This is a genomic window from Oceanobacillus sp. Castelsardo (assembly GCF_001659985.1).
In the GTDB taxonomy this organism is placed as follows: Bacteria; Bacillota; Bacilli; order Bacillales; family Amphibacillaceae; genus Oceanobacillus.
The window spans coordinates 115,343-173,013 of record NZ_LYCS01000004.1; the positions used below are offsets into that span (position 1 = coordinate 115,343).

Below are 57,671 nucleotides of genomic sequence, written 5' to 3' on the forward strand. Positions count from 1 at the left end.
TCCTTCGTTCCACTTCCTAGTAAAATAGCAAGTAATTCTTGATTAGATAAATGTCCTGCACCATGCTTTAATAAACGTTCACGTGGTCGATCTTCTTTTGGTACATCTTTAATCATAATAGTCTGTCCCGACATTTTTAAACCCCTTTCCAATTATATACTACCCATGATACTTGACTCATAAAGATTCTTACAAGTAACCAAAAAGTATATTTTGAGGCTATAAAAATGATTAGAAACAAAAAAATACTTAAAGGTTTTTTTAATTCTTAAGCAATATATTAGCCAAAACAAAGAAACAGACAATCTTAATTAATTGTCTGTTTTATTTATTACTTTTTCATATTCGAACATTAAATTTAGTAAAAACTTTTGTCCTTCTAAGCCTGATCCAGATTCCAATTGTTTGATACTATTCGTTAGTGACTCCAACTTATCGGAATTAGTCTTTTTTGCTAATTCCTCCCAATTGGCTTTAGATATATTATCCGGCTGCTTCGCATTATCTTTCCATTTTTGTTGAAATTCCACTAACCATTCGTGCTCATCTTTAGTTAATCCAACATTTCCTTGTTTAGTTTCCCATTCTTTTATATATAAATCATAATTAATATCTAGTTGATTCACGATAGATTCTGCTTTTGCCTTTGATTCAGTAAGTCCTAATAACAGAAAATATTGATTATCCCGATTCCAAATCATAACTGGTAAACCACTATTCGAAAAGTTTTTTGCCCAATCTTCCGCATTCTTTAGCTCCGAAAAAACACCTGCTTGTAAAACAAAACCATGTAATGATTCTAAGGTAAAGGTTGATGTTTCTGCAGCATTCGCAGAATTATCTCCATTTGTTTTTTCTTTATCATTATCTGCTTGGTTCGCTGAAGGTATACTTAATGATTCTTGATTATTAAATCCGTCTTTTACGTCGATTAATACTTGGAACATAATCACACTTAAAATAGCACCGATAAAAATTGCAGCAATGATCGCAGTTAAAATTGGCTTTAATAAGGGATGTTTACTTGATTTCTTTGGTTTTGCTTCTGCTAAGATTGATTTCCTTTCAAACGTTGTTATCGGATTATCATCTGACTCGTGAAGGGTAGCAGCTGATTCACGCTTAGAAGAATTGATATCTTGTTTTGGGTATTGCTTAATTACTTTTCCGTTCTCTTTTATAATGATTTGCTTCTTCTTGTCCATTGAGTATCCCTTTCCTATACTAGAGTCGTTTATCCCAATCTAGCATAGCGCAATTAAAAAGTAAGACGAAAGTTGTCACCCTATTAAAAAATCGTATGTCATAACATGTGATTTCTCGACATATGAAAATAGGGAACAGAGTAAATCCTCCGTTCCCATTCTCATTAATTTTTTAATTCCTCAAGTCTAGCTTTTACTTTTGCTTGCTTGTCCAAATAATCTTGCTCTTTTCGTTTTTCTTCATCAACCACAGCTTGTGGTGCTTTATTTACAAATCCTTTATTAGCAAGTTTCTTTTGTACACGGTCTACTTCTTTATTCCATTTTTCGAGTTCTTTTTCTAATCGTTTTATTTCCTTATCGAAATCAATTAAACCTTCGAGTGGTAAATAAATCTCTGCTCCAGTAACTACCGCGGTCATTGCTTTTTCAGGTACATCAACATCTTTAGCAATAACCAATTCACTAGGATTACAAAAATGTTCTAAGTACATTCTGTTTTGTTCTAATTCTTTTACTACATTCCCATCCTCAGCTTCCACAAGCATCTTAATCGGTTTAGACATTGGCGTATCTACTTCAGCACGAATATTACGAACAGATTTAATAATGGAAACAAGTCGTTTCATCTCATTTGATGCTTGCTCATCATGAAATTCCTCTTTCGGTTCAGGCCATTTTGCTACGGTAATGGAATCCCCTTGATGAGGAAGTTTTTGCCAAATTTCCTCGGTAATAAATGGCATAAATGGATGAAGCATGCGCATCGTTTGATCTAATACATATGCCAACACAGAGCGTGTAGTATTTTTCTTCGCCTCATCATCCCCGTATAATGGAATTTTTGCCATTTCAATATACCAATCACATAGCTCATCCCAAATGAAGTTATATAAGTGACGTCCAGCTTCCCCAAATTCATATTTATCTGTATTTTTCGTTACGTGTTCGATTGTTTCATTCAATCTTGTTAAAATCCATTTATCTGCAAGTGATTTCTCACCAGATAAATCAATATCTTCGAATGTGAAACCTTCCATATTCATTAATGAGAATCTAGAAGCATTCCAAACTTTATTCGCGAAATTCCATGTAGATTCGACTTTTTCCCAATAGAATCGCAAATCTTGTCCTGGCGTCGAACCAGTTAATAAGAAATATCTTAATGAATCTGCGCCATATTTATCGATAACATCCATTGGATCAACCCCATTACCTAAGGACTTACTCATTTTACGTCCTTCTGCATCACGGATTAATCCATGTATTAAAACATCCTTAAATGGTCTTTCGTTCGTAAATTCTTTAGATTGGAATATCATTCGTGCTACCCAGAAGAAAATGATATCATAGCCCGTTACAAGAACATCTGTTGGGAAGTAACGTTTAAAGTCTTCCGATTCTTCATTAGGCCAACCCATGGTAGAAAATGGCCAAAGGGCAGATGAAAACCAGGTATCTAATACATCTTCATCTTGTTTCCAATTTTCAATATCCGCCGGTGCTTCTTTTCCAACATAGACTTCGCCTGTTTCTTTATGGTACCAAGCTGGAATTTGATGACCCCACCATAACTGACGAGAAATACACCAATCACGGATATTTTCCATCCAATTTAAGTAAGTTCGTTCAAATCGTTCCGGTACAAAGTTCACTTTTTTATCTTGATCTTTTTGCAATTCAATAACCGCGTCTGCTAATGGTTGCATTTTAACGAACCATTGAGTTGATAAGTAAGGCTCAACAACTGCACCGCTTCTTTCAGAGTGTCCAACTTGGTGGATACGTTCTTCGATATTAAATAATACTCCCATGTCCTGAAGATCTTTTACGATTTGTTTTCTACATTCAAAACGATCCAAACCTTTATATTTCCCAGCATTTTCATTCATCGAACCATCTTCATTCATCACGAGAATACGTTGTAAGTTATGTCGATTACCGATTTCAAAGTCATTCGGATCGTGTGCAGGGGTTATTTTAACTGCCCCAGAACCTAGCTCCATATCAACATATTCATCAGCTACTATTTCTATTTCTCTACCCACAATTGGCAGGATGACGGTTTTTCCAATTAAATGTTTGTATCTATCATCTTTAGGATGGACAGCAACAGCAGTATCCCCTAGCATTGTTTCAGGACGAGTAGTAGCAATTTCAATCGTCTCATCACTATCTTTTATCGGGTAATTCATATGATAGAATTTACCATGTACTTCTTCATAAATTACCTCTATATCAGATAGAGCTGTTTGCGTAGTTGGATCCCAGTTAATAATATATTCACCACGATAAATAAGCCCTTTTTCGTATAATTTCACAAAAACTTCTTTGACAGCATCTGATAATCCTTCATCTAATGTAAAGCGTTCTCGTGAATAATCTAAGCCAAGTCCAAGCTTTTCCCATTGAGAGCGGATAAAGTCTGCATACTCTTCTTTCCACTCCCATGCTTGTTCCAAGAATTTTCCTCTACCTAAATCATAGCGGCTTTTTCCTTGTTCTTTCAATTTAGCTTCAACTTTTGCTTGGGTAGCTATCCCTGCATGGTCCATTCCCGGTAACCACAATACATCAAATCCTTGCATACGTTTCATTCGGGATACCGTATCCTGCATCGTCGTATCCCAAGCATGTCCTAAATGCAGTTTTCCAGTCACATTGGGTGGTGGAATAACGATAGAATAAGGCTCTTTTTCTGGATCATTTGTGGCTTCAAAAAATTTCCCATCTAACCAAAATTGATAGCGTCCCTTTTCTACTTCCTGGGGATTATATTTTGGGGGAAGATTAGAATATTCATTTTCACTCATTACATTTACCTCCTAATATTTAACATCATAAAAACCCTTTTCATCCAAAAAGGACGAAAAGGGTTGATTTTCGCGGTACCACCTTTGTTTATTAATCAAAATAAAAATGATTAATACACTTCATTCACATAACGGCATTTTTACCGGCTTCTCCTACTACAAGTTCAAAGAAGCTGCATCATGGGCGACCTTCTAAAATAAATAATCCTAGGAAATTTTCAGCGCTAGATTTCCCTCTCTGAAAGTGTTTATTTTGTACTCTTCCCAATCACTGCATTTTATTGATACTATATTTAAACATATTTTATAGTTAACTTAGGATTTCGTCAAATTATTTATCCCTATTTTTTCACAAATATGGTGTAAGTATACATATTATATAGTAAATCTCCAATTAGTGGGAGTTAGTACTCTTAACTCGTAAAATGTTAATTAATTTACTGTGGAAAATGAGGTGATTATTATGGGTAGATATTATCGATATAAGTTACCACCGTGGGCAAGAAAATGTATTTTTATTATAGAAAAAGTGACATTACCTATTTTATTATTTCAACTCATTCGAACGATTTTCTTTCCATCTACTTTTGATTTAATATTATTAGGGATTTTAGTCGGGCTTTTAATATGTTTTTATTTACGATGGATTTAAAGAGGATGTTCAAAAAACTCCGGTAAAAATGACACATCGAATTTCTTCGTTGGCTTGCTATTCCGCTTCTCATGTACCGTTTAATGTACATTCCGGTACTCACAGCTACGCCATCTCGAATTTCCGACGCACAGGACGTGCTAGTGTCGGAGTTGCAGCAGGACGTTGCGTTCTTAGCCGACTCGGTCCTTTTTATCCTCCTTTTTGAACACAGATTTAAACTTCTAAATCATCTAAATCTAACGTTTCATATTCTTTTTCTATGAACGCTGACCATTTGATACCAAAGATAATTTTTCTGAATTCATGTTGAATGCTTTTTATATGCTGTATTTCTGATTTATTTTGGACGCCTCGCACATATTCATAAATAATTTGTATATAATTCGTTGGCGATAGTAAATATATGGAAAAATACTGAAGCTCTGATAAGGTTAATTCATTTGTATCTGTATATGAGGAAAAAGAATCAATATAAAGATTAGTAGAAGGATTAAAACGGCCAATTTCATTTTGGAAAAATAAGATTAAGTCCATAACTGGATGATCATAACGAGCAGATTCCCAGTTTATAAAATATGTTTGTTTAATATGTGAATAGTCTAATCGATAATGACATAATGAAGAGCTCCATGTTAACTTCTCTTCCTCAAACACATTTATAAAGCGATGGACACGCTTATCTACTTCAATAAATGCTTGATCAATGTCACGAAAATGAGTACAGACGAGCAGCTCAAATGGTGACATATACTGTTTTTTTTCGAATTGGTGAATAAATGTAAGTAATTGCTTTCTCATTTCTCTACAGTAGTTTTGAAACGAAACAAATTGATTGGAAATCGTTTCTATATCAATTTTATGAGTCCGTTTAGTATTCCAATGTAATTTTGCCAAAGTTTCATAGAAGTCGGAAACCCACTTAGAGTCCATTTTTTTATTTGTATCATTAATCCACGGTGATAAATAAAATATAGTTTGTTCTCGACGATAATATAAATTACCTTCTTTTGTTAAATATACAGGTAGCACTGCATCTATATTTTTGGAATTTGAATATCGGTAAATAGCTTCCCAATGTTTCACCATTTCTTCAGTTAAACTACTTCTCTTTAGTGCATATTCTCTATGATGATCTTTAATATAATAGAGTTGAGATGTTACTTTGTTGATCTTGAGTGGATCAATATTATATGCATTCAATACATTCGTAATATTATCTTCCATGAGTTCACCACCTTTTAAAACTTACGTTCGTCGGCTTTTTCGGCCGTTGCCTTAGTTATACTTATACCAATCATTATGCTTTCCAATCTGCTAAAATTAGATACCCCTTGAATAATTTCAAGGGGTATCTCCGTTTTCATTCATTAAACCTTACTTTTTAGAAGGTATATAAAGTAACTGTCCTTCTGCTACATCAAAATCATCCTCTAACTGATTTTGTTTTATGATTTGTAATGGACTTACTTTAAAGCGTTCAGAAATTGTTTCAATAGTATCGTCTTTCTGAACGATACAAAGCCTCATCTTTGTATATTCTTCTTCAGTAGAATTACGGAAAATATCAGATAAGTAAGTAATGTCCCCTTCACTTCGAGAATCAGGTTCATATTTTATTTCAGTAGATTCATCTTCTACTATTTCTTCATATTCCTCACTTTGCCCTTCAGATGATTCTGTAGTTGAATCTTGTTTATTATGGTTAAAGAATTCAGCTAAGGTTTGCGTCTGAGTCTTAAAAGACCATCTACCCTCTTCTACGGTGTTTTCCGAGCCCTCTGTTTCTTCCGTTTCTTCTGTCTCTTCCATTTGTTCCTCTTCATCCCTATTTTTTTCTAACGTAGGAGTTTCTGCTATATTTACTAATTCGGGTTCTTCTTGTTCCTCTTCTTCTCTATTTTCTTCTAAAGCAGAAGTTTCTGCTATACTTACAATTTCGGGTTCTTCTACTCGCTCCTCTTCATTTCTATTTTCTCCTAAAGTAGGAGTCTCCGCTATACTCGCAATTTCGGACTCTTCCTCTTGCTCTTCCTGCTTTTGTTTAATTTCAAATTCAAAAGTATCTTCCGTTTCTCTTTCCATTAAAACAGATTCTTCTTCCGCAACCTTTTCTGGAATACTTGAGACATCTTCTTGTACAGGCAATTCTTCTTGATGAACATCTTCCACACTATTATCTTCTACTCTACTAAATCCTGCTTCCTGATTAATACCATGTATGGCTATTGTGGAAAACATTTTTAGTTGAGTTTGCTCAGGTATTTCGTAATCAAATGCTTGCACACTTACTAATACATCGTCTAAACTACTTACACGATAAGTAGGGACAGATATTTCTACCGGAAAGCGATGTGTAAACTCTGCATTTTCTTCATCCATATCAGCTACATTTTCTATATATCTCTTCGCTTCATGATTAAATTCTTCCAAACTTTCTTCTAAAATAGTTGCTTTTTTATAATTTCCCGTTAATTCTATTACACCTCTAATGGAGATATAGTCTTCATTATTCTGTATAGTAATTTCAGGATCCAATGATATTCCACGTAATTCTTCCAATTCCTGTCCTTTTTCAAAATATAACGTTTCATTTAATTCAAAAGTAAATACCGATTGTTCAGCCGACAAACTGACTTCCTCCCTCCTAAGCATTTTCTAATATGCTTAATGTGTCTTAATCATGTATATGAGAGAGCGTTTTTAGTTATGCATGAAAAAGGCTATCCCCAGATTAATTGGGAATAGCCTTTAACTTATTTTAGCTTGGAAAACGCTTTTCGTACGGCTTCGATAGTTTTTTCGATATCAGCATCTGTGTGTTCAGTTGACAGGAATAAACCTTCAAATTGGGAAGGTGGTAAAAATACTCCTTCTTCAATCATTGCTTGATAATACTTAGAAAAATATTCTAGATTAGATGTTTTTGCAGCTTCGAAATTAATCACTTTCTCATTGGTAAAGAATACACCTAACATAGAACCAACCCTGTTAATATGGAGGGGAATTTCGTAATCTTCTGCCGCTTGTTTATATCCCTCTATTAACCGATCGGCCTTTTTATTTATTTCCTCATAAGACTCTTTGGTTAAAGCTGAAATTGTTTCAAAACCAGCTGTCATAGCTAATGGATTTCCTGATAATGTTCCCGCCTGATAAATAGGGCCAGCAGGGGCAATTTGCTCCATTATTTCACGTTTTCCGCCATACGCACCAACAGGCAAACCACCACCTATGACTTTCCCTAGGCAAGTTAAATCGGGATTAACATCAAAATATCCCTGTGCGGAATGGTATCCAACACGGAAACCAGTCATAACCTCATCAAAAATAAGTAAAGAACCATTTTCTTCTGTGATTTTTCTCATTTCTTGTAAAAAGGCTTTTTCTGGTGGTACTACTCCCATGTTGCCACAAACAGGCTCCATAATTACAGCAGCAATATTTTCACCATATTTTTCAAAAGCTAGTTTAACACTATCTAAATCATTAAATGGTACCGTAATTGTGTTACTAGCAACAGAACTAGGGACACCGGGACTATCTGGTAAACCTAATGTAGCAACACCAGAACCTGCCTTAATAAGTAAGGAATCCCCGTGACCATGATAACTGCCTTCAAATTTCATTATAAAATCTCTACCAGTGTATCCTCTAGCAAGCCTTATTGCACTCATCGTTGCTTCTGTACCTGAATTTACCATACGGACCATTTCAACGGATGGAACCCGTTCAATTACAAGTTTAGCTAATTTATTTTCTATTTCAGTATTTGCACCGAAGCTCGTCCCTTTTTCTACTACTTCTTTTAGCCTTCCGACTACCCGTTCATTTGCATGACCTAAAATAAGAGGTCCCCAACTAAGTACATAATCAATGTACTCGTTACCGTCTACATCATATATTTTTGATCCTTTTCCTGATTCCATTACAATCGGAGACATGTTTACTGATTTGAAAGCACGAACAGGTGAATTTACACCACCCGGTAGTAAATGAACAGCTTCTTCATATATTTCATGAGACTTTTCAAAATTTCCCACTGATTACACCTCCACTTATTTATCTTCTTTTAACCAAGTTGCAACGTCTTTAGCAAAATACGTTAAAATAATATCAGCACCTGCACGTTTCATAGAAGTTAACATTTCCATAACGATTTTTTCTTCATCAATCCAGCCATTTTGTGCAGCTGCTTTAATCATTGCATACTCACCACTAACATTATAAGCAACAACTGGCACATTTACATGATTGCGTACATCTCTAATAATATCTAAAAAGGATAAGGCAGGTTTTACCATAATAAAATCTGCACCTTCTTCAATATCAGATTCAGCCTCACGAATAGCTTCCAAACGATTTGCTGGATCCATTTGATATGTTTTACGATCACCAAATTGAGGTGCACTGTCAGCAGCGTCACGGAATGGTCCATAGAATGCAGATGCATACTTTACAGCATATGACATAATAGGAATACTTTCAAATCCCGCTTCATCTAGAGCTTGACGAATAGCCACAACAAAACCGTCCATCATATTAGATGGGGCAATAATATCCGCTCCGGCTTTTGCTTGAGAAACAGCCGTTTTAGCTAGAACTTTCAATGATTCATCATTATCCACATCATGATTGTGAATGACACCACAATGGCCGTGGTCGGTATATTCACAAAGACATGTATCTGCGACTACTAATAAATCTGGGTATTTTTCTTTTACTAAGCGTGTAGCTTTTTGAACAATTCCATCATCAATAAAAGCACCCGTTCCAATTTCATCTTTTGCAGTAACTACACCAAAGAACATAACTGCTTTAATTCCTAATTCATAAACTTCTTTTATTTCACCTAGTAATAAGTCCATTGAAACTTGGTAAACTCCCGGCATGGAAGGAACTTCATTACGAATATTATTCCCTTCTATTACAAACATGGGATATATAAAATCATCCACACGCAAATGGTTTTCTCGTACTAATGAACGCATGGAAGCGGATGAACGCAATTTTCTATGTCTTTTGAAATCCATTATATATGCTCCTTTTTATTTATATAATCAATCATAATATCAATCATTGCATCTACAGTAAAAACCTTTGGCGTTAATATGTTAGAAAATCCCTTCTCCTTTGCCTTGTTTTCTGTTGTTGTTCCAATACAGACACATGGTTTATCGACTAAATATCCTGATAACTCAAAATAAGCATCAATCGTGGATGGACTTGTGAATGTGATAAAATCAAATTCCGTTTGTAATGTGTCATTTAATAAATGTTTACTGTTGGAATTTAGAGTTGTCTTATAAACGTATAGGTTTTTAAATGGTATACTCGCTTTCGTCAATTCATTCGGAAGAACATCTCTAGAGAGGTTACCACGAATAAGTAGAACTTCTCCTGGTTTTTGATTTTCGGATAAGAATTCTTTGCTCAGTGTATCCGCATCATAAACAGAAGGCACAATATCTGCCGAATAACCATATTCCATTAATTTCTGATTCGTTTTTTCTCCAACTACTGCGATTTTTTTTGATTTTAATATTTCATGTGAAACTTGATGTTTATCAGCCAATCGAAAAAAACATTGTACACCATTAGCACTCGTGAAAATAAACCAATCAAAACGTTCCAATTGTTTTATGATCTGCTTATTCTCATCACAATCATGACAACCAACTTGCAACAAAGGAACTTCAATTGGTATACCACCGAATTGATTAATTTTATTGGAGAAGATTTTCCCCCCTGTATCCTCCCTTGTCACTATAATCCTTTTGTTTCTTAAAGGGGCAATCATTGATCAAGCTCCTCTTTAACTCTATCTACAATTTCCTTGGCACCTTGATTTATTAATAATGTAGCTGCCTCTTCACCAACCGCTTTTGGTTCAGTACCGCGAACAACTTCTTTTAAAATTGTTTTACCGTCTGGTGTGCCAACTAATGCAGTTAACACTATTTCATCCTTTTCTAAATAAGCATATCCACCAATAGGAACTTGGCATCCACCATCTAATAAATGAAGAAAAGTTCTTTCAGCTGTTACAGTTCTAGTTGTGTAACTATCATTAATCTTATTCAATATTTCCCGAATTTCCTGATCATCTTCTCTACATTCAATTGCTAAGGCGCCTTGTCCAACCGCGGGAACAACTACTTCAGGTTCTAAGTACTCCGTTACAATTCCATTATCATGTCCTGCACGTTTTAATCCAGAGGCTGCTAAAATAATAGCATCATAATCTTCTTCACGAAGTTTTCGAATTCTTGTCTCAATATTTCCACGAATCCACTTAATATTTATATCAGGTCTTACCTTTAAAATTTGCGCTGCACGACGCAAGCTACTTGTACCAACAATAGCTCCATCTGGTAAATCTTTTAAAGCGATATTATTTTTAGATACAAAGGCATCACGAGGGTCTTCTCTAACTGGTATAGATGAAATAACAAGCCCCTCTGGCATGACAGATGGCATATCTTTCATACTATGCACCGCAATATCTATTTCTTTATCATACATTGCCTGTTCAATTTCTTTAACAAATAGACCTTTTCCACCAACTTTAGATAACGTGACATCTAAAATACGATCCCCTTTTGTCACGATTTCTTTTATCTCAAATTCGTTTGAGACACCGGCCTCTTTAAGTTGGTTAATAACCCATTTCGTTTGTGTTAATGCTAAATTACTTCTTCTTGATCCTACGACGATTTTTCGCATGAATAAATCCTCCTGAGTCGTGTTACATTAATAAAGTTTAATGATAACACGTATATTTTAACTCTTTTACTACTATTTGAAAAATGATAAGATACGTGCAGGTAAAAACCAGAAAGCTTTAGGCCTTCTGGTTTTTAACAGAGAAAACAATGTATAAGGTTTTAGGCTTAATTGCACTTACGTTTTATTCCAGAACTTTATTAATTTACACCTGAAATTCTTTCAAAATGTGGAAATGAAATATATTCACTTTTTTGAAGAGACATTAACGTTTCGTCTTTTTTTGCCTGTTTTACAAATTCTTCCCTTACTTCTTTCTCAATACCAAAAATCTCAATAAAAAGTTCAAGGGCATGGTCTGCATGACTTCCTCCAGCCATTTCTTTCGCTTGTGTAATTGGCTCTTTCAACAATTGATTAATAATACTTTTCGTATGTTTATTTAATACCTTTTTCTCACGTTCCGTAAGATCTGGCATTTTTCGTTCTATACTTTTCATCGTTTCTTTCTGAATCGACTGAGCTTTATTTCGAAGAGCAGATATAACTGGTACAACTCCCAATGTTTTTATCCATTCTTTAAACATTACAATTTCTCGTTCAATAATTAGTTCGATTTGTTCAGCCGCTTCTTTTCTAGCTTCTAAATTATGATCGATAACTCCTTGTAAGTCATCAATATCATAAAGGTGAACATTATCCATACCACTTATGCTTGCATCAATATCACGTGGAACTGCAATATCTATTAAAACAATAGGTTTATTATTCCTCTTTGCTTGAATTTTTTCAATCATTTCCCTTGTTATAATAACAGATTTTGAACCAGTTGAACTAATCAGAATATCAATTTCTTCTAATACACTTTCTAGACTATCAAGGCCAACAGCATTAGCATCGAATACTTCAGCTAATTCTTTCGCTTTTTCAATGGTACGGTTGATTACTGTTATTTCTGTTACACCTGAACCTTGTAAATTTTTAGCTGCTAGTTCACCCATTTTTCCAGCGCCCAAGATAGCAACATGTTTCTCGCCTAGATTTCCAAAAATATTCTTCGCTAATTCAACTGCAGCATAACTTATAGAAACAGCGTGTTCTCCAATTCCTGTTTCTTTATGGGCGCGTTTTCCAAATGTAATGGCTTGTTTAAATAGTTCATTAAAAATGGTACCTGTTGTGCTTATCTTTTGCGCTTGAAGAAAAGCATCTTTTACTTGCCCTAATATTTGAGTTTCTCCTAATACCATTGAATCTAATCCAGCTGAGACACGGAATAAATGTTCTATTGCACCATCATTTTCTACTATTTGTAGATAAGGAGAAAACAACTCTTTTTCTACCCCAAACCAATCAGCTAAAAACTTTTTAATATAATATCGACCAGTATGAAGTTGGTCAACAACAGCAAAAATTTCCGTACGATTACATGTAGAAATAATAACATTTTCCAAAATACTCTTTTGTTTTTTAAGTTCGTTCGTTGCCTCTTCAAGGGTGCTCTCTGGAAAAGTAAGTTTCTCCCTTATTTCTACAGGGGCTGTTTTATAATTAAGTCCTACTTTAAGAATGTGCACATTGACGACCCCCAAAAAATACTTTATCTTTTACGAAATGACATATATTTACATTGTAACATAGTTTTATAACATCAAATTCTGCAAATGTGAAAAGAATTTGAATCAATTTTTATATAAGAACCCTTATTATTTTAACTCGAAAGTACTTTATCATACAATATATTTATAAGCAAGGAATCGAACTGTAGAAGGGATTCGTTAAAAATGAAGAAAAATAATTCATTACTAGCATATATATTAATCATAATTGGGATATTCTTTTTACTTAAACAATTAAAAATTCCTCTTATTACTAATTTTTATTCATGGCAAACTGTCTTAATCGTTACCGGTATCATATTCTTATTTTATAGTTATGTACAAAAAAAGGATCAGCATTTATTTAGCGGAACAATTATATTAGGACTAGGAATTCACTTCTATGGTTTAGAACATTATCATTTCTGGAGCCATCACTGGGGAATGTATACTATAATTATAGGAATTGCCTTTATAATTAGAGCAACCAAAACAAAAAAAGGATATATTTTAGGTTTATTATTTGTCGGATTTAGTATTTTCATGATTTTTTCATCCACAGTACCTGCTTATTTTTATTGGATAAATGATGTTACTCGAATTATTACGTATTACTGGCCCATTATTCTAATTTTAATAGGGTTGTATTTATTAAAGAAAAAGAAATAACCTCAACATTGGTTATTTCTTTTTCCATTCCATTATTTATTTTATGAAGCTTCGTAAAATGGCCCATGCCTCATCTTTACCTTCTCCTGTTTCCGATGAAAAAGGTAACACAACATCATCAGAATCAAATTGTAAGGCTTGTTTCGTTCGTTTAATGTGCTGTGCACGTTTACTCTTAGGAACTTTATCTAACTTCGTTGCAATTACGATAACCGGAAGCTCAAAGTACTTAAGGAATTCATACATTTGTATATCATCACTAGTAGGCTCGTGACGAACATCCGTAATTAAAAGAACTGCTTTTAATGTTTCACGAGTTTGAAAATATTCTTCCATCATCGTTCCCCATTTTTCCCTTTCCTTTTTGGAAACTTTCGCATAACCATAGCCCGGAACATCTACAAAATAAAAAGCTTCATTTATTTTATAAAAATTTAAAGTTTGGGTTTTACCGGGTTTAGATGACGTTCTTGCCAAATTTTTTCTGTTAATTAATTTATTGATAAAAGAAGATTTCCCAACATTTGATCTACCTGCTAAAGCTATTTCTGGAAGTCCTTCATTTGGGTATTGCTTTTTACTTACGGCACTAATTACTATTTCTGCATCTGTTACTTTCATTTTATTCCTCCACTAATGCATGTTTTAATACTTCATCTAAATGCTTTACAGGTATAAACGTTAATCCTTCTTTTACACTTTCCGGGATATTTTCTATGTCTTTTTTATTATCTTCTGGAATGATAATCGTTGTTAAACCAGCACGGTGAGCACCGAGAGATTTTTCTTTTAGTCCACCTATAGGTAATACCCTGCCTCTAAGGGTTATTTCCCCAGTCATACCAACCTCTTTTTTGACAGCACGGCCTGATAAAGCGGAAACAAGAGCCGTAGCCATCGTTATGCCTGCAGAAGGGCCATCTTTTGGAGTTGCACCTTCTGGGACATGTATATGAATATCATATTTTTCATGAAATTCCGGATCAATATTCAGTTCTTTTGCTCGGGAACGAATATAACTAAATGCAGCTTGAGCCGACTCTTGCATTACTTCTCCTAACTTTCCAGTCAAAGTAAGTTTTCCTTTTCCAGGATAATGACTAACTTCAATAGATAAAATATCTCCACCTACTGTTGTGTATGCAAGTCCTGTTGCAGTTCCTATCTGGTTTTCCTGTTCCATTAAACCATACCGAAAAATTGGTTTACCAAGAAGCTCTTCTATACTCTTTTCAGTAATAATAACACGCTTTTTCTCTTCCGATGTAATGATCTTGGCAGTTTTTCTACAAAGTTTAGCGATTTGTCTCTCTAGACCACGCACCCCTGCTTCACGAGTATAAGTTCGGATTAGTTTCATTAAAGCATCATCACGGATTTGCAAATTCCCTTTCGTCAAACCATTTTCCTTTATTTGCTTAGGTATCAGATGTTCTTTTGCAATATGCATTTTCTCGACTTCCGTATATCCCGCGAGTGAAATCAGTTCCATACGGTCTAATAGGGGACCAGGAATAGAATTCACGTTATTTGCTGTAGCAATAAATAAAACATTTGATAAATCATAATTTTCTTCAATAAAATGATCACTAAAGGTACTATTTTGTTCTGGATCAAGAACCTCTAACATTGCAGATGCTGGATCACCTCGAAAATCATTGGACATCTTATCAATTTCATCGAGTAGAAAAACAGGATTAATCGTCCCTGCTTTTTTCATACCTTGCATAATTCTACCTGGCATTGCACCGATATACGTTCTTCTATGACCTCTAATTTCTGCTTCGTCACGAACCCCGCCTAATGAAATTCGAACAAAGTTACGGTTAACAGATGAAGCGATTGATTTAGCTAGAGATGTCTTCCCGACTCCCGGTGGGCCAACTAGACATAATATTGGTCCTTTTATTGTATTCGTTAGTTTTTGAACAGCTAAATACTCTAAAATTCTTTCTTTTACTTTTTCCAATCCATAGTGCTCACTGTTTAAAACCTTTTCTGCCTTTTTAATATTTATGGTGTCTTTTGTTTTATTCGTCCAAGGAAGAACTAACAGCCATTCTAGATAATTACGTATAACTGAGCTCTCTCCAGAACTTTGGGGGACCTTTTCATATCGACCTAATTCTTTTAAAGCAACTTCCATAATATGCTCAGGCATATCTGATCCTTCAATCTTTTCTCTAAGGCTATCCACTTCGCCCGTTTTACCATCTTTATCCCCAAGTTCTTTCTGTATCGCTTTTAATTGTTCACGAAGATAGTATTCTTTTTGGGTTTTTTCCATAGATGATTTTACACGTTGCCCAATTTTCTTCTCTAAATCTAAAACCTTTTTTTCATTTGATATATAATGTATTAATTTCTTTATTCTTTGTTTAACATCTTGAATCTCAAGAATCTCTTGTTTTTCTTTCACTTTTAAAGATAAATGAGAAGCAATGATATCCGCTAACCTGCCTGGCTCTTCAATATCAATAACGGTTGCTAACGTATCTTCCGTAACTTTTCTAGAAACTTTTATGTATTGTTCAAATTGATTTAAGAGCGACCTCATGAGGGCCTCTTCCTCATAATTGTCACCATGAATATCTTCCAATTTTTCTATTTCTACTACAAACTCATTTTCTGTATCAATAAAACGCACTATTTCCCCACGATATAATCCCTCTACTAATACACGCATAGTACCATTAGGAAGCTTTAATGTTTGTTTCACTTTCACCAATGTACCGATTTGATAAATATCATTCGTTTCTGGTTCATCAAGACTTACTTTCTTTTGAGCTGCTAAAAATATAGTCTGATCATCCATCATTGCTTTTTCTAAAGCTTGAACAGATTTATCTCTACCTACATCCAAATGCATAACCATAGTTGGAAATACAAGTAAACCGCGTAGTGGAAGGAGGGGAACTTGAATTAAATCTTTCGTCATGAATTGTAACCTCCAAATATGTGACTTGCCTAACGTTAAGTTCTAAAAGTTCACCGGTCCTTTTGAACAACCTCTAAAATTTTAAAGTTAATCCATTTGTTTGTAAACTAAAACAAACTTCAAATTTATTATTTACGTATCTTATTATACTAAACATTTATAAGAACATAAATTATTTAAAGTCTTTCATCGGTTTTAGAATGTATGTCTTTGTTGCACTTATGCCAAATCTTTACGATAGGGTGAGTAATCGTAGCCATAAAGAAATATTTTTATACCTTCTTGTCAAAAAAGAGACTAACTTAAGCCAACAGCCCCAAAGATGAGGGCCGTGTTGCTATGTAGTCTCTTTTTGCATAATTCCATTTTATCTTAATTTTAATTGTACTTGTTTATGCACTCTCTTTTGGATGTTTTTTAATTCCCTCTTGTACCGTTCCATCGTTAAATACCAATGTCGGACTTCCATTTTCACTTAGAATAGTATCCTTTGTAATAATACATTTATCAATATCTTCTCTAGATGGTAATTCAAACATAACGTCAAGAACGATTTCTTCTATAATAGAACGTAATCCTCGCGCACCAGTTTTTCTTTCAATTGCTTTTTTGGCAATTTCAATAAGCGCTTCTTGTTCTATTTCTAATTCAACGTTATCCATTTCGAATAGCTTTTTGTATTGTTTAACTAATGCGTTTTTAGGTTTAGTTAGAATTTCAACTAGCGCACTCTCATCAAGTGGTTGAAGCGCCCCAATTACTGGGATTCTACCGATAAACTCAGGAATTAAACCGTAACGCAATAAATCTTCTGGTAATACCTGTTGAAGTAATTGACCCATATCTAAATCTTCTTGTTTAGAATTTGAACCAAAACCAATTACCTTTTTACCTAAGCGGCGTTTTATAACTTGATCAATACCATCAAAAGCTCCACCTAAGATAAATAAAATGTTCGTTGTATCAATTTGTATAAACTCTTGATGAGGATGTTTACGTCCACCTTGTGGCGGTACACTTGCAACAGTTCCTTCTAAGATTTTTAATAGTGCTTGTTGTACGCCTTCCCCAGAAACATCACGAGTGATAGACGGATTTTCTGATTTACGAGCCACCTTATCAATCTCATCAATATAGATAATTCCTTTTTCTGCTTTTTCAACATCATAATCAGCAGCTTGTATTAGTTTTAATAATATGTTTTCAACATCTTCCCCAACATAACCCGCTTCCGTAAGCGAGGTTGCATCAGCCATTGCAAAAGGAACATTAATAATTCTTGCTAATGTTTGTGCAAGTAATGTTTTACCACTACCCGTTGGTCCAATCATCGCAATATTACTTTTAGCCAATTCAACATCATCATTACTTTTCGGAGAGTTAATACGTTTGTAATGATTGTATACTGCTACAGATAAGTTCTTTTTAGCTTTTTCTTGTCCAATTACATAATCATCAAGAATCTCGCAAATTTCTTTTGGTTTTGGAATTTCTTTTAATTCCATTTCTTCGTCCGTACCAAGCTCTTCTTCCACAATTTCCGTACATAACTCTATACATTCGTCACATATATAAACGCCCGGTCCGGCAACTAATTTGCGTACTTGATCTTGGCTTTTACCACAAAATGAACATTTTAATTGTCCTTTTTCTTCATTAAATTTAAACATACATTTTCACCCCTAAATATCCTAAAATCTAGGTTTCAGTTTATAGACATCATATCAGAAGACTTTCAAAAAACAAAATAAAAACCTCTGATTTTTCTTAAAGAAATTAAAAATAGTTTTTTTATTATTTTTATTATTATTGGTGTTTTAAATATTTCTTATACTATATGAGTGAGCTTTCAATTTAAGTCGTCTTTACTATAAATAATACAAAACAAGGTGCGATTATACTTTCGCACCTTGTTGCATTTATCCCGCATTATGTGATTTAAAAATGTTCTAGTACGTTATAATTTTTTAAACAGCTTTACTATTCTCTGCTAAGAAATCAATTGCTTTTCTCATCAACAAATCATTTTCAATTACTTCAGTATTTCCACCTAAAAGCGGAACTATTTGTTTAGCATCCATGCCATACATGCTTGCCATTTTTTCTAGTTCTTCGTTAATATCTTCTTCAGCAACTTCAAGATTTTCCGCTTTAGCAATTGCTTCTAAAGTTAAGTTAGTTCGAACGCGTTTTGCTGCATCTTCTTTCATTTGTTCTTTTAATGCAGCTTCATCCTGACCAGAGAATTGTGAATACATTTCCATTGTTAAACCTTGCATTTGCAAGTTTTGTTCGAATTCGCGAACCATTTGGTCTAATTCAGTTTCTACCATAGCATCAGGAATATCAACTTCTACATTTTCAGAAGCTTTTTCAATTAATTGTTGACGTTTTTCATTTTCAGCGTTTTGTTTACGTTCTTCCTCAAGCTGTTCTCTTTTCTTTTGTTTTAATTCATCAAGAGTTTCTACTTCATCATCAACATCTTTAGCAAACTCATCATCTAATTCAGGAAGTTCTTTGGATTTTACTTCGTGTATTTTCACTTTGAAAGTAGCTTCTTTTCCAGCTAATTCCTCAGCATGGTAATCTTCTGGGAAAGTTACTTTAACTTCTGTATCTTCACCTGATTTTTTACCAATTAGTTGTTCTTCAAATCCAGGTATGAATTGACCAGAGCCAATTTCTAATGAGTGGTTTTCACCTTTACCACCTTCAAATGCTTCCTCACCTAAGAAACCTTCAAAGTCGATAACCGCTGTATCACCTTCTTGAATTTCTTCCTCTTCTTTCACCACTAATTCTGCATGGCGGTCACGAATACGGTTGATTTCAGCATCTACGTCTTCTTCAGTTACTTCTACAGATTGTTCTTCTACTTCAAGACCTTTATATTCACCAAGTTTTACCTCAGGTTTAACTTCAACATTCGCTGTAAAAATAAGATCTTTCCCTCTTTCGATCTGCTCAATATCGATTTCAGGTTGTGCAATTGGGAATATATCTGTTTCTTCAACAGCTTTTCCATAGGCTCCTGGTAATACAATATCTACTGCGTCTTGATATAAAGCTTCCACACCAAAACGTTTTTCAAAAAGCCCACGTGGAACTTTACCTTTACGGAATCCAGGCATTTGAACATCTTTAACAACCTTTTTGAAGGCTTGATCTAACGCTTTTTCAAATTCATCTGCTGGTACTTCAAATGTTAGTACCCCTTTATTACCTTCTTGTTTTTCCCATTTAGCTGACATATTTATTTCCCTCCAAAAACTATTATATCCATTTCATAATTATGTAAATTACGATAATTACTTTTTACTCTACTAAGTATTTTGCAACCACTATATTATAACATAATTCGTTCTGCTTTCAAGCATTTATCACATATCTCTTCTTACCCATCAATAATGCTTTGATAAAGCGATTCACTGAATTTTATTTTATCTATGTATTCATCTAGTTTTTCCGTATATTCCCGAGTTTGATTAGATGTAATTCCTAAAAATTCTTTCCCAATCAATTCTAAAGCCTCAGCAATATAGATATAATCATCTTTTGGCGGCTTTATCGGATACATGACATAAGTATAATCATATAATAGTTTAGTAATCAAATGGTATAACGATGGGTTATCTTGCTCTATTTCCCTTAGTAATACTTTAGTTGCTCTTATAGGTTCACTTTCTTTCACCCATTCTAATTCTTCTGGAATTACATTAAGAGTTACATTAAATTTACTAACCTCTACTTCATTCATCCATTCCATTCCTTTTAACCACTCTATTATCGCTGTTTTTGCAAGAGGATGAACGTGATCATCTACTAGAAGTTCAATTATTTGATTAGAGGGATTTGCATTAAGTGATTTCAATTTCTCTACTTGTCGCCATTGTTCATCAAAATTATTTTCCTCTACGGCTTTAAACAAATCTTCAAAAAGGATAGCCTCTTTCTCCAAATTCATATCTATATTCATTTTTTCGCTTATTTCATATAATTGTTTAAATTGCTCTCTTTGTAAACTAGGTATATCCTTTTTTTGAAATTCATATACAACCTGATCCATTAATAAGTTATATTGGTTCGTTTGAAATAAGATAGTTAAATATATATGTACATAATGATAATAATGTTCATCTTCTAGTTTTAATAAATCCTCACATAAATTCTGGGCTTCATTAAATTCACCTAACTCCATAAGACAAATTAACTTTCCGGTTATAATTTCATGATTGTCAACATGATAGTTAATTAACTCATCTAATTTAATTAAAGCTTCATCATATTTTTTTTCTTTAAGAGCGACTAAGCTTTCTTTTTCCAATTCTTTCTTCCATTTAGGAAAAAGGATTATTTTATCATCGCGTTGTATGCGCATTCATTCACCTTCTTTCATGAAATTATTCTTTTTTATTACATATAAATTCCCTATAAGTTTAAAATTAAACATAAAAAGAGAAACCAATCAGTTGGTTTCTCTCTAGTAGTTGATTCAAACGTCCCAGGAGAGATTCGAACTCCCGACCCACAGCTTAGAAGGCTGTTGCTCTATCCAACTGAGCTACTGGGACATAACTGGAGCGGGTGATGGGAATCGAACCCACGACATCAGCTTGGAAGGCTGAGGTTATACCATTTAACTACACCCGCATTATTAATATAATAGTACTTTTAATTCAGTCTCGATCAACATGCCTCTCCATCTACTAGCATATTCAAGGAAGAGAATGCTTCGAGGCAACTCGTAGATTATTCGGGAGAAGTATTGCTCGTGGCTGAGGTTATACCATTTAACTACACCCGCATATCTAATTCTATATCTATAATATTATTTCAACGACAAATTTTATTATAGTTAAATTGACATTCTTTGTCAACACTTTTATATAAAATATTTAGGGAGGGAAATTAGAATAATCCCTAACTAATTTCCCTCAAGGATTCTATTTAAAAGAAGCCGTATAAATTAATTCTTTAACTTCAGAACCGTCTAGCGAGTAGAATTGAACGTTAATCTGATCAGTAGATTCCCATTTTAAAATGGCATATGTTTTTTCGTGTCTATTTCGTGGTAAACGAATACTTCCGGGATTAATAAATAACTGTTCTTCAATCTGTTCGGCCCCAGCAATATGAGAATGACCAAAACAAATAACGTTTGCACCAATTTCCTTGGCTCTATATGATAGCTTCAAAAGAGTTGATTTCACCTGAAACAAATGTCCATGTGTGACAAAAAAAGTTAAACCACCAATTGAAATAATTTCTTCTACCGGATATCTTGAGTCAAAGTCGCAGTTTCCACGAACCTTATACATTCCATAAAGTTCTGAGGAAGGATATTCCAATTCAGAATCACCACAGTGAATCATCTTAATATTTGGGTGCCGATTTTTTATTTCTGTGATTTCTTCTTTTAGTCCATGACTATCACTTATAACTAAAACTTCATACATAAACGACGACAGCCCCTTTGTTAAATAAATAAAGTATCTATCAAGTCCTCTAATTTATCCATTGCACGGCTTCGATGGCTTATCCGATTCTTTTCTTCTGACTCTAACTCTGCCATTGTCTGTTGATAACCATCAGGAATAAAAACCGGATCATAACCGAATCCATTTTCACCAGATGGAGATAAGGTAATTCTCCCTTCACATTCCCCTCTAACTAATTTCGTTTCCCCATTAGGTCTTGCTATAGCCAATACACAAACAAATCGTGCATTTCTTTGACCTTCTGAGATATCTTTTAATTCATGAAGAACCTTTTGTATATTTTGTTCATCGTTCTTTTGTTCCCCAGCATATCTAGCTGAATAGATACCTGGTCTACCATCAAGAGCATCGATAACTAGCCCGGAATCATCAGATAAGACAGCTCTATTTAAAATACGGCTAATCTCTTCCGCCTTTAATGATGCATTTTCTTCAAAGGTATTCCCGGTTTCCTCTACATCTGGAAGTTGTTCCTTGATGTCTAATAAAGAAAGGGCCTCTATATTTCTTTGAGAAAAAAACTCCCTAAACTCTTTTGCTTTCCCACGATTCTTAGTGGCAATAATAATTTGATTCATAAAAAAGCTCCTTATTTTTTGGTTTCCCCAATTCGTTCGGATAAAGTGCCAATGGTCTCTTTTTGAATCTTTATAATTTCCTCTAATCCTTCACTAGCAAGTTTCAACATCATTTTCAGCTGATTTATATCAAATGTCGCTTCTTCGCCCGTTCCTTGAATTTCCACAAATTCTCCTGAACCTGTCATGACGATATTCATATCGACATCCGCTTCAGAGTCTTCTTCATAATTCAAATCCAAAATTTCCATCCCGTCTTTTAAAATACCTACAGAAATTGCAGCTAAATAATCTGTTACAGGCATTTCTTTAATTGCTTTATTTTTTAGAAGTTCACCAAAAGCTAATACAACGGCAACAAATGCACCTGTAATGGATGCGGTTCTTGTTCCTCCATCGGCTTGAATAACGTCACAATCTACCCATACCGTTCTTTCACCTATTTTTTCTAAATCAACAACAGACCTTAATGCTCTGCCAATTAGTCGTTGAATTTCCATCGTTCTCCCACTAACTTTTCCTTTAGTAGACTCTCTAATATTTCTTTGGGTAGTAGCACGAGGGAGCATCGAATATTCAGCTGTAATCCACCCTTTCCCTTGTCCTCGCATAAACGGGGGAACCCTGTCTTCAATACTCGCGTTACAAATTACTTTTGTATTACCTACAGCAATAAGGACAGAACCTTCTGGGTGTGTTATATAATTTGGAATAATTTCTATAGGTCTTAATTGGTTATGTTCACGATTGTCATTTCTCATATGTAACTCCTCCTTATTTCCTTCATTAGCTTATCATATTTTGCTCAAAAGAAACACGAGAATTCATTAGATCATTTTAGAAACTCGGCATTCGCTGTTATGTTAGACGAATACTTTAGATGTATGTATGCAGATAGGCAGGTAAAGTTTTTATACTTTTCTCCCTATAATTAAAAGAAAAGAGGTTCAAAATTCGAACCCCTTTCAAATTACAGTTTTTCTGTTTTGGTAAATGTATCCTTTGTTACCGGCTCCTCGTATGATTCTCCGTTTTCATTTACAAGTTGGTCGACATTTTCTACCTTCACCTCAACAGCTTCTACGCCAGCTTGCTCAGTTAAAGTTCTAACTAATGTTTCCATTACCTCATCCGAAATAACAGATTTATCTTTATCTTTCAAAATACCTTCATTAAAACTTAATTTAAGAACCCCATCTTCCATTACTGGATCACTACTTAATTTAGTACCTACATTAAACACATGTACGATATTGGAGTTGTAACCAGGTCCTTGAATTAAAGAATCTACAACTGCTTCATAGATTTCCACATCTTCTTTTGAATCAACATACTGCGTAACAGGAACATAATACCTGTTTTCATTATGTTCTGACGGATAAAACATCGTTACAGGTGTAGCAGTTAATAAATCATTCGAATTAGATTCCACAACATTAATTCCATTTGTTCTTGCATATCCGTCTCCAATTGGAGTTCCATTAACCGGCATTTCCTCCTGAGGATGTCCATTTATCCACAATTGTACTTTTTTAACATTTTCGAATTGCGTTAAAGTGTATGTCATTGACTCTAAGATTTGAACTTCCTCATTTTCCTCATAGTTTTTAAATTCTTCGGACACATCTACAATCATCGTACCGTCTTCCTTTAAGTTAAGCCCTAATATTTCTGTTCCCTCTGGTAAGACTGCTTGAAACCCATTCGGTAATAGAGTAGTTACCGGTCCACCTTTTACAAGATGTTCCATAAGTTGCTTCCCGACTTCTGATGTTCCGGGTAATTCTATTGTTTGAGCAGAAACCATCCCATTTTTATCCACTAGGTATAATTCCCTAGGAACCATTTCTACGGTCGTTTCATCTGTTTCAGATCCCTTTTCCTCGGAATCAGCTGAATCTGTGGATTCTACATTCTCTTTTTCTTTCGCTTTCTCATTCATATTCTCAGAAGTCGAATCTTCTAAGCTATTTACAGCTTCCGCATCTTGTGGTGGATCCATTTCCTGTTCCAATGACTGTTCCCCTTGAAAACACCCAGATAAAATAAGCGAAAGCGAAACCGCGCCAACGATTAGAGCACCTTTCTTTTTCATGCTAATACCTCCTACGATAGTTTGTACTATAATGTATACGAGCTATCTCAAAAAAATAGACCTATCATAGGAAACTTCTAATGTAAAAATAAATTAAGACTTATTCAGCGTGAGATTTCTTACCCTCACTGGACCATGCCACAAACCCAAAAAAATCAGGAGTTTAAACCTCCTGATTTTTTCGCAAGCTAGCTCTCTTTATTTCTAACAAACTAAAATTAGAGTCTTTAAAGATCTTTCTAAATATATCAATAAACAGATCCAACTCACCAGTAGTATAAAATTGATGAATAGGTTCATCTATTTTACTACTCAATAATCCATGAACATCTAATATGGTACTTGTTTCTCTTGCAGTTTCTTCACTAGAAGAAATAATGGTTACATTGCCCCCTATAACTTCTTGTATCGTGTCTTTTAACAATGGATAGTGGGTACATCCTAATATCAATGTATCCATATCTTTATTATGTTTCAATGGACGGATAGATTCTTCTACTACCGATTTTGCTCCTATTCCTGTTAGTATTCCCTTTTCAACCATTGGAGCTAATAAAGGACAGGCTAATCCATAAACATGAATATCTGTATTTATTTTTTCTAATGCGCTCGTATAAGCACTACTACGAATCGTACCTTCCGTCCCGATTACACCAACATGATTATTTTTTGTGCATTTTATCGCAGCACGAGCACCAGGCTGTATTACTCCAACAACCGGAATATCTAATGACTGCTGTAATTCCTTTAGTGTAAAAGCAGTAGCCGTATTACAAGCGACAACTAACATTTTAATATTTTTCTCTAATAAAAAACGAACCATTTCCCACGTAAATAATTTTACTTCTTCAGCAGGTCTAGGACCATAAGGGCATCTAGCTGTATCTCCTAAATAAATTAATTTTTCCTTCGGTAATTGACGCATCAACTCTTGAACAACTGTTAAGCCACCAACACCGGAATCAATAACTCCAATTGCTCTGTCCAATAAAAATCGCCTCTTCTGTGCTGTATTTTTTTAGGTTAATTATTCAAATTTTATTCCATTATATTTTTAATTATACAAGCAACAGTTTATCATAACATCATATTCTGTGTATATACGTAAAAATAAAGAAGACTTGGTTCAGGTGGAGTTTTAACTCCACCTAAAATTTAGTCGCTCTTATTTCGAAGCTTGGCGGCACTTATCTCCCGCCTGTAGGGGCGGGAGTTTTAGTAACGCCGCGTAAATAAATAGTAATAAGTCCTTACTTCCCCATAATATGTAGTCAACTATTCCTATGTTACATTTACATTTTTAAATTTATCACGTCTTACAGCTAGTAAGCCTTGATAAGTAAACTTATTCACTTAAGTCTTAACAACAGTATTAATAATTTAAAATTTTACTTTTCACGCATGAAAACACTCACTAATTTTGAACGTTCTCATAAGCTATAGTGACTAGATAATTTCCCTTCAACATGCAGCTCTATAAGAGCAAGGAGGGGTTAACACTTGAAGGACAACGAGTATAAACCGAAGCAGTTATTAACCAAGCGAGAAAAAGAAGTATTCGAACTGTTAGTACAAGACAAAACAACAAAAGAAATTGCCCAGGAATTGTTTATATCAGAGAAAACTGTCCGTAACCACATTTCAAATGCTATGCAAAAATTAGGGGTTAAGGGGCGATCACAAGCTGTAGTTGAACTTCTTCGTATGGGAGAATTGAAACTTTAAAATATTAGGTTTTATCCCAATAGAAAGATCTGAACTACATGTGATTCATTATCTTATGAACCATTTACTTGAATTCATCAGTAAATGTCAAAAACCGACTTCCATAAAGAAGTCGGTTTTTGTTTTATACCTACATTAATGTGCATTGTCACTTCCAAAGAAATTCTTAAACGCTTGGATGTTAGTTGCACGGTTCATTGCAGCAATTGAAGTTGTTAATGGTATACCTTTTGGACAAACTTGTACACAGTTTTGTGCGTTTCCACAACCGCTAACTCCTCCTTCTTGCATCAACCCATCTAAACGTTCACTCTTATTCATTTCTCCTGTTGGATGAGCATTAAAGAGACGAGCTTGAGATAATGCTGCTGGCCCAATAAAGTTAGACTTATCATTAACGTTAGGGCAAGATTCTAAACATACACCACATGTCATGCACTTCGATAATTCATATGCCCATTGTCGTTTCTTTTCTGGCATACGTGGCCCTGGACCAAGATCGTGTGTACCATCGATAGGAATCCACGCTTTAACTTGCTTCAACGCATCAAACATTCGCTCACGATCAATAATCAAGTCACGAACAACGGGGAATGTTGACATCGGAGCTAGACGAACTGGCGTTTCTAATTCATCCACTAACGCAGCACAAGATTGTCTTGGTACACCATTAATGACCATAGAACAAGCACCACATACTTCCTCTAAACAGTTCATATCCCACTGAACTGGTGTCGTTTTTTCCCCTTTAGCATTAACAGGATTTTTACGTATTTCCATTAACCCAGAAATAACATTCATATTCTTCCGATAAGGTACTTCAAAAGTTTCCTCATAAGGAGCAGAATCTGGGCCGTCTTGCCGAGTTATTATAAATGTAATCGTCTTTTGTTCAGCCATTTAACTTCTCTCCCCCAATTAATGTTTTGTAGTGTAATCACGTTCACGTGGTGCTATTAATGATATATCCACGTCTTCATAACTTAATTTAGGCGCCTGATTTTTTACATCAAATTCAGCAATAGTAGTTTTCAAGAACTCCTCATCATTACGATTTGGGAATTCTGGTTTGTAATGAGCACCACGACTTTCATTTCGATTATATGCACCTAATGTAATTACCCTTGCAAGGTGAAGCATACTCTCCAACTGTCGAGTAAACATAACACCTTGGTTAGACCAACTAGATGTGTCGTTAATATTAATATTTTCAAAGCGCTCAAGTAACTCTTGAATTTTTTCATCCGTTTTTAGTAGTCTTGCATTTTCACGTACTACCGTAACATTATCTGTCATCCATTCCCCTAGTTCTTGGTGAATTTGATATGCATTTTCGTTACCATCCATGCTCATTAATTCTTTAAATTTCTCTTCCTCTTCTCTAACCCTAGAATCAAATAGCTCAGAAGAAATATCTTCAGCATGTTTATCAAGACCATCAATATATTCAATAGCCTTAGGTCCTGCAACTGAACCACCAAATACTGCAGACAGTAATGAGTTAGCACCTAGACGGTTTGCACCGTGCTGTGAGTAGTCACATTCCCCAGCAGCAAATATTCCAGGTATATTTGTCATTTGATTAATATCAACCCACATTCCACCCATAGAATAATGAACGGCAGGGAAGATTTTCATTGGTACTTTACGCGGATCTTCGCCAACGAATTTTTCATAGATTTCTATAATACCACCAAGTTTAATATCTAATTCCTTAGGATCTTTATGAGAAAGATCTAGATACACCATGTTTTCCCCATTAATTCCTAGTTTTTCATTTACACAAACATCAAAAATTTCACGTGTAGCAATGTCACGAGGAACTAGGTTACCATATGCCGGGTATCTTTCTTCAAGGAAGTACCATGGTTCACCATCTTTATAAGTCCATACACGACCACCTTCACCACGAGCAGATTCACTCATTAAGCGAAGTTTATCGTCTCCAGGAATTGCAGTTGGATGAATTTGAATAAATTCACCATTTGCATATTTAACACCTTGTTGATATAGGATACTTGCAGCAGATCCTGTATTAATCATAGAATTCGTTGATTTACCAAAGATGATTCCAGGTCCACCTGTTGCAAAGATAGTTGCATCAGAACGGAACGCTTTAATTTCATGTGACTTAATATCTTGAGCAACAATTCCTCTAGCAATCCCTTCCTCATCTAAAATAGCACCAACAAATTCCCAACCTTCATATTTCGTTACTAATCCTTCTACTTCATAACGTCGAACTTGTTCGTCTAATGCGTACAACAATTGTTGCCCAGTTGTAGCTCCTGCATATGCAGTGCGGTGATGTTGCGTTCCCCCAAATCGACGAAAGTCTAATAACCCTTCTGGTGTGCGGTTAAACATAACACCCATACGGTCAAACATATGTATAATGCCAGGTGCTGCATCACACATTGCTTTAACTTGAGGTTGATTCGCAAGGAAATCCCCGCCATAAACAGTATCATCAAAGTGAATCCAAGGTGAATCTCCTTCACCTTTCGTATTTACCGCTCCATTAATACCACCTTGAGCACATACTGAGTGAGAACGCTTAACCGGTACAATTGAGAATAAATCAACGTTGACGCCTGCTTCAGCAGCTTTTATTGTAGCCATCAGACCAGCAAGCCCTCCGCCAACAACAGCTATTTTGCGATTACCCATAATAACTCACTCCTTTTTCTCTATCTCTATACTCCATAAGCAAATGCGATTAGTGATCTTACTCCGATATAACTAAGCACAAGAAAGACTACTACGACACCATATGTAGTGATTTTTTGTGATTTAGGAGATTGTGTAATCCCCCATGTAACCATGAAGCCCCAAAGACCGTTTGAAAAATGGAAAACGGTTGAAATTACGCCAACTACGTAGAACCAGAACATAAATGGACTAGATAGAATACTTTCCATCAAACTGTAGTTAACTTCTACTACTCCTAGAGCCTTTTGAACACGGGTCTCCCAAACATGCCATACAATAAAAATTAATGTTACTATACCTGTGATACGTTGTAGAGCAAACATCCAATTACGGAAAAAGCTATAATTTTTCAAATTGTAGTTTGCTGTAAATGCAATGTATACACCTAGTACCGCATGAAATAAGATTGGTAGATAAATAACAAAAATCTCTAATAAGATCAAAAATGGAAGATTTCCCATAAAACCCGCTGCCCTATTAAACTCTTCTTCTCCATAAACAGCAAAATGGTTTACTACTAAATGTGTCACCAAATAAAGTCCAATTGGTACTACCCCAAGTAATGAATGTAATCTTCTGTTAAACAACTCCCTATGTACTGCCATTTTTATCCCCCCTTAGTAGATTAATAGAATGTGTAGTACATTTTAAAAATAAAGCGCTTTAATACAAATTTCGCCTCTTTTTAAAAATTGTACAATCTTTTATCAAGTTTATTGTACTTCTAACTATTGTAAGCGTCAAGAAAACGAAACAGTAAATTTATCGAATATAGGAATAATTGAGTAATAAAAGTTCATAATCGTAGCTTGATTAATCGCGGAATAAAATAGATAATATGATTTAGTAATCATTTTAACCGTCTATATGTACGTGTCCAAAATGAAGGATACCGGACTTTTGAACAACCTCTATAGGATGATAGTTTATAGGAACACCTAAAAAGAAATAGTATAGCTTACGAGAAGAATAGAAAGGATGACTTCCATGTCTAAAAAAGCCGATAAACTAACGATTTCACAACTAGAAAAATTACACACGAATGGTGCCGGCTACGATGCTCTAAGATATATAGGCTTACCGGAAGTGCTTGGTAAGGAAGCAAATTCCTTATTATATTTCATAGGAAAAAATTTAGCACGTAAAATAGAAATTGATTCATTAGAAACACTTATACTCATTTTTGAGACATTTGGATGGGGAAAACTTGAATTAATAAAAGAAAAGAAAAACGAATTAATCTTCCATTTAATGGACGATTCGGTAGTATTAAAGCTAAACGCTCCTTTTCATGCAGATTTTCGATTAGAGTCGGGATTTTTAGCTGAGGCAATTCAACAAATTGAAGGTAGAGAATGTGAATGTATAGAGGAGATAAATAAACGCATATATACGATCAAATTTGCTATATTCTTTACGGATAAATAAAAAGGGAAGGTAGTTACTATTAAAACTACCTCTCCTCCTCTTTACCTTTGTTTAAAAAATTAATAATTTCTTTTGCAGTGTTACTCGGTATCCCTAGTTTTGTAATTTCCTTCAAATCCGCGTTCTTTATACCATCTATTGACTTAAAATGTTGGAGTAGTAGCTTTCTACGCTTTTCTCCGACTCCAGGAATATTATCCAACTCAGATTGAAATAAGCTTTTTCCACGTAATTCTCGATGAAACGATATCGCAAAACGATGAACCTCATCTTGTATTCGTTGGACAAGATAGAATTCTTGAGATTTTCTTGACAAAGAAACTACTGCTGGAGGATCCCCATACAATAGTTCGCTCGTCCTATGCCGATCATCTTTAGCTAATCCACATAAAGGTATATCTAGACCCAGTTCATTTTCTAAAACATCAAGAGCTGCACTCATTTGCCCTTTACCACCATCTACAACAATCAAATCAGGCAATGGCAGACCTTCTTTCAAAACCCGAGTATATCGCCTACGTATGACTTCACGCATTGTCTCGTAATCGTCTGGACCTTTCACATCTTTAATTTTGTATTTTCGATAATCTTTTTTACTTGGTTTTCCATCCACAAATACAATCATCGCTGACACTGGATTTGTACCTTGGATATTTGAATTATCAAAGGCCTCAATACGATGTGGCGTTGCTATATTTAGTTCTTCGCCTAATTTTTCAACAGCAAGTATAGTCCTTTCCTCGTCCCTCTCAATTAAAGAAAACTTCTCTTTTAAAGCAATTTTTGCATTTTCAGAAGCTAACTCAACTAATTCTTTCTTTTTTCCTCTATAAGGGGTATAAACCTCTACTTCTAATAATTCATTCAACATGTCCGTTTGTGTTCCAATAGGTACTAATATTTGCTTAGGTTTAATATGTTGTTTGTGCAAATAAAACCTTCCAATAAAACTTAAGAATGTTTCCTCCGGAGAATCAAAAAATGGAAATAATGATACATCTCTTTCAATTAATTTTCCTTGTCTTACAAAAAACACTTGAACACACATCCAGCTTTTATCGTAACTATACCCAAAAATATCACGATTTACATTATCGTTAAGGGTCATTTTTTGCTGTTCCATAACCGATTCGATATGCTGAATTTGATCTCTGTATTCCTTTGCCCGTTCAAAATTAAGTTGTTCACTTGCTTCAAGCATTTTTTCTTTTAAATTCCGTTTAATATCTTTAAATCCACCTTGAAGAAAAGAAGTTATTTCTTGAATAATCGCTTGATATTCGGCGGTTGAAAGTGGATTATCCCCACACGCTCGGCACTGATTCATGTGATAATATAAGCAAGGTCGTCCAGATGGATTATTGCACTTTCGGAGCGGATATAATCGGTCTAATAATTTTTTAGTTTCCTTAGCTGCTATAACGTTTGGATATGGCCCAAAATATTTTCCTTTATCCTTTTTTAATTTCCTTGTAATTAAAAGTCGAGGATGTCTCTCTGAGGTTATTTTTAAATACGGATAAGATTTATCATCCTTCAGCATTATATTGTATTTTGGATCGTATTTTTTTATTAAATTCATTTCCAATATTAATGCTTCCATCTCTGTAGATGTAACAACATATTCAAAGTCAACTATCTCTTGAACTAAACGTTGTGTTTTTTGGTCATGTGCCCCTGTAAAATAGGAACGAACCCTATTTTTTAATGTTTTTGATTTTCCAACATAAATGACAGTTCCATGCCTATCTTTCATCAAATAACATCCAGGCTTAGCCGGTAATACAGCTAATTTTTCACTTATCGTTCGATTCATCATTTCAAATCCTTTTATAAAATAAATATCTAATAAAACCTTCTTTGAGAAAATCCCTTGTTACTTCATGTAACAAGGGATTTAATCGTGGTTATTCATTAAGCATGTTTATTAATTAAATCAACTAGAGCTTCTTTTGGTTGGTAACCAATTACTTGATCCACTACGTTTCCGTCTTTAAATAATAATAAAGTTGGAATACTCATTACACCAAATTTGCTAGCTGTTTCTTGGTTTTCATCCACGTCTAATTTGACGATTTGTACTTTCTCGCTCATTTCTCCATCAATTTCTTCTAGAACTGGAGCAATCATTTTACATGGACCACACCATGGAGCCCAAAAGTCTGCTAATACTAAACCTTTTGATGTTTGTTCAGCAAAATTTTTATCTGTAACATTTTCAATAGCCATCGTAATTCCTCCTTTTTGTAACTTTAACCACGTAGATTGAGTATACCATTGTTCGTATTGTACTTCCTAATACTTTGCTTATTCCCATTTAACAAAAGTTATAACTATGTCATATCAATTTTCTCTCGACTTTACCAGAGCAAATAAAACAAATGAGCCCTCTTCCTTTTATAGAATAGGCCCATTGTTATAAGTATAATTAACTTACTGCTACATTTTTAAATTCTTCGATTAACATTGGGATAACCTCGAATAAATCCCCAACGATACCATAGTCAGCAATATTAAAAATATTAGCTTCAGGATCTTTATTAATTGCTACGATTACTTTTGAATTAGACATTCCTGCAAGATGTTGGATTGCTCCTGAAATTCCAACAGCAATATATAAATCTGGAGTAACTACTTTACCAGTTTGTCCGATTTGTAGTGAATAATCGCAATAGTCCGCATCACACGCTCCACGAGAAGCCCCAACCGCTGCACCGAGAACTTCAGCAAGTTCATACAATGGTTTAAAGCCATCCGCGCTTTTAACCCCACGACCACCAGCTACGATTACTTTTGCTTCTGATAAATCTACACCCTCCGAAGCTTTGCGAACCACTTCTTTTACAATTGTACGTAAATCTTTAATAGCCACATCTACATTACTAATGTTTCCTGAACGGGAATCATCACGATCTAATGCAGCAATATTATTTGGTCTAATTGTAATGAAAGGCGTTCCAGATGTAATCACTTTTTTCTCAAAAGCTTTACCAGAGTAAATTGGTCTAATAAATACGGCTTGATCACCGCCTATTTCAATATCAATTGTATCTGAGATCAAACCCGAATCTAATTTACTAGCTAACTTCGGAGATAGATCTTTTCCGATTGACGTATGTCCCATGATAATTCCATCTGGTGATTCTTGTTCCACTACAGCCAATACCGCTTGTCCAAACGCTTCAGATGTATACGATTTCAAATTATCGTTTTTAACTGTTATTGCACGATCTGCACCATAATAAATAAGCTCTTGTGCTAAATTTTCCAAATCATCATTCGAACAAACTAAACCAACAACTTCCCCATCTGGTTTTATTTTTTTCGCAGCCGCTATGGCCTCAAATGATACATTACGAATTTCCCCTTCTTTTGTTTCTGCGATAACTAAAATTTTTTCACTCATGTCTGGCTCTCCCTTCTTTTGTCCCCTATTTAAATTACTTTCGCTTCATTTTTAAGTAGTGAAACTAGTTCTTTCACTTGTTCTTGTAATTCACCTTCTAAAACTTTTCCAGCTTCTTTTTCAGCCGGCAAGAAAATATCAATCGTTTTTGTTTTAGCCTCAACATCGTCCTCGTCAATGTCTAAATCATCTAATTCCAACTCTTCAAGTGGTTTCTTTTTCGCTTTCATTATCCCTGGTAAAGAAGGATAACGTGGTTCATTTAAACCTTGCTGACATGTAACGAGTAGTGGTAATGAAGTTTCAATCACTTCAACGTCACCTTCCACATCCTTTTCAATATTAACCGTCTCACCATCAATTGAAAGCTTAGTGATTGTTGTAACATATGGCATACCAAGTAGTTCAGCAACTCGAGGTCCTACCTGTCCACTAGCTTCGTCAATAGCAACGTTACCAGCTAGGATTAAATCCACTTCTTTATCTTCAAAAAACGCTTCCAAAATTTTAGCTGAAGTAAATTGATCTCCTTCTTCAAGATCTTCTTCCGTATTAATCAGAACAGCTTTATCTGCACCCATTGCTAATGCTGTTCGTAATTGTTTTTCAGATTCTTCATCTCCAATTGTGACTACTGTTACTTCACCACCATGTTCATCACGTTGCTTTATCGCTTCTTCTACTGCATATTCGTCATAAGGGTTGATAATAAATTCTGCCCCATCTTCTTCAATTACACCATTTGATACTACAATCTTTTCTTCTGTATCAAATGTTCTTTTTAATAATACATAAATATTCATTTAATATTCCTCCTTCATCTCTTATCCATTATTTATCCTGAAAATTAGGTTTACGTTTTTCTAAAAAGGCTTGCACTCCTTCTTTAGCATCGGCATTCGTAAATACTTTGCTGAATGCAATTGCCTCTTCCTGTACCCCTTTTTCAAACAACTCAGATTTAGAAAAGTTAACAAGATGCATAATTTGATTAATCACAGGTTTACTCATCGAGGCAATTTTTTCCGCTAATTTGGTTGCTTCTGAAATTAATTCTTGTTCTTTCACAACCTTATTAACTAATCCAAATGTAAAAGCTTCAGTTCCTGAAATCGGTTCACCGGTTAGCATCATTTCATAAGCTTTAGCATTACCAACAAACCTTGGTAAACGTTGAGTCCCTGCATATCCAGGAATAATACCTAAAGTTATTTCAGGTAATCCTAGTTTAGTATTTTCAGTGACGATTCGAATATGGCAAGCCATAGCTAATTCCAATCCTCCACCAAATGCACCACCGTGAATTGCCGAAATAATTGGTATAGAGAAGTTCTCTATACGATTAAAAAGTTCCTGCCCTTTATTTGAAAAAGTTTGACTATCACTAGAGTTTTGCATAGATGTAAATTCTTTAATATCTGCTCCAGCCGAGAAGAACTTTCCATCCCCTTTAATTACTACCGCTTTCACAGATTGTTCTTCTTCAATGCCATTTAATTTCCCTTCTAATTCAGATAGAAGAGTACTAGATAATGCATTTGCCGGTGGGCTTTGAATGGTAAGTTGCGCAATATTTTTATCTATTTCTAACTGAATATATTCCAAAAGTATCCCCCCTTTTTCTTCCATTGTATACGAGTTTATTAAAATTTTAAACTATTTTATCTATTCGACAAATACCGCCAAGTAATAATTGGTGAACTTGTTCAGTCTCAGCAGTTAGGTCGTACTTGCAATCTTTCATCACCCAATTCGTGACTATCTCATCAAGCGTTCCAAATATCATCTGCCTTACTAAAGGTATTTTCAAATCATCCCGAAATAGATTATCTTTTATTCCTTCCATAAGAATAGTATCGATTACTGTTAAGTAAGGTTTTAGTACACTATTTATTTCAAGACGTAATTGATAATTAGATTGCCTTAGCTCTAATTGTGTTACTATAGCCAAATTACGATCTTCTGAAAGTTGGGTGAAATGCATTTCAATTAATGCGAATAATTTTTCGTTTGCGTCTTTCTTTTTATTAATTTGAGTAACGGTTCTCTCAATAAATTGGCCCATTTTTTCTTTAAACATAGTAATTAATATATCTTCTTTGTTTTTAAAATATAGATAAATGGTTCCATCAGCTACACCTGCTGCCTTTGCTATTTTAGAAACCTGGGAACCATGGAATCCATTCTCTGCAATGACTTTAACTGCCGCTTCTATAATTTGATAATACTTTGGTCGATTATTTTTCATTTTTAACTCCTTACAATTCATTAGAAGACTTGCTATTAAGATAGGAAATACCTAGTTGTATTGAAGCAGGATAGGAACTTCAGAATGAATGAATAATCATTCATATTTTCATAGTAATAAAAATAGTTTAAAAAGTCAATTCAATAACATGTCCAATTAACCTGTAAAAAAAAATTATACCTTCTCTTTTTCTATATCCTCTTCTACTAATTTTCTTCTTAAAATCTTCCCTACAGCAGTTTTCGGTAATTCATCTCGAAACTCATATATTTTAGGAACTTTATAGACTGCAAGATTTTTCTTCATAAATTCATCTAATTCTTCCTCAGTTATTTGATACCCCTTCTTTAACACAATATATGCTTTTACTGTTTCGCCACGGTAAGAGTCGGGTACACCGGCCACAACTGCTTCTTGAATCGCATTATGTTCATAGAGGACTTCTTCCACTTCTCTCGGATAAATATTATAACCACTTGCAATAATCATATCTTTTTTACGATCTACAATATAGAAATAACCATCCTCATTCATATATCCTAAATCGCCAGTAAATAACCAATCATCCTTTAATACTTTCTCTGTCTCTTCTGGATTATTCCAATATCCTTTCATAATCTGAGGACCCTTTACAGCAATTTCACCAATTTCACCCAAATCCACTTCTTCTAAATCGGAGTCTACACGAAAGATTTTCGCATCTGTATCTGGCCACGGTACACCTATACTTCCATTTACCCGTTTTTCCCAAACAAAATTAGCATGAGTAACAGGCGAAGATTCCGTCAATCCATACCCTTCAACAAGTCTTCCTCCGGTTATCTCTTCAAATTTTTCTTGGACTTCAACAGGAAGAGCAGCAGATCCACTTAAACAAGCCTCAATAGAGGATAAATCATACTTATGCAGATCTGGATGGTTTAAAAGGGCAATATAAATAGTCGGCGCACCAGGAAATAAAGTAGGTCTTTGCCTTGATATCGCTTTCAGTACATCGTTAGGATTAAATTTTGGCATTAATATCATTTTAGATCCTTGCATCACTGAAAAGTTCATAACAGTTGTCATTCCGTACACGTGGAAAAACGGGAGAACTGCTAATACCGTTTGACGCTTATTTTTTGATTTGTATAACCAATGATCACACATTTGGACGTTAGCAACTAAATTATAATGAGTAAGCATCACACCTTTTGGATTACCAGTAGTTCCGCCAGTATACTGAAGAAGGGCTAAATCTTCTTTTGGAGTAATATCGACTTCTAAATATTCACTACTTGCCATATCCAACATATCTTTCCATACATGGGTATCATGTGTTTGTTCAACCTTAACGACTATGTTATATTCACGTTTTTGTATAAATGGGTAAATGACATTTTTGGGAAAGGGAAGATAATCTTTAATTCCAGTAACAATAGTATGATGAAGATTTGTTTTATTACGCACATTCTTTACTTTAGGCAACAAGATATCTAAACAAACAATAAATTTAGATTCTGAATCTATTAACTGATACTCAAGTTCTCTTTCTGTATACAATGGATTTGTTTGAACAACAATACCTCCTGCCATGAGTGTAGCGTAATAACTAATTACGGATTGCGGGGTGTTTGGAAGCATGATGGCTACTTTATCACCTTTCGCTAAACCTAGCGCTTGAAGATAACTAGCCATTTTTTTAGATTGTAAATAAAGTTCCGCGAATGTCATTTCTTTTCCCATAAAATGTAGCGCAGAATCTCCACTATACCGTTCAGCACTTTCACGTAAAAACATGTGTAATGACTTTTCATCATAAGTTATGCTTTTTGGTATTTCACTTGGATAATGATCATGCCACTTTTTATGTTCCACTTACATACCTCCTTTTTACTTATTATGACCATTATACAGATAAAATGCCATTTTTTGAATATTTATATAAAATAAACAACTCCACAAATCATAAAAATAACAGCTACAACAATTAATATTTTAGCTAATCTTTCAAATACCATCGTTTTCCACCTCGCGATTTATTTCAAAGAATATTTGCACCTATAACAAAAGATAACCCTATGGATATCATCATGGATATAAATCCGACCGCATGATTTCCTTTCCCTATCTCCTCATCCACTTTTATAGTTGGTGTAAGAAACTCAAAGATAAAATAGCCTAGAAGTAATAAAAGAAAACCTAACGCTCCCCAACCTATACTTTGTAGAATTGTATCATTATGTTCAATCGAATAACGAAAAATAGTAGCTATTCCAAAGAGCTTTCCCCCTGTTGCCATTGCGACAGCGAAATTTCCATTTTTGATTTCTTGCCAATTTTTATATGAAGTAACCAATTCAAAAATTGCTAGGAAAATCATGGTACATAGTACAACAACACTATATCTTGCAGCAGTTATCACTATAACATTTTCCCAAAACATTTCCATGAAAGATCTCCTTTCTATGTAATTCCAAGCTTATCATAACATGTTTTTCAAATTTCTTCTCGTACGATTATTTATGTAGAAGTTAAAATAGCCAAGTCCTATTCAATGTTGTATAAGACATGGCTATTTATTTTATATTAACGAAATTCGATAATAGTAACTCCACTTCCGCCTTCACCATTTGCTCCGGGTCTTGCTGAAGCAATATTTGGATGTTTTTTCACAAAATCCTGCACGCCTTTACGTAAAGCTCCAGTTCCTTTTCCATGAATAATAGATACTCTCGGATAACCGGCTAACAAGCTATCATCAATATATTTTTCCAATTTAAATAGAGCATCCTCATAACGCTCACCCCTTAAATCTAAATCTGTTTTAACATGGTAATTAGAACCTTTAATTGTTGTAACAGGTTTTTCATAATTTTGTTTCGGTTTACCTAATAACTGTAAATCTTTGCGTTTCATCTTTACTTTCATTATCCCAACTTGTACTAAGTATTCATTATCACTAATTTTTTCTAACACTTCACCTTTTTGATTTACCGTTAACAGTTTGATTTCATCTCCTGGATGAAGTTCGTTCGAGTCTTTTGATGAAACTTCTTGAGTTGTTGCATTTTTTCTTGATGATAAATTTGGTTTTGCCTCTTCTAGCATCTTTTTGGCCTCAATCCACTCGTGTTCTTTTATCTCCACATTGGATTTCATATTTTTAATTTCATTTACAATGATTTGTGCTTCTTCACGAGCTTTTATTAGGGCCTTTTCCGCTTTTTCTTCTGCTTTTTTAAATAATTGTTCACGTTTATCCAAAAATTGTTTATACTCTTTTTCTAGTTGACTACGGATTTCTTCGCTTTCTAATAATACATTATGAGCTTTTTCATAATCCTTTTCAGCTGAAATTTGAGACTTCTCTAACGAAGCAATCATGTTTTCTACATTTTTAGAGTCTATCCCCACTAATCCTTTTGCTCTTTCAATAATTTGAGAATTTAACCCTAATCGACTTGATATTTCAAATGCATTACTTCTTCCAGGTATACCCAGTAATAATCGATACGTCGGTTGTAATGTTTCCACATCAAATTCAACAGAGGCATTGATTACATTTTCACGATTATAGCCATATGCTTTCAATTCTGGATAATGGGTCGTTGCAATAACCCGTGCATCTCTAGAAATAACTTCATCTAATATTGCCATTGCTAGTGCTGCGCCTTCACCTGGATCTGTTCCCGAACCTAATTCATCAAATAATACTAATGAGCGCTGGTCCACATATTCAATAATGTCCACAATATTTGTCATATGCGATGAAAAAGTACTTAAATTTTGTTCAATCGATTGTTCATCTCCAATATCAGCAAACACCTCATGGAAGACTGCAAGTTCACAACCGTCTAATGCTGGTACTTGTAATCCCGACTGGGCCATTAAAGTACATAATCCGACCATTTTTAATGTAACCGTCTTACCGCCCGTATTTGGTCCGGTAATAACAATAGATGAATAAGATTCACCTATTTCAATATCATTTGGAACAACTTCATCTGCGGATATTAGTGGATGGCGTGCTTGCTTCATCTTAATAATTCCTTGATCATTTATTTTTGGTTTTGCAGCTTTCATTTGATTTCCTAATAAAGCTCTAGCATGAATAAAATCAATTATCCCTAATATAGATACGTTCTGATGTAGAGTTTCACTATGTTCTGCAATTAGTCCACTTAATTCCTTTAAAATCCGATCTATCTCTTGTTTTTCTTTCATATAAGCCGCTTGTAGATGATTATTTAATTCCACAACTGCTCTAGGTTCCATAAATAAAGTTTGGCCGGATGATGACTGATCATGAACTATACCACCAATTGCCGCACGATACTCTTGTTTTACTGGTATAACGTAACGATCGTTCCTTATGGTCACAATCGAGTCGGATAACATTTTACTATTTGACCTTGTGTAACCTTCTAATTTTTCCCTTACTTTAGACTCGTAAGAACGAATGGATGAACGAATACCACGTAACGTCTGAGATGCGCTATCCATTACATGACCATGATCATCAATACAATTTTTTATTTCTCGCTCTAGTTCCCCTAGTGATATAATTTCTTCTACCATTTCTTTTAATATCGGTAAATTCTCTTCTAAACCTCCAATAAAATTCTTTACTTTTCTTCCTCCGTATATGGTATCTGCTACGTTTAAACATTCTTCAGTAGTTAAGGTACCACCTATCTCACTCCGTTTGACACTCATCCGAATATCTGTAATTCCACCTAGCGGAATAGATTGATTTAGCCTTATAATTTGTGCCGCTTCATCCGTTTCATCTTGCATCCGATTTACCTTCTCTATTTCAGAGGAAGGTTTCATATTGGAAGCATAGTCTTTACCAATGGATGTTGCTGCCTGGTTAATTAGTTGCTCTGTAATCTTCTGAAATTCTAATGTTCGAAGTACTCGATCGTTCATACTAGTAAACTCCTTTTATTACTACTTATTCCTGTTAAAAAATTTCATAAGTTTATCTTGATCCCATGTATTAATGACAGTATCTTTACAAATCCAACCTTTCCTTGCTGTTCCAACTCCATACTTCATATGTTCAAGCATATGGTAACTATGCGCATCTGTATTTATTGCTAGAAGAACTCCTGCCTCCTGAGCCTGCCTCGCCCACTTAGCCGATAAATCTAAACGGTTTGGATTTGCATTTATTTCTAAAGCTGTATTTGTCTCTTTCGCTTTTTCAATTAATCTATTTACATCTACTTTATAGCCATTTCTTCTACCAATTAGTCTCCCTGTAGGATGGGCAATTAATGAAACATATGGATTCTCCAATGCTGCAAATAACCTGTCCATGATTTGTTCCTCTGACTGATTGAAACTAGAATGAATCGCACCAATAACGAAATCCATTTCTTTTAAGAAGTCATCTGAAAAGTCCAAACTACCGTCTGGTAAAATATCCATTTCCACTCCTGCAAATATATGAATATCATCATATTTCTCATTTAACTTACTAATTTCTTCTCGCTGTTTTCTTAATCGATTTTCATCTAAGCCATTTGCAACACGAAGATACTTAGAATGATCTGTAATCGCTATATAGGAATACCCCTTATTTCGTACTTGATTAACCATCTCTTCCAATGATTGCGCACCATCACTGTACGTTGTGTGCATGTGTAGGTCGCCTTTTATATCATCCAGTTTTAAAAGTGGATAATCTTTTTCAAAAGACTCAACTTCCCCGGTATTTTCACGTATTTCCGGAGGAACATACGTGAAACCGAAATGATGGAAAAATTCTTCCTCACTTTTAAAAGTTAGAACTTCTTTTGTCTCCTCAATTTCCACTCCATACTCACTAATCTTTTCACCTCGAGACTTTGCTAATTGCCTCATAGCAACATTATGGTCTTTTGAACCGGTAAAATGATGTAAGGTCGTTGCAAATTCCTCTTCTGTAACAATCCTGAAGTCCACATTTATATCATAAACATCATCATAAATGACAGATACCTTCGTGTCCCCTTTCGCAACAACATCCTTTATACCAGGCATATCTAAAAGTTGATTTTTAATAGACCGAGGATTTTTTGTTGAAATAATAAAATCAATATCCTTTACTGTCTCCTTCATTCGCCTTAAACTTCCTGCCAATGAAAATAAATCAACATCTTTCATCGATTTTATGTAAGTCTCTATTTTTTCCGCAATAGGAATAACATTTGCAATCGGTAAACGTTCTGGACGAGTCCCCGCTTCTTCAATTGCTGCTAAAATTTTCTCAGCTGTTTTTTTACCGAAACCAGCAAGTGTTTCAACTTTACCATTCTTACATGCCGCTTTTAACGATTCCGCATCAGTTATGTTTAACTCCTGATAAAGCTTCGATAACTTTTTGCCACCTAGCCCTGGTAAATTAAGTAATGGAATTAAACCATTTGGAACTTCTTCCTCCAGTTGTTTAAGTGTCTCTGAAGTCCCATTTTCTATATACTCCACTATAACGGTATTCGTCCCCTTACCAATTCCCTTAATCTTAGTAAAATCATCAATTTCAGCAAGCGAACGTTCGTCTTTTTCTAATGCTTGTGCTGCTTTTCTGTATGCCGATATTTTAAAGGAATTCTCACCCTTTAGTTCTAAATATATTGCAATACTCTCGAGTAATTTTATAATATCTTTTTTATTTATTGTCATTATTATTTTCACCTTTTCATTTTAAAAATTACCTAACATAAAGGAGACTTATTTCGAAGCTTGGCGGCACTTAAAGGCTGGGACAAAATTTTTTTAACCAGACGAAATCCGAACATGTTTGAGCGAATAATCGCTCCGGAAATATACTTCGCTTAAATAGTGCAATGTCCGTCTTTTAGGTGAAACACTTTAGTTATGTCCCAGCCTCTTTAGTAACGCCGCGTAGATAAAATTAAAAGACTAATCCTTCTTATGTTAATACTATTGTACATGACATACAAATGTATAACTAATAAGATGAATCAGTCTAAATGTTATTTAATAGGAAAAATCCAATTCTACTTATCCTCCATAAAAGAGAACCATAAATCTAGGATTTTATCCGAGAAGTAAGGTGTCTGTTCAAGAATAAATAGAGCAATTGGTGACCCATTTATCCATCCTTGCACTGTCTCAACTGGTGTTAATGCTAGAATATATAAAATAATAAAAGCAATCAAGTATACCTCTATAAATCCAAATACTGCACCAAGCAATTTATTGATTGAATTAATAACAGGGATAGAAGCAACAAAATCAAGCATAGAAGCTATAATCTGCATAACTATTTTCACAGCAATAAAAATGAGTACAAAGGCTACCGCATTATAAAATCCATTTTCCAATGGTAATGTTTGAAGAAATGAAGCCCAGGTACTGTCAGGTAATTCAGGATATGGTATCCACAGTGCTAGTTTTGGACCCAAATCGTCATAATACATTGCTGCCACGATAAAAGCAACAATAAAACCTACTAAATGTAATATTTGTAAAATAAGTCCCCTTTTAAGCCCCATAAAAAAACCAAAGAATAAAAACAATAATAATACAAGATTAAACATATTTTACTAATCCTCTTTCCTTTTCAATGAACCTACTAATCTTGCGTAATCTTCTTTTAATTTTAAGTAATCATTCATCGTATTTAAAGCAGTTAGGACAGCAAGACTTTCGGTATCAAGATTTCTATTAGCATTTTGCAAATCCTTCATTTTTTGATTGACAAGAGTTGCAACTAAACGTACATGACTTGCAGATTCTTCGTCAGCAACTACAGTATAAGGTCTATTTTTTATTTCCACGGTAACCCGTTCTTTTTTCACATCTGTCACAAGAAAAGCCTCCCTGCCATAGAATTCTACACTTTATATTAACATGAACCCGTTATTTTAAAAAGATTATTTCCTTATCGCACGTAGTTTGCTATAGTCAATATATATTGTTAAATGGTAAATTAAATTCCTATGTTAAGGAAATATTTAAAGGAGAGATATCTTGGGACAGATTGTAACTGAATTATCAATGGAAGTTATCCTAGAAATGAAACAGTACTATCAACATGGCCTTACCCCCACACCACAAGGAGCGGTATTTCGGGCCAAGACAGACAATGCTGTTATTACTACATACAAATCAGGTAAAGTACTATTCCAAGGGAAGTCTCCTGAAGTGGAAGCAAATAAATGGGGAATACATACGAAACAACCTATTTTACCCAATACAAATACTAAAACAAATAAAAGACATAGCTATTCACCAGAACGAACATTATTTTCTACTAGTCATATCGGATCTGATGAAGCTGGAACTGGAGATTATTTCGGACCTATTACAGTGGGAGCGGTCTATGTAAAAAAAGAGCAAATCGGTTTATTAAAGGAATTAGGAATTAGAGACTCCAAAAATTTAACAGATCCTATAATTAGAGATTTATCTAAAGAAATTGTGAAATTAAAGATTCCTTACTCGCTTGTAATTTTACATAATGAAAAATATAATCGATTACAAAAAAAAGGGTGGTCTCAAGGGAAAATGAAAGCAATGTTACATCATTCAGCCCTAAATCATCTTAGAAAAAAAATAGGTGAAGAGGCATTGTATGAAGGTATATTAATTGATCAGTTTTGTGAACCTGGCGTATATATCAATTATTTAAAATCAGAAAATCAAAAGTTACAAGATAAAACCTTCTTTATGACCAAAGCGGAGAGTTATTCCATTGCAGTGGCAGCGGGTTCCATTGTTGCTAGAACTAGTTTTGTAAAGGAGATGGAAAAACTCTCAAGTAAAATTGGTATCGAATTACCAAAAGGAGCCTCTAGTAAAGTGGATCAAGTTATTGCAAAAATATTAAAAACAAAAGGGGAAAGTGCCTTGGATTCTTTGGCAAAAGTTCACTTTGCAAATACGAAGAAAGCAAAAAAATACTTAAATTAAAATATTAAATTTAAAGGAAGTCGCTTATGCATGCATAAACGACTTCCTTTATTTTCGGTAAAATTAGTTAACAATAGTTACCTTAACATTGCGTCTACCCCAATTATACGCTTGTTCTTTTGTAGGTACATGAATATCGATTTTATTTCCTTGAATTGCTCCACCTGTATCCGAAGCGGTTGCATAACCATATCCTTCTACATGCACTTTGGTCCCTAAAGGAATAACATTTGGATCTACTGCAATTACTTTCGCACTCGGGTTTGCTTTTAAATTCACTCCTGTTGCTGTTATACCAGAACACCCTGAACAATATGCGGTATATGCCGTGGCTTCTACGGAAATGGTTTTCCCTTGTGGTTTTGAATCATTACTAGAACTATCTATTTTCGTTTCCTCTTCTTTCTTGGATGAACTTACTTTAACATTAGATGTAGACTTTGATTCCACCGCAGGAACATTACCATTTAAAGCTAGTTTCTGACCTTCATAAATCATATGAGATGAAAGGTTATTCATTGTCTTTAACTGTGTAACGGTTATTCCATTAGCACTACCAATTTTACCTAGTGTATCCCCTTTTTTAACAATATAATACCCGCCTTGATTACTTCTTTGCTTTTCCTGTTTTACTTCCTGATCACCTTTTATTTGTAAAATTTGTTTTGGATATATCGTAGTTCCTTTTAAATTATTCACTTCCATTAATGAATCTACTGTTGTATTATTTGATACGGCGATCTCCCAAAGTGTATCCCCTTTTTGCACTTCATGTTGTGCAGATGCTACAGTTATTCCAACAAAGCTTGCCAAGATCAATCCCAAAAATACGGCTACTAAATTTTTCATTATGTAGTCCCCCTTTTATTATTGATTAAAGCCTCCGTTGCCTTTTGCAGATTTTTCGCTGGGGGGAGTAATCGCAGCCCCAGGAAGAAATTATAATAGCTTTCCTATCTGCCAAGCTTATCGTAACATGGTTAACACCTTAGTGCGGTTACACTCCATTTAAGAGTATATTTCATACATTACAACTACTATATATTTTGTTTAATAGGTTCTATTCTCTATAAGACAAACATAACTATAATAATTTTGGCTTGTACTCCTACAATCTTTTATTAGAAAAATTCGCATACAATATTAGACTGGTAGGTTTCTAGTTATAAATGATAAGAAAAAACACATAGAATCTCCCCTTTCGGAAAAAATTCTATGTGTTTACTTTACAAACTTTTATGAGCGTATATAAGATTTGAATTTATTATTTACTGCTTCCACAATATTCTCAAATGACGCTTCAACTTCATCATCAAGCAACGTTTTATTCGGATCTTGGTAAAGCAAGCTATAAGCTATTGATTTCTTACCATCCGGAACATTGTCACCTTCGTACACGTCAAAAATACTTACCTGTTTGACAAGTGGTGCGCCCACTTCTTCTATTACATTTTTAACATCACCTGCAAATACATCTTTATCTAGAATAAAGGCAATGTCTCTAGCAACAGATGGATATTTAGAAATCTCTTCAAAAGAAGGTTCACTATCGTATACACCTAGGATTTCTTTAACATTTAAATCAAATACATAAGTGTCCTTTAAATCTAAGTCTTTCTGTAGGCTAGGGTGTAATTGTCCAACAAATCCAATCGTCTTATCTTGAATTTTGACTACTGCTGTTCTACCTGGATGCATATTTTCTATTTTCACTTGATGGAATTTCATTGGTACTTCTAAGTAATCTGATAAACCTTCTATGATTCCTTTAACAACAAAGAAATCTACCTCTTTTTCCTCTTGTTGCCATGTTTGTTCCAGCCATTTTCCAGTCATCGCACCAGCGATTCTTAATATTTCATTTGGCTGTTTGTTTATCTTTTGTTCATTAGAAATGAATACGGAACCCATTTCGAAATAAGCAAGATTACTTTGATTTCTAGCTAAATTGTATGTTAATGTACTAAGCATTTCAGGTAATAAACTTAATCTTAAATATTTATGGTCTTCACTCATAGGCATGGCAAGGTTAATTGGCGTTGGTTTCTGCTCTAATATTTCCGGACTTACTAGTCGGTTTATATTTTTCTCGTTTGTAAGTGAATACGTTAATATTTCAGTTAGACCAGCTGATTGCAAATATTGTTTCACTTTACGTTTTAATAATTGTTTTTCAGTTAAGCGCCCAGCTTGATTTGACCCTTCAGGTAAGGTATATGGTAACTTATCGTATCCATAAATTCTTGCCACTTCTTCTAACATATCCTCAAATATTGTAATGTCTCCGCGACGAGTAGGAACTTGAACTGTAAATGCCTCACCATCTTGTGTGAACGGGAATTGCAATCTGTTTAAAATTTCTATAATTTCTTCATTCGTAATTTCTGTTCCTAATCTTGCATTGATAACAGAAGTCTCGACAACTACCATTTTTTCTGACTTGTCTAACTCATTGAATTCTACTACACCAGATAACACTTTCCCATTAGCATATTTTTGTAAAAGATAACTTGCACGCATTCCTGCTTTTTTCACACGATTTGGATCAACGCCTTTTTCAAATCGTGTACTTGATTCACTTCGTAAACCAGTTGCTTTAACCGTTTTACGGACAGTCCCTCCATCGAAATAGGCCGCTTCAAGTAAAACATTTTTTGTTTCTGGTGTTACTTCGGTGTTAGCCCCTCCCATAACTCCAGCTAGAGCAGTTGGTACATTTCCATTAGTAATAAGTAACTGGTCTGTCGTTAGTGTTCTTTCTTGTTCATCTAGAGTAACTATCGTTTCCTCTTGATTAGCACGGCGAACAACGATTTTCTCTGAAGAAAAACGATCATAATCAAACGCATGTAAAGGTTGACCGTATTCCATTAATACATAGTTTGTGATATCTACAACATTATTAATTGGACGAACACCTGCAGCCATTAAATAGTTTCGCATCCATAATGGAGAGGCCTTTATTTCAACATCCTGAATGATAAATGCACCATAATATGGATTTAATTCCGGTGCTTCTACTTCAACGGCTATATAATCTTCCGCTTTCTCATCCGTAGTAGAATATTCTTCTTCCGGGAGTTTCACTTCTTTATTAAGAATCGCCGCTACTTCATACGCTATTCCAAGCATACTTAATGCATCCGCTCTGTTAGCTAATACATCTAGTTCTAAGATAGCATCATTTAGGTTTAAAAGGGATACTACACTTTCGCCTACTTCAGCATCCTCTGGAAATACAAATATCCCGTCTGCAATATCTGTCGGAATATATTTTTCATCTACTCCTAGTTCCTGTAAAGAGCAAATCATTCCATTTGATTCAACGCCACGTAATTTTACCTTCTTAATTTTAAATCCACCCGGAAGTTTTGCTCCAGGTTTTGCTACTGCTACTTTTTGCCCCTCGGCAACATTTGGTGCACCACAAACGATTTGTAGTGTTTCATCCCCAACATCTACTTGACATAGATTTAATTTATCTGCGTTCGGATGTTTGTCGCATGATGCAACATAACCAACCACTACATTCGTACTTTCTTCTGCAAAATACTCAACGCCTTCTACTTCAATACCAGATTTTGTAATTTTTTCTGCAAGTTCTTCTGGAGTAATATCTCCTAAATCAACATAATTTTTTAGCCAATTGAATGAAACTAACATACGTATACCCTCCTTTAAGCTTTATGATATTGTTTCAAGAAACGAACATCATTCGTGTAAAACCCGCGAATGTCACTGACACCGTATTTCAGCATGGCAATTCTTTCTGGCCCCATGCCAAATGCAAATCCAGAATAAACTTCAGGATCATAGCCTGCCATAGATAAAACTTTTGGATGAACCATTCCGCCGCCCAAAATTTCAATCCAACCAGTCTTTTTACAAACATTACATCCTTCCCCATTACAGACTTTACAAGAAATATCCATCTCAACAGACGGTTCTGTAAATGGGAAAAAACTTGGACGTAGACGAATTTTGCGCTCTTCGCCAAACATCTTTTTAGCAAATTTATCTAATGTACCTTTTAAATCACTCATTCTTACATTTTTATCTACATATAATCCTTCGATTTGTGTAAATTGATGAGAATGTGTCGCATCATCTGTATCACGTCGATACACTTTACCAGGACAAATCATTTTCACTGGCTGATTCCCTTCATACTCCTGCATCGTACGTGCTTGTACGGGGGAAGTATGCGTACGTAACAAAAGTTCATTTGTTATATAAAATGAATCTTGCATGTCTCTTGCTGGATGGTTTTTAGGTAAGTTAAGGGCTTCGAAGTTAAAATAATCTGTCTCCACTTCTGGACCTTCCTTTACTTCATATCCCATGCCAATAAATAAATCTTCAATTTCTTCAACAATACTTGTTAGTAAATGAGGACCACCGATATTAACAGGTCTTCCAGGTAATGTGACATCAATAGATTCTTCTTCTAGTCTTTTCTCTAATGCTTCTTGCTCTAAATTCATCGTTTTTTCTTCAATAGAACTTGCAATCGCATCACGTACCGTATTAGCGATTTGCCCTATAATTGGGCGTTCTTCACTAGATAGTTTCCCCATCCCTTTTAACACTTTAGTAATAGATCCTTTTTTCCCTAAGTAACTTACACGTATATCTTGTAATTCCTTTAGATCTGTAGCTTGGATTACTTTTTCTAAAGCCTCTTTTTGAATTGCTTCTAATTGATCTTGCATTTTTTAGCCTCCCTTTTTGAGTTTTTCAATTTTGAATGAAAAAAAAGCCCTCTTTCCCTAAAAGGGACGAGGACTTGAATTCGCGGTACCACCCTTGTTGGCACGATAATGGTGCCCAACTCAATACTTGATAACGGATAAATCCGGAACACCTTTCCTTAAACAAAATAAACGTACTCCTATTATTTCGTTTACCTCCAAGTGTCAGCTCCAGAGTGAAGTGATAACATTCCATACGATGGAAATGCTCACAGTCTTAGGCATTTCCTCCCTGTATCGCTCATTAATGTTATCTAGCTCTTTCAACGCGTTTATGTATTTCATTCATTAATTTCATATATTATTACATTATAGTTAATTTTTTTACTTGTTGCAACTATCCTTTGACATAATACATTAAAATTCCCGCGGCAATACTGACATTTAAAGATTCAGCTTGTCCATATATTGGAATTTTCACAATTTTATCAGCTTCGTTTATGATTTCTTTATCGACCCCTGCTCCCTCATTTCCTAATACAATAGCGACTTTCGTGTCTATGGACACCCCATTATATAATGTTGCCCCTTCTAATGCTGTAGCCCATACGGAAAACCCATCAGCTTTTAATTCAGGAATTACTTCTTGTAAATCCTTTTGAAATATCGGAATATGAAAAACAGATCCTTGCGTTGCACGTATAACTTTATCATTGTATAAATCTACTGTACCATCACCAAGAATTACCCCATCAAAACCAGCAGCATCCGCAGTTCGTATAATCGTTCCTAAATTTCCGGGATCTTGTATCGAATCAATTAATAAGATATGTTCTCCTACTACCTTTTCCATTTTTTTCATTTCGATTATAGCAGCAATACCTTGTGGACTTCTCGTCTCAGAAATATATTCGAATACATTATTACTTACTTTAGTAATTTCAAAATCACCACCCCAAGACGGTAGCTCTACCCCTTCTTGTGCGATAATTTCCTTTATGTGCCAATTACTATTTTTCGCCTCTTGTAATAAATGGTACCCTTCAACAAGAAACGTTTGAGTATTGGTCCGTTCTTTTCGCTTTTGTAATTTTTTCCACGCTTTAACTTTCTCATTTTTTACGGAAGTAATCATCTCGTTCATCCTTCATCGATATTCTCCATATTATCATACATATTTTAACTTCAATTGGTCAAACTATCCATAGTTTAATTAAGAAAAAACAAAGGAGTTGTCATTATGGATTTAAATATTCGTAAAGCCATCTTGCATAATATCTCTAATAACGATCAAAATCAATTGGAAGCAACAATAGTAGATGCAATACAAGCTGGCGAAGAAAAAATGTTACCAGGTCTTGGTGTATTATTTGAACTTATTTGGCAGCAATCGAGCACGGAAGATAAGCAAGAAATGGTGCAAGCATTAGAACAAGGTGTTAAGCAAGCAACGAATTAAATACTTCTCATAAGAAATAGGTGTTTGATGACATCTATTTCTTTTTACTTCTATTTTAAGATCCCCTATTACTGTCTACGATACAAATTTAGATATTGCCAATTTCAACAATTAAACGTAAAATAATAAATAGATGAAAGGGGAATACCGAATGGAAATCAGAGACTTACAACAATTTATTCAACTTCAAGCAATTGCAAATATGACTTCTCACTTAAACTCTTCTGTACAAAGTTCCCCTATGGTAGAACTTGCTTTTAAGTATATATTACAAGATAAACTAAATGAAGCAGTAGTGAATGAAAATATAAAGGTAAAACAACCTTCTACTTTACCAAACCTACCATATAAAATGGAGAAAGCACACATACCTACCGCTTCATATAATACAGAAATTACAGAAATGGCACAAAAGTATAATATAGACGAGAAACTGATTCACTCCGTTATTAAACAAGAATCAAACTATAACCCGTATGCTAAGAGCTCTGCAGGTGCGCAAGGATTAATGCAGTTAATGCCAGCTACTGCAAAAGGGCTAGGTGTTAAAAATCCATATGATGTTAAGCAAAATATTGAAGGGGGCACAAAATATTTATCCCAAATGTTAGCCCGCTATAATGGAAATACAGAGTTAGCATTAGCAGCTTATAATGCGGGCCCTGGAAATGTAGATAAATACCGAGGAATCCCGCCATTTAAAGAAACACAAAATTACGTTCGGAAGATAATGAATCATTACTTAACCTAAACATATTACCTCAAGCACAAGCTGCTGGAGGTTTTTAAGTTACTAAAATACATCAAATTAAATTAGTATTTTTTAAAACAGTGACATTAATGTAGTCTTTTTTCATACTATATTCTGGAGGTGAAAAAATGACAAGAGTAGCTTACCGAAGCGCAGACGTTGACTTAATGGCGAGAATGATGAGAGCTGAAGCTGAAGGCGAAGGAAAACAAGGAATGCTATATGTAGGGAATGTAATCGTCAACCGTGCTGTAGCAGATTGTACGGACTTTAGGGATTTGAGAACCATTGAAGATGTTATTTTTCAAGTACAGGGAGGAAATTACTCATTCGAAGCTGTTCAAAAAGGAAATGTATTTTATCAAAGAGCAAGAGATTCTGAAAGAAGATTGGCCGAACAGAATTTGAAATATTGGAGAGAACACCCAGCGAAATATGCTCTTTGGTACTTTAATCCATATGCTCCATGCCCTCCAACATGGTATAACCAACCTTTTACTGGTCAATATAAACAACATTGTTTTTACGAACCGGCGGCAGGAACATGCGAAAGTGTATATATGGGATAATATTGAGAAGCTAACTTAAAAGTAATTTTTTCAGTGACTCACATCGTGTAAAAACAAGGCTTAGAGAAACGTTCAGTTTTCCTTTAGCCTTGTTTTTTTACTCTTAAGCAAATATTAAGTTTTTTACCATCTCCGTATCTAGTTTCTTTATTACTTCTACAATTAACTTCACCGCATTTTCAAAATCATCTCGGTGTAGTATACCAGCATGAGAATGAATATAACGTGTTGCAATAGTGATAGAAAGCGATGGAACACCATTTGCGGTTAGATGAATCGAACCCGAATCCGTACCACCACCTGATAGAGCTGCATACTGGAATGGAATATTTTTTTCTTCTGCTGTTTCAACAACTAAGTCACGAAGTCCTTTGTGAGAAACCATGGAAGCGTCATATAGCATGATTTGCGGTCCTTCTCCAAGCTTACTGTCCGCTTCAGACGGTTTAATCCCCGGAGTATCTCCAGCAATTCCTACATCTACACCAAAGCCTATGTCAGGCTGTATTTTATTAGCAGCTGTTTTGGCCCCCCTAAGACCAACTTCCTCTTGCACATCGCCAACACCATAGACAACATTTGGGTGGTTAACATCTTTCAGTTGTTTTAAAACTTCAATAGCGATTGCTAATCCAATACGATTATCCCAAGCTTTAGCTAAAAGCATTTTTTCATTTTTCAAAGGTGTAAATTCAAAGTAAGGTACAATAGATTGTCCAGGTTTTACACCAAATTCTTCGGCTTCTTTCTTACTAGAAGCACCAATATCAATAAACATGTCCTTAATTTCATAAGGTTTTTTCCGTGCATCTGGCGGAAGAATATGAGGAGGTTTTGAACCAATCACCCCTGTTATATCCCCTTTCGCTCCTAGTATGGTTACTCGTTGCGCCAACATAACTTGACTCCACCAACCACCAACTGTTTGGAAATAGACATAACCCTTCTCATCAATTCGTGTAACCATAAAACCAACTTCATCCAAATGCCCAGCAATCATAATTTTTGGGCCGTTCGAATCTCCAACTTTTTTGGCAATGGTACTCCCTAAATTATCATGTTCGATTTCATCCGCATAGGCTGAAATATATTTTTCAAAAACTTCACGTACTTCTTTCTCATTACCCGGAATCCCTCTTGCATCCGTTAAATCCTTAAGCATAGTTAAAGTTTCATCTAATTTAGTCATATGTATTGCCTCCTATCATTAATAACCTTTATTTTGCCTTTCAAAGTTTATTTCATTCTTCTTATAATAAGCAAATTGAATGTCAGATTCACTAAAACCTAGTGCTTCTCCAAGTTGTAAGAAGTTCTCAAACAGCAGATTATAATTTTCCTTTGACACATTTTTATAAAAATCTGTACAGGATTCAAATACTTTATTAAATTGTTCCGTTTCAGTTCGTGTAAATTCACCAAGATTTCTACTACAATATCGATATCCTTTTTCTAAACCAAGTGATAGAATGAAGTGAAGACCGTCCACGTATTCTTCCAGGATAATAGCATTTTCATTTCGTGGTTTGTTGCTCCAAAATTTAAAACATCTCGTTTCATTGGCAAGTTCACCAAGTTCAACTAATAAAGCTAAATATTTTTTTTGGAATAAATCTTGTTTTTTTAATTGGTGATTTTCTTCAATATGGTTGTCTAAACTTTGTTGCATGGAATATAATTCTTCCCAGTTCATAAATGTATATCCTCACTCTCTCTTTACTTTCTCTTATTTATGATTGTACCATGAATTTTTAGTATTCGTGAAACTATTGTATCAAGTAATACGTATGAAGATTAACGATTAAAATAGGGAGTCGATCAGAATGATAGTTATTTTATTTCGTATACTTATCCTCATCACAATAGCCTTTCTTATTTATACATGGATCGGATACACTAGAAATCCAGAGAGACAATTACAAATCGCAAAACAATCCAACCATTTTTATATGAATGATGAAGTAAATAACAGCAAAAGGAACTTGAAATTTGTGTATAAAGGTTGTGTCTTTGATGGTGAAAAATATATAGGAGTAGCTGGTGAATCGTTTGAGGTAGTGGATATCGATATTAGTATTCGTGACCCATTCGATTTGAAAGGTTTTACTCGCGAAGATCTGTATTTTTTAGAAAATGAAATACTTATTAGATACCCATATGCAAAAATCAAATGGAAACACCCTATAAATGAAATACTTATTACAAAAATGGAATAAAAAAGTAATTTCTTCAAAACATTTAAAGCCGAAAAATCCGTCTAACCCGGAATTTTCGGCTTTATCCATTAAGTACTCATTTGGAAAAAGTCTTGCCATTTTATAATTATTTCTTTACTTCTAACTAAATAAATAAGTGGTAGTAAACCTATTAAAAATATGAAAATATGAAATGGAGATAAGTTCGCAATCCATCCTCCCAAACATGTATAAACGATGGCTAACGGAATATTAGATAATAAAGATGATTTCGTGTATTGCTTCATCCCGGATGATATTTCCATGATACATATGGATAATAAGTGGAAGTGAATAAAAGGCACAAGTCTAAGTAAAGCAATTTGAGATGTATTTAATGCGGTAAATCTCCCTAGTAACTTTTGTTTTAATTGGATTAGTCTATCTAGTTTTTTTGGCATTCGATTAGCTAATCCATAAAATATAACGCTTGATAAAGTAATTCCTATAATGGAATAAATAGTGCCTGCTATTGGCCCGTATAAGATTCCACCTGTGACACATACAAATACTACCGGGAGAAAAAATAATGGCCTAATTAAATGAAAACAGATAAATAATAGCGGTGAAAGTAATCCTCCCATTTCGATAAATGCCATTACATAGTTCCCGACGTACTCCATAACTTTCCTCCTTTTGCTAACTTCTAGCTGTTCTTCATGAGAAAAGTATCTAAAACACTTCATACTTTTTCTTTCTTTTTTCATTTATATGACTTAAGATGAATACTTATGACAAGTAGAAAAATAAGAAGATGTTTAATAAAATGAAGATTGGCATTCCAATTGTAAATGATTTATGTTTTGTTTTATGTCGATATCGTTTCATCCCGAAATAAGTTCCTAAAGCCCCACCTAATAAGGCAATAATCCAAAATGTTCGTTCTGGTATACGGTATTTTTGCTTTATTGCTTTTTGCTTATCTACCCCCATTAAAATAAACCCAATAATATTTACCCCTAAAATATAATAGATGATGGAATCCATTTTTTTACCTCCAGCAAATAAAAAGCCGAACCCATGTCTAGGATGGATTCGGCTAGTTTCAAATTATTTTAAAGCACCTTTTGCTTGTTCTACTAACTGAGCAAATGCTTTTTCATCGTTAACAGCTAATTCTGATAACATTTTACGGTTAATATCAATTCCAGCTACTTTCAAACCGTGCATTAATTTGCTGTAAGAAATGCCGTTTAGACGAGCAGCTGCATTAATACGTGCAATCCATAATTTACGGAAGTCACGTTTTCTTTGTCTACGGTCACGGTAAGCATATTGACCAGATTTAATTACTTGTTGTTTTGCAGTTTTGAATAGAGTTCTCTTCGAACCATAATAACCTTTAGCTAATTTTAATACGCGTTTACGACGTTGGCGTGTTACTGTTCCACCTTTTACACGTGGCATATTAATTCCCTCCTAATACATTTCCGAATCTATATTTATCTTTAATAGTCTAATTATTTAGGTAGCATTGTTTTGATACGTCTGTAGTCCCCAGCAGATACAACAGCACTTTTACGTAGTTTACGTTTTTGCTTTTGAGATTTGTTAGCAAATAAGTGACTAGTGTATGCATGAGATCTTTTTAGTTTTCCGCTACCAGTTCTTTTGAAACGTTTTTGAGTCCCTTTATGAGTTTTCATTTTAGGCATAATTTATTTCCTCCTCGTAATGTTGCATCTATTAGTTCTTTTCATTAATCGGAGCGAGCATCATAAACATATTACGACCTTCCATTTTCGGTCTGGATTCAATTGTCGCAATATCTTTAAGTTCTTCAGCCAGACGGTTTAAAACATCTTGCCCAAGTTCTTTATGTGTGATTGCACGTCCACGGAAACGAACGGATGCTTTTAATTTATCTCCCTTTTCAAGGAATTTTTTTGCGTTCTTAAGCTTCGTTTCGAAGTCATGATCGCCAATACCTGGTGTAAACCGTACTTCTTTTATATTAATAACCTTTTGTTTTTTACGAGCTTCTTTTTCTTTCTTTTGTTGCTCATAACGATATTTCCCATAGTCCATAATACGACATACAGGCGGTTTTGCATTTGGAGCAACTAAAACTAAGTCTAAGTTTCTAGTTTGCGCAATCTCCAATGCTTCTTGACGTGTTTTCACACCTAGTTGATCCCCATTTGAATCGATAAGTCGCACTTCTCTTGCACGAATCTTTTCATTGACGTTCATATCTTTGCTAATAGTCAGACACCTCCAAAGTTTTTTCGATACTGATCTATTTGACAAGTCTTCATACATGAAAAAAAGTGTCGGTACATACACCCACACATTCCAATTACACATAATAAATTTGGAACCAGTCAACTACATGCTTCATGTGTCGAACAGGTGAGAAGCGGGTGCTTCTACTTGTCTACGAGATCATTTAATTTTCAACTTTTAAAGTATAACATCATTAAGAAATCTTGTCAAATACTTTCTCAATTCCAATTTACATAAGCTATTTTATCATACTTTATGACATTGGCCAAGTATTCGTAAATACTTGGCCTTCTACTTATTCTTATTTTTTACGTAATACACGTTCCGATATTTCTTTTTCAATAAGATTTTCAAAATCCTCAAAGGAAAGTGTTTCTGATTTTTGTTCTCCGTAACGACGAACATTTACTGCATTATTTTCAATTTCTTTATCACCTAAAACGAGCATGAATGGGATTTTTTGAGTTTGAGCTTCACGGATCTTATATCCAATTTTCTCATCTCTTTCATCCACTTCTATACGTATACCTTGTCTTC

The 57,671-nt window shown here is 34.6% G+C and carries 56 protein-coding genes, 2 tRNA genes and 3 other annotated features (2 of these 61 running past the window's edge); of the genes, 9 read left to right on the top strand and 49 right to left on the bottom strand.

What is annotated here, in order from left to right:
• The 3 genes from radC to A9178_RS09025 form a co-directional block, all read right to left on the bottom strand.
• On the bottom strand, positions 1-134 hold the beginning of the coding sequence (radC, locus tag A9178_RS09015) for a RadC family protein (protein ID WP_068674502.1). It extends 556 nt beyond the left edge of the window; only the first 134 of its 690 coding nucleotides appear in the window; its start codon is at positions 132-134; the stop codon falls past the left edge of the window.
• A gap of 177 nt (positions 135-311) precedes the next feature.
• On the bottom strand, positions 312-1,205 hold the full coding sequence (locus tag A9178_RS09020) for an SPOR domain-containing protein (protein ID WP_068674504.1): 894 nt from the start codon (positions 1,203-1,205) through the stop codon (positions 312-314).
• A gap of 164 nt (positions 1,206-1,369) precedes the next feature.
• Positions 1,370-4,018 carry a valine--tRNA ligase gene (locus A9178_RS09025; RefSeq protein WP_068674506.1) on the bottom strand — a complete coding sequence of 883 codons (2,649 nt, stop codon included), beginning with the start codon at positions 4,016-4,018 and terminating at the stop codon, positions 1,370-1,372.
• A gap of 46 nt (positions 4,019-4,064) precedes the next feature.
• Positions 4,065-4,299 (bottom strand) — a binding site (T-box leader).
• 182 nt (positions 4,300-4,481) lie between these two features.
• Between A9178_RS09025 and A9178_RS09030 the strand changes: the two genes are divergently transcribed.
• Complete coding sequence (locus tag A9178_RS09030) at positions 4,482-4,670, top strand: hypothetical protein (protein ID WP_068674508.1); 189 nt, start codon at positions 4,482-4,484, stop codon at positions 4,668-4,670.
• A 216-nt stretch (positions 4,671-4,886) separates the two neighbouring features.
• On the opposite strand, the gene A9178_RS09035 is transcribed toward A9178_RS09030, so the two are convergent.
• The 7 genes from A9178_RS09035 to hemA form a co-directional block, all read right to left on the bottom strand.
• Positions 4,887-5,897, bottom strand: coding sequence for a protein kinase family protein (locus A9178_RS09035; protein WP_068674510.1), 1,011 nt, complete (start codon positions 5,895-5,897; stop codon positions 4,887-4,889).
• A gap of 150 nt (positions 5,898-6,047) precedes the next feature.
• Entirely contained in the window at positions 6,048-7,301 is a 1,254-nt protein-coding gene (locus A9178_RS09040; RefSeq protein ID WP_068674512.1) for a LysM peptidoglycan-binding domain-containing protein, read from the bottom strand.
• Positions 7,302-7,426: 125 nt separating this feature from the next.
• The gene (gene hemL / locus A9178_RS09045) at positions 7,427-8,713 is read right to left on the bottom strand and encodes a glutamate-1-semialdehyde 2,1-aminomutase (RefSeq protein ID WP_068674514.1); all 1,287 of its coding nucleotides are present in this window, start codon (positions 8,711-8,713) and stop codon (positions 7,427-7,429) included.
• Positions 8,714-8,728: 15 nt separating this feature from the next.
• The gene (gene hemB, locus A9178_RS09050; protein ID WP_068674516.1) at positions 8,729-9,703 is read right to left on the bottom strand and encodes a porphobilinogen synthase; all 975 of its coding nucleotides are present in this window, start codon (positions 9,701-9,703) and stop codon (positions 8,729-8,731) included.
• Positions 9,703-10,470 carry a uroporphyrinogen-III synthase gene (locus A9178_RS09055; protein WP_068674518.1) on the bottom strand — a complete coding sequence of 256 codons (768 nt, stop codon included), beginning with the start codon at positions 10,468-10,470 and terminating at the stop codon, positions 9,703-9,705. The genes hemB and A9178_RS09055 overlap by 1 nt, the downstream gene beginning before the upstream one ends.
• Positions 10,467-11,396: a hydroxymethylbilane synthase gene (gene hemC, locus A9178_RS09060; protein ID WP_068674520.1), complete on the bottom strand. Its 930-nt coding sequence runs from the start codon at positions 11,394-11,396 to the stop codon at positions 10,467-10,469. The genes A9178_RS09055 and hemC overlap by 4 nt, the downstream gene beginning before the upstream one ends.
• Positions 11,397-11,596: 200 nt before the next feature.
• A complete protein-coding gene (hemA, locus tag A9178_RS09065; RefSeq protein ID WP_068674522.1) occupies positions 11,597-12,973 on the bottom strand; it encodes a glutamyl-tRNA reductase in 1,377 nt (458 codons plus the stop codon).
• Between the two features lie 207 nt (positions 12,974-13,180).
• Between hemA and A9178_RS09070 the strand changes: the two genes are divergently transcribed.
• On the top strand, positions 13,181-13,663 hold the full coding sequence (locus tag A9178_RS09070; protein WP_068674524.1) for a LiaI-LiaF-like domain-containing protein: 483 nt from the start codon (positions 13,181-13,183) through the stop codon (positions 13,661-13,663).
• Between the two features lie 36 nt (positions 13,664-13,699).
• Here the strand turns inward: A9178_RS09070 and yihA are convergent, their stop codons facing one another.
• The 12 genes from yihA to racE all read right to left on the bottom strand — a co-directional run bounded on the left by yihA (position 13,700) and on the right by racE (position 25,763).
• Positions 13,700-14,284: a ribosome biogenesis GTP-binding protein YihA/YsxC gene (gene yihA, locus A9178_RS09075; RefSeq protein WP_068674526.1), complete on the bottom strand. Its 585-nt coding sequence runs from the start codon at positions 14,282-14,284 to the stop codon at positions 13,700-13,702.
• 1 nt (position 14,285) lies between these two features.
• Positions 14,286-16,601: an endopeptidase La gene (lon, locus tag A9178_RS09080; RefSeq protein ID WP_068674528.1), complete on the bottom strand. Its 2,316-nt coding sequence runs from the start codon at positions 16,599-16,601 to the stop codon at positions 14,286-14,288.
• 392 nt (positions 16,602-16,993) lie between these two features.
• Positions 16,994-18,271 (bottom strand): ATP-dependent protease ATP-binding subunit ClpX, encoded by a 1,278-nt coding sequence (gene clpX, locus A9178_RS09085; RefSeq protein ID WP_068674530.1) that lies wholly within the window; start codon positions 18,269-18,271, stop codon positions 16,994-16,996.
• A 297-nt stretch (positions 18,272-18,568) separates the two neighbouring features.
• Entirely contained in the window at positions 18,569-19,855 is a 1,287-nt protein-coding gene (tig, locus tag A9178_RS09090) for a trigger factor (protein WP_068674533.1), read from the bottom strand.
• A 143-nt stretch (positions 19,856-19,998) separates the two neighbouring features.
• Positions 19,999-20,982 (bottom strand): tetratricopeptide repeat protein, encoded by a 984-nt coding sequence (locus A9178_RS09095; protein WP_068674534.1) that lies wholly within the window; start codon positions 20,980-20,982, stop codon positions 19,999-20,001.
• Positions 20,983-21,101: 119 nt separating this feature from the next.
• Positions 21,102-21,175: transfer RNA gene (locus A9178_RS09100), tRNA-Arg, on the bottom strand.
• A 5-nt stretch (positions 21,176-21,180) separates the two neighbouring features.
• Positions 21,181-21,254, bottom strand: a tRNA-Gly gene (locus tag A9178_RS09105).
• Positions 21,255-21,547: 293 nt separating this feature from the next.
• Positions 21,548-22,060, bottom strand: a complete 513-nt coding sequence (locus tag A9178_RS09110) for a metallophosphoesterase (RefSeq protein ID WP_068674536.1) — start codon at positions 22,058-22,060, stop codon at positions 21,548-21,550.
• Between the two features lie 20 nt (positions 22,061-22,080).
• Entirely contained in the window at positions 22,081-22,680 is a 600-nt protein-coding gene (locus A9178_RS09115; protein WP_068674538.1) for an XTP/dITP diphosphatase, read from the bottom strand.
• An 11-nt stretch (positions 22,681-22,691) separates the two neighbouring features.
• A complete protein-coding gene (gene rph / locus A9178_RS09120; protein ID WP_068674539.1) occupies positions 22,692-23,441 on the bottom strand; it encodes a ribonuclease PH in 750 nt (249 codons plus the stop codon).
• Positions 23,442-23,650: 209 nt separating this feature from the next.
• Positions 23,651-24,775, bottom strand: a complete 1,125-nt coding sequence (locus A9178_RS09125; RefSeq protein WP_068674541.1) for a GerMN domain-containing protein — start codon at positions 24,773-24,775, stop codon at positions 23,651-23,653.
• Positions 24,776-24,938: 163 nt separating this feature from the next.
• Positions 24,939-25,763 (bottom strand): glutamate racemase, encoded by an 825-nt coding sequence (racE, locus tag A9178_RS09130; RefSeq protein ID WP_068674543.1) that lies wholly within the window; start codon positions 25,761-25,763, stop codon positions 24,939-24,941.
• A 512-nt stretch (positions 25,764-26,275) separates the two neighbouring features.
• Here racE and A9178_RS09135 point away from each other — a divergent pair.
• On the top strand, positions 26,276-26,500 hold the full coding sequence (locus tag A9178_RS09135; protein ID WP_010651078.1) for a helix-turn-helix domain-containing protein: 225 nt from the start codon (positions 26,276-26,278) through the stop codon (positions 26,498-26,500).
• Between the two features lie 135 nt (positions 26,501-26,635).
• Here A9178_RS09135 and sdhB read toward each other — a convergent pair whose 3' ends face one another.
• From sdhB to A9178_RS09150, 3 genes are read right to left on the bottom strand one after another with little or no spacing between them, the layout of a single operon-like run.
• Positions 26,636-27,400, bottom strand: a complete 765-nt coding sequence (gene sdhB, locus A9178_RS09140) for a succinate dehydrogenase iron-sulfur subunit (RefSeq protein ID WP_068674545.1) — start codon at positions 27,398-27,400, stop codon at positions 26,636-26,638.
• Positions 27,401-27,418: 18 nt separating this feature from the next.
• Positions 27,419-29,170 carry a succinate dehydrogenase flavoprotein subunit gene (sdhA, locus tag A9178_RS09145; RefSeq protein ID WP_068674547.1) on the bottom strand — a complete coding sequence of 584 codons (1,752 nt, stop codon included), beginning with the start codon at positions 29,168-29,170 and terminating at the stop codon, positions 27,419-27,421.
• 26 nt (positions 29,171-29,196) lie between these two features.
• The gene (locus A9178_RS09150; protein WP_068674549.1) at positions 29,197-29,817 is read right to left on the bottom strand and encodes a succinate dehydrogenase cytochrome b558 subunit; all 621 of its coding nucleotides are present in this window, start codon (positions 29,815-29,817) and stop codon (positions 29,197-29,199) included.
• A 382-nt stretch (positions 29,818-30,199) separates the two neighbouring features.
• Here A9178_RS09150 and A9178_RS09155 point away from each other — a divergent pair, with 382 nt between their 5' ends.
• Entirely contained in the window at positions 30,200-30,640 is a 441-nt protein-coding gene (locus tag A9178_RS09155; RefSeq protein ID WP_068674551.1) for a DUF2507 domain-containing protein, read from the top strand.
• Between the two features lie 25 nt (positions 30,641-30,665).
• Here the strand turns inward: A9178_RS09155 and uvrC are convergent, their stop codons facing one another.
• From uvrC to zapA, 12 genes are all read right to left on the bottom strand, one after another.
• Positions 30,666-32,456 carry an excinuclease ABC subunit UvrC gene (gene uvrC, locus A9178_RS09160; protein ID WP_068674553.1) on the bottom strand — a complete coding sequence of 597 codons (1,791 nt, stop codon included), beginning with the start codon at positions 32,454-32,456 and terminating at the stop codon, positions 30,666-30,668.
• 98 nt (positions 32,457-32,554) lie between these two features.
• Positions 32,555-32,869: a thioredoxin gene (trxA, locus tag A9178_RS09165; protein WP_068674555.1), complete on the bottom strand. Its 315-nt coding sequence runs from the start codon at positions 32,867-32,869 to the stop codon at positions 32,555-32,557.
• Positions 32,870-33,068: 199 nt separating this feature from the next.
• Positions 33,069-34,046, bottom strand: coding sequence for an electron transfer flavoprotein subunit alpha/FixB family protein (locus tag A9178_RS09170; RefSeq protein WP_068674557.1), 978 nt, complete (start codon positions 34,044-34,046; stop codon positions 33,069-33,071).
• Between the two features lie 29 nt (positions 34,047-34,075).
• Positions 34,076-34,849 carry an electron transfer flavoprotein subunit beta/FixA family protein gene (locus tag A9178_RS09175; RefSeq protein WP_068674559.1) on the bottom strand — a complete coding sequence of 258 codons (774 nt, stop codon included), beginning with the start codon at positions 34,847-34,849 and terminating at the stop codon, positions 34,076-34,078.
• 28 nt (positions 34,850-34,877) lie between these two features.
• Positions 34,878-35,651, bottom strand: a complete 774-nt coding sequence (locus A9178_RS09180) for an enoyl-CoA hydratase (RefSeq protein WP_231889815.1) — start codon at positions 35,649-35,651, stop codon at positions 34,878-34,880.
• Positions 35,652-35,697: 46 nt separating this feature from the next.
• On the bottom strand, positions 35,698-36,294 hold the full coding sequence (locus A9178_RS09185) for a fatty acid metabolism transcriptional regulator FadR (protein ID WP_068674564.1): 597 nt from the start codon (positions 36,292-36,294) through the stop codon (positions 35,698-35,700).
• Between the two features lie 174 nt (positions 36,295-36,468).
• On the bottom strand, positions 36,469-38,151 hold the full coding sequence (locus A9178_RS09190; RefSeq protein ID WP_068674566.1) for a long-chain-fatty-acid--CoA ligase: 1,683 nt from the start codon (positions 38,149-38,151) through the stop codon (positions 36,469-36,471).
• Positions 38,152-38,317: 166 nt separating this feature from the next.
• A complete protein-coding gene (locus tag A9178_RS09195) occupies positions 38,318-38,725 on the bottom strand; it encodes a DUF350 domain-containing protein (protein WP_068674568.1) in 408 nt (135 codons plus the stop codon).
• Positions 38,726-38,862: 137 nt separating this feature from the next.
• Positions 38,863-41,208: an endonuclease MutS2 gene (locus A9178_RS09200; protein ID WP_068674570.1), complete on the bottom strand. Its 2,346-nt coding sequence runs from the start codon at positions 41,206-41,208 to the stop codon at positions 38,863-38,865.
• A 21-nt stretch (positions 41,209-41,229) separates the two neighbouring features.
• Complete coding sequence (polX, locus tag A9178_RS09205; RefSeq protein WP_068674572.1) at positions 41,230-42,948, bottom strand: DNA polymerase/3'-5' exonuclease PolX; 1,719 nt, start codon at positions 42,946-42,948, stop codon at positions 41,230-41,232.
• 338 nt (positions 42,949-43,286) lie between these two features.
• Entirely contained in the window at positions 43,287-43,829 is a 543-nt protein-coding gene (locus A9178_RS09210; RefSeq protein WP_068674574.1) for a CvpA family protein, read from the bottom strand.
• A 6-nt stretch (positions 43,830-43,835) separates the two neighbouring features.
• The gene (zapA, locus tag A9178_RS09215) at positions 43,836-44,099 is read right to left on the bottom strand and encodes a cell division protein ZapA (protein WP_068674577.1); all 264 of its coding nucleotides are present in this window, start codon (positions 44,097-44,099) and stop codon (positions 43,836-43,838) included.
• Between the two features lie 163 nt (positions 44,100-44,262).
• Between zapA and rnhC the strand changes: the two genes are divergently transcribed.
• Complete coding sequence (rnhC, locus tag A9178_RS09220) at positions 44,263-45,204, top strand: ribonuclease HIII (RefSeq protein ID WP_082918152.1); 942 nt, start codon at positions 44,263-44,265, stop codon at positions 45,202-45,204.
• Between the two features lie 63 nt (positions 45,205-45,267).
• Here rnhC and A9178_RS09225 read toward each other — a convergent pair whose 3' ends face one another.
• From A9178_RS09225 to A9178_RS09240, 4 genes are all read right to left on the bottom strand, one after another.
• Positions 45,268-46,053: a LysM peptidoglycan-binding and 3D domain-containing protein gene (locus A9178_RS09225; protein WP_068674579.1), complete on the bottom strand. Its 786-nt coding sequence runs from the start codon at positions 46,051-46,053 to the stop codon at positions 45,268-45,270.
• 387 nt (positions 46,054-46,440) lie between these two features.
• Positions 46,441-48,867, bottom strand: coding sequence for a phenylalanine--tRNA ligase subunit beta (pheT, locus tag A9178_RS09230; protein WP_068674581.1), 2,427 nt, complete (start codon positions 48,865-48,867; stop codon positions 46,441-46,443).
• Positions 48,868-48,881: 14 nt separating this feature from the next.
• Entirely contained in the window at positions 48,882-49,916 is a 1,035-nt protein-coding gene (gene pheS, locus A9178_RS09235) for a phenylalanine--tRNA ligase subunit alpha (protein ID WP_068674583.1), read from the bottom strand.
• Between the two features lie 59 nt (positions 49,917-49,975).
• Positions 49,976-50,231: a binding site (T-box leader), on the bottom strand.
• Between the two features lie 61 nt (positions 50,232-50,292).
• On the bottom strand, positions 50,293-51,030 hold the full coding sequence (locus A9178_RS09240; RefSeq protein WP_068674585.1) for a TrmH family RNA methyltransferase: 738 nt from the start codon (positions 51,028-51,030) through the stop codon (positions 50,293-50,295).
• 105 nt (positions 51,031-51,135) lie between these two features.
• On the opposite strand from A9178_RS09240, the gene sspI reads away from it, so the two are divergent.
• From sspI to A9178_RS09255, 3 genes are all read left to right on the top strand, one after another.
• On the top strand, positions 51,136-51,354 hold the full coding sequence (gene sspI, locus A9178_RS09245) for a small acid-soluble spore protein SspI (RefSeq protein ID WP_068674587.1): 219 nt from the start codon (positions 51,136-51,138) through the stop codon (positions 51,352-51,354).
• A gap of 151 nt (positions 51,355-51,505) precedes the next feature.
• The gene (locus A9178_RS09250; protein WP_068674589.1) at positions 51,506-52,105 is read left to right on the top strand and encodes a lytic transglycosylase domain-containing protein; all 600 of its coding nucleotides are present in this window, start codon (positions 51,506-51,508) and stop codon (positions 52,103-52,105) included.
• A 128-nt stretch (positions 52,106-52,233) separates the two neighbouring features.
• Positions 52,234-52,674: a cell wall hydrolase gene (locus A9178_RS09255; protein WP_068674590.1), complete on the top strand. Its 441-nt coding sequence runs from the start codon at positions 52,234-52,236 to the stop codon at positions 52,672-52,674.
• Between the two features lie 103 nt (positions 52,675-52,777).
• On the opposite strand, the gene A9178_RS09260 is transcribed toward A9178_RS09255, so the two are convergent.
• On the bottom strand, positions 52,778-53,863 hold the full coding sequence (locus tag A9178_RS09260; protein ID WP_068674592.1) for a M42 family metallopeptidase: 1,086 nt from the start codon (positions 53,861-53,863) through the stop codon (positions 52,778-52,780).
• 18 nt (positions 53,864-53,881) lie between these two features.
• Complete coding sequence (locus A9178_RS09265; protein ID WP_068674594.1) at positions 53,882-54,367, bottom strand: dUTP diphosphatase; 486 nt, start codon at positions 54,365-54,367, stop codon at positions 53,882-53,884.
• Between the two features lie 130 nt (positions 54,368-54,497).
• On the opposite strand from A9178_RS09265, the gene A9178_RS09270 reads away from it, so the two are divergent.
• Positions 54,498-54,890, top strand: a complete 393-nt coding sequence (locus A9178_RS09270; protein ID WP_068674596.1) for a sigma-w pathway protein ysdB — start codon at positions 54,498-54,500, stop codon at positions 54,888-54,890.
• Positions 54,891-54,958: 68 nt separating this feature from the next.
• On the opposite strand, the gene A9178_RS09275 is transcribed toward A9178_RS09270, so the two are convergent.
• From A9178_RS09275 to thrS, 6 genes are all read right to left on the bottom strand, one after another.
• Positions 54,959-55,531 carry a TVP38/TMEM64 family protein gene (locus A9178_RS09275; RefSeq protein WP_068674599.1) on the bottom strand — a complete coding sequence of 191 codons (573 nt, stop codon included), beginning with the start codon at positions 55,529-55,531 and terminating at the stop codon, positions 54,959-54,961.
• Positions 55,532-55,637: 106 nt separating this feature from the next.
• The gene (locus A9178_RS09280) at positions 55,638-55,895 is read right to left on the bottom strand and encodes a DUF1294 domain-containing protein (protein WP_068674600.1); all 258 of its coding nucleotides are present in this window, start codon (positions 55,893-55,895) and stop codon (positions 55,638-55,640) included.
• Between the two features lie 63 nt (positions 55,896-55,958).
• Entirely contained in the window at positions 55,959-56,315 is a 357-nt protein-coding gene (gene rplT, locus A9178_RS09285) for a 50S ribosomal protein L20 (protein WP_068674602.1), read from the bottom strand.
• A gap of 53 nt (positions 56,316-56,368) precedes the next feature.
• Positions 56,369-56,563, bottom strand: coding sequence for a 50S ribosomal protein L35 (gene rpmI / locus A9178_RS09290; protein WP_068674604.1), 195 nt, complete (start codon positions 56,561-56,563; stop codon positions 56,369-56,371).
• Positions 56,564-56,594: 31 nt separating this feature from the next.
• The gene (gene infC / locus A9178_RS09295; protein ID WP_068674606.1) at positions 56,595-57,101 is read right to left on the bottom strand and encodes a translation initiation factor IF-3; all 507 of its coding nucleotides are present in this window, start codon (positions 57,099-57,101) and stop codon (positions 56,595-56,597) included.
• A 65-nt stretch (positions 57,102-57,166) separates the two neighbouring features.
• Positions 57,167-57,289 (bottom strand) — a sequence feature (ribosomal protein L20 leader region).
• A gap of 146 nt (positions 57,290-57,435) precedes the next feature.
• Positions 57,436-57,671: the 3' end of a threonine--tRNA ligase gene (thrS, locus tag A9178_RS09300; protein WP_068674608.1), read on the bottom strand. Its footprint extends 1,714 nt past the window's final position; the window shows 236 of its 1,950 coding nt (coding positions 1,715-1,950); the start codon falls outside the window, past its right edge — the gene reads right to left on this strand; the stop codon is at positions 57,436-57,438.

Coding starts and splice junctions, on each gene's coding strand:
- A9178_RS09185 (WP_068674564.1), bottom strand. CDS start 36,294: ATGAAAAATAATCGACCAAAGTATTATCAAATTATAGAAGCGGCAGTT.
- A9178_RS09225 (WP_068674579.1), bottom strand. CDS start 46,053: ATGAAAAATTTAGTAGCCGTATTTTTGGGATTGATCTTGGCAAGCTTT.
- A9178_RS09265 (WP_068674594.1), bottom strand. CDS start 54,367: ATGAACTGGGAAGAATTATATTCCATGCAACAAAGTTTAGACAACCAT.
- hemB (WP_068674516.1), bottom strand. CDS start 9,703: ATGGATTTCAAAAGACATAGAAAATTGCGTTCATCCGCTTCCATGCGT.
- A9178_RS09260 (WP_068674592.1), bottom strand. CDS start 53,863: ATGACTAAATTAGATGAAACTTTAACTATGCTTAAGGATTTAACGGAT.
- A9178_RS09025 (WP_068674506.1), bottom strand. CDS start 4,018: ATGAGTGAAAATGAATATTCTAATCTTCCCCCAAAATATAATCCCCAG.
- A9178_RS09020 (WP_068674504.1), bottom strand. CDS start 1,205: ATGGACAAGAAGAAGCAAATCATTATAAAAGAGAACGGAAAAGTAATT.
- A9178_RS09200 (WP_068674570.1), bottom strand. CDS start 41,208: ATGAACGATCGAGTACTTCGAACATTAGAATTTCAGAAGATTACAGAG.
- uvrC (WP_068674553.1), bottom strand. CDS start 32,456: ATGAATCGAACGATAAGTGAAAAATTAGCTGTATTACCGGCTAAGCCT.
- A9178_RS09250 (WP_068674589.1), top strand. CDS start 51,506: ATGGAAATCAGAGACTTACAACAATTTATTCAACTTCAAGCAATTGCA.
- A9178_RS09195 (WP_068674568.1), bottom strand. CDS start 38,725: ATGGAAATGTTTTGGGAAAATGTTATAGTGATAACTGCTGCAAGATAT.
- lon (WP_068674528.1), bottom strand. CDS start 16,601: ATGACGAAAGATTTAATTCAAGTTCCCCTCCTTCCACTACGCGGTTTA.
- A9178_RS09175 (WP_068674559.1), bottom strand. CDS start 34,849: ATGAATATTTATGTATTATTAAAAAGAACATTTGATACAGAAGAAAAG.
- A9178_RS09255 (WP_068674590.1), top strand. CDS start 52,234: ATGACAAGAGTAGCTTACCGAAGCGCAGACGTTGACTTAATGGCGAGA.
- pheT (WP_068674581.1), bottom strand. CDS start 48,867: ATGTTAGTTTCATTCAATTGGCTAAAAAATTATGTTGATTTAGGAGAT.
- A9178_RS09270 (WP_068674596.1), top strand. CDS start 54,498: ATGATAGTTATTTTATTTCGTATACTTATCCTCATCACAATAGCCTTT.
- clpX (WP_068674530.1), bottom strand. CDS start 18,271: ATGTTTAAATTTAATGAAGAAAAAGGACAATTAAAATGTTCATTTTGT.
- sdhB (WP_068674545.1), bottom strand. CDS start 27,400: ATGGCTGAACAAAAGACGATTACATTTATAATAACTCGGCAAGACGGC.
- tig (WP_068674533.1), bottom strand. CDS start 19,855: ATGTCAGCTAAATGGGAAAAACAAGAAGGTAATAAAGGGGTACTAACA.
- infC (WP_068674606.1), bottom strand. CDS start 57,101: ATGAACGTCAATGAAAAGATTCGTGCAAGAGAAGTGCGACTTATCGAT.
- A9178_RS09030 (WP_068674508.1), top strand. CDS start 4,482: ATGGGTAGATATTATCGATATAAGTTACCACCGTGGGCAAGAAAATGT.
- trxA (WP_068674555.1), bottom strand. CDS start 32,869: ATGGCTATTGAAAATGTTACAGATAAAAATTTTGCTGAACAAACATCA.
- A9178_RS09240 (WP_068674585.1), bottom strand. CDS start 51,030: ATGATTACTTCCGTAAAAAATGAGAAAGTTAAAGCGTGGAAAAAATTA.
- A9178_RS09170 (WP_068674557.1), bottom strand. CDS start 34,046: ATGAGTGAAAAAATTTTAGTTATCGCAGAAACAAAAGAAGGGGAAATT.
- A9178_RS09110 (WP_068674536.1), bottom strand. CDS start 22,060: ATGTATGAAGTTTTAGTTATAAGTGATAGTCATGGACTAAAAGAAGAA.
- sdhA (WP_068674547.1), bottom strand. CDS start 29,170: ATGGGTAATCGCAAAATAGCTGTTGTTGGCGGAGGGCTTGCTGGTCTG.
- A9178_RS09275 (WP_068674599.1), bottom strand. CDS start 55,531: ATGGAGTACGTCGGGAACTATGTAATGGCATTTATCGAAATGGGAGGA.
- A9178_RS09095 (WP_068674534.1), bottom strand. CDS start 20,982: ATGCGCATACAACGCGATGATAAAATAATCCTTTTTCCTAAATGGAAG.
- A9178_RS09115 (WP_068674538.1), bottom strand. CDS start 22,680: ATGAATCAAATTATTATTGCCACTAAGAATCGTGGGAAAGCAAAAGAG.
- A9178_RS09125 (WP_068674541.1), bottom strand. CDS start 24,775: ATGAAAAAGAAAGGTGCTCTAATCGTTGGCGCGGTTTCGCTTTCGCTT.
- rplT (WP_068674602.1), bottom strand. CDS start 56,315: ATGCCACGTGTAAAAGGTGGAACAGTAACACGCCAACGTCGTAAACGC.
- rph (WP_068674539.1), bottom strand. CDS start 23,441: ATGAGAAATGACAATCGTGAACATAACCAATTAAGACCTATAGAAATT.
- A9178_RS09280 (WP_068674600.1), bottom strand. CDS start 55,895: ATGGATTCCATCATCTATTATATTTTAGGGGTAAATATTATTGGGTTT.
- yihA (WP_068674526.1), bottom strand. CDS start 14,284: ATGAAAGTAACAGATGCAGAAATAGTAATTAGTGCCGTAAGTAAAAAG.
- A9178_RS09055 (WP_068674518.1), bottom strand. CDS start 10,470: ATGATTGCCCCTTTAAGAAACAAAAGGATTATAGTGACAAGGGAGGAT.
- A9178_RS09210 (WP_068674574.1), bottom strand. CDS start 43,829: ATGTTTAATCTTGTATTATTATTGTTTTTATTCTTTGGTTTTTTTATG.
- A9178_RS09070 (WP_068674524.1), top strand. CDS start 13,181: ATGAAGAAAAATAATTCATTACTAGCATATATATTAATCATAATTGGG.
- A9178_RS09150 (WP_068674549.1), bottom strand. CDS start 29,817: ATGGCAGTACATAGGGAGTTGTTTAACAGAAGATTACATTCATTACTT.
- A9178_RS09035 (WP_068674510.1), bottom strand. CDS start 5,897: ATGGAAGATAATATTACGAATGTATTGAATGCATATAATATTGATCCA.
- polX (WP_068674572.1), bottom strand. CDS start 42,948: ATGACAATAAATAAAAAAGATATTATAAAATTACTCGAGAGTATTGCA.
- pheS (WP_068674583.1), bottom strand. CDS start 49,916: ATGCAAGATCAATTAGAAGCAATTCAAAAAGAGGCTTTAGAAAAAGTA.
- A9178_RS09155 (WP_068674551.1), top strand. CDS start 30,200: ATGTCTAAAAAAGCCGATAAACTAACGATTTCACAACTAGAAAAATTA.
- sspI (WP_068674587.1), top strand. CDS start 51,136: ATGGATTTAAATATTCGTAAAGCCATCTTGCATAATATCTCTAATAAC.
- hemC (WP_068674520.1), bottom strand. CDS start 11,396: ATGCGAAAAATCGTCGTAGGATCAAGAAGAAGTAATTTAGCATTAACA.
- rpmI (WP_068674604.1), bottom strand. CDS start 56,563: ATGCCTAAAATGAAAACTCATAAAGGGACTCAAAAACGTTTCAAAAGA.